This window comes from Agromyces cucurbitae, from assembly GCF_058349945.1.
This window is the reverse complement of the sequence record NZ_JBYRES010000003.1, coordinates 206595-263097: the sequence shown is the minus strand read 5'-3', so window position 1 is coordinate 263097 and position 56503 is coordinate 206595. Positions and strand designations below refer to the sequence as shown.

Genomic DNA, 56503 nt, shown 5'->3' with positions numbered 1-56503 from the left:
TCCGTTCTGGGGTTCGTGCCCGGTCGTCGGGCCGGAAAGCGGTCGGGGTGGCGGCTCAGCGCTCGGCGGCGGGGCCCGCCTCGGCGCGCAGCTCGGCGTCGCGAGCGTGGTAGCCCTCGGCGATCGCGTGACCGAACGCGCGGGCCTTCGCGTCGATCGACTCGAAGAAGTCGCGGCCCTGCTTGGTCTGGTTGACCTGGTGCGCGACCACGAATCCGGCCGCGACGCCGACGGTGAACCACAGAATGCTCTTCACGGGTGCTCCCTGTTCGATCTCTCGCCGGCGCCGTGGCGCTCGGCACGCCTCGGATCAGTCTAGTGGCGCGCGGGGACCCGCCCGCCGAAGACGGAACAGGGGCCGCGGGAAACCCCGCGACCCCTGTTCGGTGCAGTCTGCGTCAGCGAGCCGCGTAGTACTCGACGACGAGCTGGACGTCACAGGTCACGGGGACCTCGGCGCGCTTCGGGCGACGGACGAGCTTGGCCTGGAGCTTGTCGAGCTCGACCTCGAGGTAGCCCGGGACCTTGGGCAGCACGTCGGCGTGACCGCCGGCGGCGGCGACCTGGAAGGGCTCGGTGCCCTCGCTGCGGGTCTTCACGTGCACGAGCTGGCCCGGCTTCACGCGGAACGAGGGGCGGTCGACGAGCTGGCCGTCGACGAGGATGTGGCGGTGCACGACGAACTGGCGGGCCTGCGAGATGGTGCGGGCGAAGCCGGCGCGCAGCACGAGCGCGTCGAGGCGCATCTCGAGCAGCTCGACCAGGTTCTCACCGGTCTGGCCGTCGATGCGCTTGGCCTCGTTGTACGCGATGCGGAGCTGCTTCTCGCGGATGCCGTACTGGGCGCGCAGGCGCTGCTTCTCGCGCAGACGCACGGCGTAGTCGCTGTCGGCCTTGCGCTTGGTGCGGCCGTGCTCACCAGGAGCGTAGGGGCGCTTCTCCATGTAGCGGGCGGCCTTCGGGGTGAGGGCGACGCCGAGCGCGCGGGAGAGGCGGGTCTTGCTGCGGGAACGGTTCGACACGAATGTCCTTTCGGAAGAATCTCAAGTGAAACCCGCGGTGCGATCGTGCACCGCGGATCTGTGTCAGAGGGATTCGCCAGGGGCCGATCGGCTACAGATCGCACCCACTCGCCGGTGATCCTCTCGCAGCCGCGCTCGAGGATCTGGCTTCAGGCCAGCGACCATGCTATCACGCCGAGCAGGCGACGCCCGTGCAGCGCGGCTCGCGGGGATCGGCCGACCGATGGGCGCTCACCGGTCGCCCCGCACGATGCGCCGCAGCTTCGCGAGCCGCGCCGACACCTCGCGTTCGTTGCCGTGCTCGGTCGGCTCGTAGTAGACGGCCCCGCGCAGCGTGTCGGGCAGGTACTGCTGCGCGACGACGCCGATCGCCTCGTCGTGCGGATACCGGTAGCCCTTGCCGTGGCCGAGCCGCTTCGCACCCGGGTAGTGCGCGTCACGCAGGTGCTTCGGCACGCGGCCCGCCTTGCCCGCGCGGACGTCGGCGATGGCCTGGTCGATGCCGAGGTAGGCGGCGTTCGACTTCGGTGCGGTCGCGAGGTGCACGACCGCCTGCGCGAGCGGGATGCGACCCTCGGGCATGCCGATGTACTGCACGGCGTCGGCGGCGGCGACCGCGACGCCGAGCGCCTGCGGATCGGCGAGTCCGATGTCTTCGGACGCGAGCACGATGATGCGGCGGGCGATGAACCGCGGGTCCTCTCCGGCCTCGATCATGCGCGCGAGGTAGTGCAGCGCCGCGTCGACGTCGCTGCCGCGCACCGACTTGATGAAGGCGCTGATGACGTCGTAGTGCTCATCGCCGTTGCGGTCGTAGCGCAGGAGCGCACGGTCGACGGCGCGCGCCACCACGTCGGCGGTGATCACCGGAGGGGATGCCTCGACGCCCGTGTCGCCGGCTTCGGCGTCGCCGTCCTCGTCGTCGTCGGCGGTCCCGACGGCGGTGTCCGTCTCGCCGGCCGCGGCGGCCGCGGAGATCGCCGAGGCCTCGAGCGCGGTCAGCGCGCGTCGTGCGTCGCCCGAGGCGAGCCTCACGATCGCCGCGCGACCCTCGGGATCGAGCGCGACCTTGCCCGCGAGACCGCGAGGGTCGGCGACGGCCCGGTCGACGAGCACGCCCAGGTCGTCGTCGCTCAGCAGTTCGAGCGTCAGGAGGAGCGAGCGGGACAGCAGCGGCGAGATGACCGAGAACGAGGGGTTCTCGGTCGTCGCGGCGACGAGGATCACCCACCCGTTCTCGACGCCCGGGAGCAGCGCGTCCTGCTGGGCCTTCGTGAACCGGTGGATCTCATCGAGGAACAGCACGGTCGAGATGCCGTAGAGGTCGCGACTGGCCTGCGCCTCCTCCATCACCTGGCGCACGTCGCGCACGCCGGCGGTGACCGCCGAGAGCTCGACGAACTTTCGACCGGAGGATCGGGCGATGGCCTGGGCGAGGGTCGTCTTGCCCGTGCCCGGCGGCCCCCAGAGGATCACCGAGACCGATCCGCTCTCGCCCGTGCGGTCGCCCGCGAGCGCGACGAGCGGCGAACCGGGCGTGAGCAGATGGCGCTGCCCGGCCACCTCGTCGAGGCTCGTCGGGCGCATGCGCACCGCGAGCGGGGTCGCGCCCGCGCGCAGCCCCGGGCCGGAATCCACCATGCGATCAAGCGTAGCCGCGGCATCCGACACCGCCTTCTGCGCCCGCTGCGCAGCGCGGCGATTGGTGCGCGCACGGGGGCTCAAGTACAGTCGGCTCGCAGCAGCAGTGCTCACCGGCAGGCGCAGGCCCGACGGGAGCGGCCCGAGAAGGAGCAGGCGTGGCATCGAACGACCGTCAGGCGCGCGAGGAACGCGCGCGCCTGCGCACCTACCAGGCCCGGCAGGAAGTCCACGCCGGCAAGCAGCGGCGCCGCACGCGCGACAACATCATCGCGGGCATCGCCCTCGTCGTCGTGCTCGCGCTCGCGGTCGGGGCGCAGCTCCTCTTCTTCAACGGCGGACCCGGCAGCCCCGAGCCCGAGGCATCCGCCACGCCCACGCCGTCGGCCGCCGCCGGCGAGAACCAGGGCGACGTGCCGTCGGCCGACCTCGCCGAGGACCGCACCTGGACGGGCACGCTCACGCTCAACGACATCCCGCTCGGCGTCGAGCTCGACGGCGCGGCCGCACCGCAGGCCGTCTCGAGCGAGATCAGCCTCATCCAGGACGGCTTCTACGACGACGTCAGCTGCCACCGCCTCACGAAGGACTCGATCTGGGTGCTGCAGTGCGGCGACCCGAACGGCGACGGCAGCGGCGGCCCCGGCTACAGCTACGGCCCCGTCGAGAACGCGCCCGCCGACGGCGTCTACCCCGCGGGCACGATCGCGATGGCCCGCCAGTCGGGCAACGCCTACAGCCAGGGCAGCCAGTTCTTCATCGTGTACGAGGACTCGACGATCCCCGCCGACGCCGCGGGCGGCTACACCGTGGTCGGCACCGTGACGAGCGGGCTCGACGAGCTGCGCTCGGGCATCACCGACGCCGGGCCCGCCGACGGGGCCTCCGACGGCGCCCCGACCGTGCCCACGACGATCACCTCGTTCACGATCGAGTGAGCACGGCGCCGCTCGCGAGCGGTGCAATAGGCTTGACAGCACATCGCCGTCGATGGACGGCATGTCGACTGCACATCGCCGCCGCTGGCGGCATCCGACCTACGACACAGGGTGAGGCCGTGACCGAATCAGATCAGCAACCGTGGGGCCGCGTCGACGAGACGGGCACCGTCTTCGTCCGCACGAGCGACGGCGAACGCGAGGTCGGCCAGTACCCCGATGCCACGCCCGAGGAGGCCCTCGCGTACTTCGAGCGCAAGTACGCCGACCTCGCCGGACAGGTGACCCTGCTCGAGCAGCGGGTCCGCCGCGGTGCGCCGGCCGCCGATGTCGCGAAGGCCGTCGCCGCGCTCCGCGAGTCGGTCGCGGGCGCCCACGCCGTCGGCGACCTCGACTCCCTGTCGCGCCGCCTCGAGGCGTTGTCGGGCACCGCGAAGGAGCTCACCGAGCAGCAGCAGGCCGAGGCGAAGGCCGCGATCGGCGAGGCGATCGTCGAGCGCACCCGCATCGTCGAGCAGGCCGAGAAGCTCGCCGCACAGGACCCGGCCAAGACCCAGTGGAAGCAGACGTCGGCCGAGCTCGACGCGCTCTTCGCGAGCTGGCAGCGCCACCAGCAGGAGGGCCCGCGACTGCCGAAGGGCGACGCGAACGACCTCTGGAAGCGCTTCCGCGCCGCGCGCTCGACGATCGAGCAGCACCGCAAGGCGTTCTTCGCCGAACTGGATGCGACGCATCGCGACGTCCGCGCGCGCAAGCAGCGGCTCATCGAGCGGGCCGAGGCGCTCGCCCCGCGCGGTGCCGACGCCGTCGGCGACTACCGGAGCCTGCTCGACGAGTGGAAGCAGGCGGGCCGCGCCGGCAAGAAGCTCGACGACCAGCTCTGGGCCCGCTTCAAGGCAGCCGGCGACGTGCTCTTCGACGCGAAGGCCGAGATCGACGCCAAGGAGGACGAGGCGTACCGGGCGAACCTCGACGAGAAGCTCAAGCTCCTCACCGAGGCCGAGGTGCTCCTGAAGGAGACCGACCCGAAGCCCGCCCGCCAGGCGCTCAACCGCATCCAGCGCCAGTGGGACGAGATCGGCCGGGTCCCCCGCGACCAGGTGCGCCCCATCGAGGACCGGCTGCGCAAGGTCGAGAACCACGTCCGATCGCTCGAGGACGAGCGCTGGCAGCGCGAGGACCCCGAGAAGAAGGCGCGATCGGAGGGCATGCTCGGTCAGCTGCAGGACGCGATCGAGAAGCTCGAGGCCGAGCTCGCCGCGGCCGAGGCCGCCGGCGACCAGAAGGCCGCCGCCGCCGCGCGGGAGGCGCTCGACGCCCGCAAGGCCTGGCTCAAGGCCGTCGGCGGCTGAGGCCGCCCCTCCCCGACAACCGCACCGGATCGGCCGTTCTCCACAGGACGGCCGATTCGGCGTTCCAGGGTGTCCCGATGCCGCAGCATGAGGTCATGGCCCGACTTCCCGCGGTACTCGGCACCGACGATCTCCCGCTGGCCGAGCTGTGCGCGGCTCGCCTCGACGGCGAGCTGTTCCCGATCGACGACGTGTGGGCGCCGATCGACGCACCCGACCTGCCGGCCCTGCGGGCTGCGGCCGTCGCGCGACGGGCACCGCGTGCGCTCATCGTCGAGCGCCTGTCGGCGGCCTGGGTGCACGACGCGCTCGACGTTCCGCCCCGCGTCGCGCAGTTCTGCGTCCCGCACCGCGCCAGGGTGGCGGTCGTCGCCGCGCGGGCCGCGGTCGTGCGCGAGGTGACGATCGACGACGACGAGATCACGTACTTCGACGGGGTCGCCTGCACCGACGTGGCGCGCACGGCCTTCGACCTGCTTCGCGACGCGACGCTCGACGACGCGACCGTCGAGCCCGTGCTCGCGCGGCTGATCGATTCGCTCCCCGCCGTGACGGCGAGCCTGCACGAGCGCCTCTCCAACGCGATCCGGCTCCCCCATCGCGCGCTCGCACTCGGCAGGCTCGGTCGCGCCGAGACGGCGGTGCGGGTCGAGGCGACGGTGCGCGCCGAGTACGAACGGCTCGGCGCCGACGGCCAGGGGCTCAGCCGTCGCTGACGCGATAGACGTCGTAGACCGCGTCGATCCGCCGCACGGCGTTCAGCACGCGATCGAGGTGCGTCGTGTCGCCCATCTCGAAGACGAACCGGCTGAGCGCCAGCCGGTCGGTCGACGTGGACACGTTCGCCGAGAGGATGTTCACGTGGTGCTCGGAGAGCACGCGCGTCACATCCGAGAGCAGGCCCGACCGGTCGAGCGCCTCGATCTGGATCTGCACGAGGAACACGCTCTTCGAGCTCGGCGCCCACTCGACGTCGATCATGCGCTCGGGCTCGCGCATGAGGGACTGCACGTTGTGGCAGTTCGCCTGGTGCACCGACACACCGGCGCCCCTCGTGATGAACCCCACGATCTCGTCGCCCGGCACGGGCGTGCAGCATCGCGCGAGCTTCACGAGGATGTCGGGGGCGCCGCGCACGAGCACGCCCGAGTCGGAGTGCCGCGGCAGCGGGCGCGAGCGCGCGGGCAGCGGCAGGTCGGGCTCGTCGACGTCGTCGATGTCGCGGACGAGCGACACGACCTTCTCGAGCACCGACTGCGTCGAGACGTGCCCCTCGCCGACCGCGGCGTAGAGCGACGAGACGTCGTCGTAGTGCAGCTGCGCGGCGACCTCGGCGAACGACTCCTGGCTCATGAGCTTCTGCAGCGGCAGGTTCTGCTTGCGCATCGCGCGGGCGATCGCGTCGCGACCCTGCTCGATCGCCTCGTCGCGTCGTTCCTTCGTGAACCACTGGCGGATCTTGTTGCGCGCCCTGGGGCTCTTGACGAAGCCGAGCCAGTCTTTGCTCGGGCCGGAGTCGGGGTTCTTCGAGGTGAAGACCTCGACGACGTCGCCGCTCGAGAGCTCGCTCTCGAGCGGAACGAGCCGCCCGTTGACCTTGGCGCCCATCGTGCGGTGGCCGACCTCGGTGTGCACCGCGTACGCGAAGTCGACCGGAGTCGCGCCCGACGGCAGCCCGATCACGCGCCCCTTCGGCGTGAAGACGTAGACCTCCTTCGCGCCGATCTCGAACCGCAGCGAGTCGAGGAACTCCCCCGGGTCGGCCGTCTCGGCCTGCCAGTCGGAGATGTGCGCGAGCCAGGCCATGTCGGTCTCGTTCGCGAGGGCGGGGCCGCCGGCGGAACGGCCGGTCGTCTGCTCCTTGTACTTCCAGTGGGCGGCGACGCCGTACTCGGCGCGCTGGTGCATGTCGTGCGTGCGGATCTGGATCTCGACCGCGCGGCCCTTCGGCCCGATCACGGTCGTGTGCAGCGACTGGTAGAGGTTGAACTTCGGCGTCGCGATGTAGTCCTTGAACCGCCCGGGCAGCGGCGTCCACCGGGCGTGGATCGCACCGAGCACCGCATAGCAGTCGCGCACCGAGTTGACGAGCACCCGGATGCCGACGAGGTCGTAGATCTCGTCGAAGTCGCGGCCGCGCACGATCATCTTCTGGTAGATCGAGTAGTACTGCTTCGGGCGCCCGACCACCTTGCCGCGGATCTTCGCGGCCTTGAGGTCGTCGTTCACGAGGTCGATGACGTTCTGCACGAACTCCTCGCGCTGCGGCGTGCGCTGCTTCACGAGGCTCTCGATCTCGGCGTAGAGCTTCGGGTAGAGCACCGCGAACGAGAGGTCCTCGAGCTCCCACTTGATCGCCTGGATGCCGAGCCGGTGCGCGAGCGGCGCGTAGATCTCGAGCGTCTCGGTCGCCTTCTTGGCGGCCTTCTCGGCCGGCACGAACCCCCAGGTGCGTGCGTTGTGCAGGCGGTCGGCGAGCTTGATGATGAGCACCCGGATGTCCTTCGACATCGCGACGATCATCTTGCGCACCGTCTCGGCCTGGGTCGAGTCGCCGTACTTGACCTTGTCGAGCTTGGTGACGCCGTCGACGAGCATCGCGATCTCGTCACCGAAGTCGGCGCGCACCTCGTCGAGGGTGTACGCCGTGTCCTCGACCGTGTCGTGCAGCAGCGCGGCGGCCACCGTCTTGGAGCCGATGCCGAGATCCGCGAGGATCTGCGCCACCGCGATCGGATGCGTGATGTAGGGCTCGCCGCTCTTGCGCTTCTGGCCCTCGTGCGCCCGGTCGGCGACCGTGTAGGCGCGTTCGATGAGCGCGACGTCGGCCTTCGGATGGTGCATGCGCACCGTGCGGATGAGCGTGTCGACCGCGCCCGACGGCTGTGCCTTGGAGAAGATCCGTGGCACGAGACGGCGCAGCGACGCCGTCGAATTGACCCCGGTCTCCGTCACCCGCGCACCTCCAGAACTCAATTATCACCGCTCCGGAGGGCGTGGCGTGCACGAGCGTGCACGCCGGGGGCGAACGTCATGCGCTCGGCAGTGCCTCGGCCGTGCTCGTCGACGCCCCGGCGCGCTCGCGCTCCTTCAGCACCTTCTGGTCGTGACGCTTGATCTCGGGCTCGCCCTCGCGCAGGAGCGAGTAGAGCGGGGCCGCGAGGAACACCGTCGACCAGGTGCCGACGAGGATGCCGATGAGCAGCGCGAGCGAGATGTCGCGCAGCGTGTCCGCACCCAGCACGCCGGCGCCGATGAAGAGGATCGACGCGACCGGGAGGGCCGCCACGACGCTCGTGTTGATCGAGCGCACGAGGGTCTGGTTGACCGCGAGGTTCACCGACTCGGCGAAGGTGCGCCGCGACTCCTGGCCGTCTTCAGCGGTGTTCTCGCGGATCTTGTCGAACACGACGACCGTGTCGTAGAGCGAGTAGCTGAGGATCGTGAGGATACCGATCATGGCCGCGGGGCTGATCTCGAACCCGACCGCCGCGTAGAGCCCCGTCGTGATCACGAGGTCGGCCATGAGCGCGAGGATCGCGGCGAGCGACATCTTCCAGGTGCGGAAGTAGAGCGCCATGACGAGCGCGGCGAGCAGCACGAAGGCGATGAGGCCGACGACGGCCTGGCGGGTGACGTCGGCGCCCCAGCTCGGGCCCACGAACGAGGTCGTGACCTCGGACTCGGGCACGTCGTACGCCTCCGCCAGCGCCGAGGCGACCTCGTGCGACTCGTCCTGCGAGAGCTGGTCGGTCTGCACGCGCACGCCGACGTCGCCGACGATGGTGACCTTGGTGGTCGCGTCGGGCACGACCGACTCGACCGCGTCGATCGCGGGCTGCGCCGTCGCGTCTTCGACGCCGGAGATCTGGAACTGCGACCCGCCGCGGAACTCGATGCTGAAGTGCACACCGGTCAGGAGCGGGATCACCACCGAGAGCAGCACGATCACGCCGGCGATCGTGAACCACTTCTTGCGGCCGCCGACGAAGTTGAACGAGCGCTTGCCGGTGTAGAGGTCGTTGCCGAAGGTCGTGAGACGGTTCGCCATCAGGACTCCTCCCCCTCGTTCTTGGTATCGCCGGCGCCGACGGCGGCCGCCTTGCGCTCGGCGATGGTCTGCCGGCGCTGCGCCTCCTTCGCGCTCGAGGCGGCCTTCTTGGCGGGCACGGCGGTGGGCTTGCGGAACTCGGCACGGCCGCGGTACACGGCGCCGAGGGCGTTCGGGTCGAGGCCCGACCACGGGTTGCCGCTCGAGAAGAACCTCGTCTGCGCGAGCAGCTGCAGCATCGGGTGCGTGAACAGGATCACGATCACGACGTCGATGATCGTCGTGAGGCCGAGGGTGTAGGCGAAGCCCTTCACGCTGCCGACCGCGAGGATGAACAGCACGATCGCCGCGAGCAGGTTGACGCCCTTCGAGGCGAGGATCGTGCGGAACGCCCGCTTCCATCCGGCCTCGACGGCGCCGACGAGCGGACGTCCGTCGCGCAGTTCGTCGCGCACGCGTTCGAAGTACACGATGAACGAGTCGGCCGTGAAGCCGATCGCGACGATGAGGCCCGCGATGCCCGCGAGCGAGAGGCGGTAGCCCTCGCGCCACGAGAGGATCGTGATCGTCAGGTAGGTGATGAGGGCCGCGATCATGAGCGACGCGATCGTCACCGAGCCGAGCGCGCGGTACTGGAAGAGCGTGTAGATCACGACCAGGATGAGGCCGATGAGGCCGGCGATCAGGCCCGACTCGAGCTGCGAGGTGCCGAGCGTCGCCGAGATGGTGTCGGACGACTGCACCGTGAAGCTGATCGGCAGCGCGCCGAACTTGAGCTGGTCGGCGAGGGCCTTCGACGACTCCTGCGAGAAGCTGCCCGTGATCTGCGGACGACCGTCGGTGATCGCGCCGTTCATCGCCGGCGCCGTCAGCACGGCGCCGTCGAGCACGAACGCGAACTGGTCGCGCGGCGTCTGCCCCGAGAGGGCGAAGAGCCGGGTGCTGACCTTCGCGAACTCCTCGGTGCCCTTCTCGTCGAAGACGATGTTGACGGCCCACTGGCCGGTCGAGGCACCGGTCTGCGTCGTGACCATGCCGTTCGTGGCGTCGACGATGTTCTCGCCGCTCGCCTCGACCGGACCGAGCAGGTACTTCGCAGTGCGGGTCTCGTCGCACGTGACGAGCGGCTCGTCGGCCGGGGCCACGCTCGCATCGACCTCGTCCATCTGCGAGCAGTCGAACGAGTCGAACTCGGCCTGCAGTGCGGGCGTGATCCACGCGGGGTCGCTGCCGTCGGTCGGCACCGCGGTCGGCGTCGACTCGAGCTCCTCGGCCGGGGCCTCGGTCGGCGACGGGCTCTCGCTCGGGTCGATCGTCTGGTTCGTCGCGGCGTCGGCGAGCAGCACGGCGCGCAGCTCGAGCTTGGCGGACTGCTCGATGCGGGCGCGCGTCTGGTCGTCGAGCTCACCGGGGATGCGAACGACGATGTTCTGGCCCTCGGTGTTGATCTCGGCCTCGGCGACACCCGACGCGTCGACGCGCTGGCGGATGATCGAGACGGCCTGGTCGAGCTGCTCCTGCGAAGCGGTGTCACCGGTCTCGAGCTTCGGCGCGAGGATGATCTGCGTGCCGCCCTCGAGGTCGAGCGCGAGTTTCGGCGTCCAGGAGCCACCGCCCCACATCACGCCTGCGGCGTTGATGCCGAACAGGAGGGCGATGATGACACCCAGCCAGATGAGTGATCGCCAGGCCTTGCGGACGGGCGTCGGCCGGGATGACCGCTTCGATGGTGCAGCCACGTGTTCTGCTTTCTCTGCAGGAGCCCGCGCGACATCGCACGGGCCCAGCCTCAGGGTGAATCCGAGTCGCTCGACTACTTGGTGTCGGGCTTCTCGTCGTTGTTCGACTGGTCGGTGCTCGTCGAGTCGGCCGGGGTCTCATCGGCCGGGGCCTCGGAGACCCGCTCGCCGAACTCCGGCTCGCCGTCGGCGACCGCCGGCGTCTCGTCGGCGTCGGCGGTCGGCTCGACCACACGTGCGATCGTCTGGCGGTGCACCGTCAGGATCGTGCCCGGCGACGTCTCGAGCAGCACCTGGTTCTCGTCCTCGTCGATCGAGAGGATGGTGCCGAACACGCCGAAGTTCGTCATCACCTGCGCACCGGGCTGGACCTTCGCCTGCATCTCCTTCGCGTCGGCCTGTCGCTTGCGCGAGTTGCGGAACATGAAGAAGATCAGGACCGCCAGGACGGCGAGCATGATGATGGTGATCGGATCGAACGTCATGAGGGTGAGATACCTTCCGGGGTGCGCGTTGCGCACGAAGTCGAGGGGCGTTGAGGGTGACGCCTCAATGGATTATAGGTCATCGATCGGAAGGACCGCTGCCGCACCGTCGGACCCCTGCGCGAGCCCGAAGTGCCGCCACGCGGCCGGGGTCGCGACCCGTCCGCGAGGGGTGCGCGTGATGAGTCCGATGCGCACGAGGAACGGCTCGACGACCGCTTCGATGGTCTCGGCCTCTTCACCGACCGACACGGCGAGCGTGTTGAGGCCGACCGGTCCGCCGCCGAAGCGCGTGAGGATCGTCTCCATCACCGCCCGGTCGAGCCGGTCGAGGCCGAGCGCGTCGACGTCGTAGAGCTCGAGCGCCGCGCGCACCGCGTCGACGTCGGCGCGGCCGGAATGCACGAGCGCGTAGTCGCGTACCCGGCGGAGCAGGCGGTTCGCGATGCGCGGCGTGCCGCGGCACCGGCCCGCGATCTCGGCGAGGGCCTCGCGATCGATGTCGAGCGACAGCATCGCGGCGGCGCGCCCGAGCACCTGCTCGAGCTCGGCCTCGTCGTAGAACTCGAGGTGGGCCGTGAACCCGAAGCGGTCGCGCAGCGGGTTCGGCAGCAGGCCCGCACGCGTCGTCGCGCCGACGAGCGTGAACGGGGCGAGGTCGAGCGGCACCGACGTCGCGCCGGCGCCCTTGCCGACCATGATGTCGATGCGGAAGTCCTCCATCGCGAGGTACAGCATCTCTTCGGCCGATCGCGCCATGCGATGGATCTCGTCGATGAAGAGCACCTCGCCCGGCACGAGCGAACTGAGGATGGCCGCGAGGTCGCCCGCGTGCTGGATCGCCGGACCGCTCGACATGCGCAGCGGCCGCCCGCCCTCGTGGGCGACGATCATGGCGAGGGTCGTCTTGCCGAGTCCGGGCGGGCCCGCGAGCAGGATGTGGTCGGGGGTGCGCTGCTGCAGCGCGGCCGCGGTGAGCAGCAGCTGCAACTGCCCCCGCACCCGCGTCTGGCCCACGAACTCCTCGAGGCTGCGCGGCCGCAGCGCGCCCTCGAACGCGAGCTCGGCCTCGGATGCGAGGACGGGATCGGTGAGGTCGTCGACCGGCCGGTTCATCGGCCGCCCCTCGCCGCCTGCTGCGCGGGCCCGAGCCGGGCGAGCGTCAACCGCAGGAGCGTCGGCACGGAGGCCTGCTCGACCTCGGTGGCGCCCGCCATCGTCTCGTCGAGTGCGTCGGCGGCGACGCGCTCGGACCAGCCGAGCCCCGTGAGCGCGGCGAGCACGCTGTCGGCCACGCCGCCTGCGGCGACGGGTGCCGCCGCCGAGCGCACCGCGGGTGCCGCGAGCTTGCCCGCGAGCGACACCGTGATGAGCTTCGCGGTCTTCGGCCCGATGCCGCTGACCTTGCGGAAGACCGCGTCGTCTTCACGGTGCACGGCCTCGGCCACCTGGTCGGGCGAGAGCGACGACAGCACGCCCAGCGCCGACTTCGGGCCCACGCCGGTCACCCCGATGAGCAGCTCGAACACGTCGAGCTCGTCACGCGTGCCGAAGCCGAAGAGGGTGAGCGAGTCTTCGCGGACGATGAGGGAGGTGTGCACCGAGAGCTCGTGCCCCTCTCGGCTCGCGAGCACGAGCGCCGGGGTGGTGTTGACCTGGAAGCCGACGCCGCCGACGTCGATGACGACGGAACTGCCGGCGGCGGCGAGCACGCGCCCGCGAAGAGAGGAGATCACTCCTTCACCCTACGGGCCGCCCCCGACACCGCTGCGGAGCGCTCAGCGGCGAGCCATGCCCGCTGCGCGGGGGTCAGCGCCGAGGCATCCGCCGTCGTCGCGGCGCCGCGACCGCCGCCCCGCGCCGCCTCGCGGATCGCCTCACCGGCGACCCCTCCGGTGCGCCAGGCGTGGCAGATCGCGAGCGCGAGCGCGTCGGCCGCGTCGGCCGGCTTCGGGACGGCCTCGAGCCCGAGGATGCGCGCGACCATCGCACCGACCTGCTTCTTGTCGGCGCGACCGTAGCCGGTGATCGCGGCCTTCACCTCGGAGGGCGTGTGCAGCGCGACGGGAAGCTCCCTGCGAGCGGCGATGAGCATCGCGACGCCCGAGATCTGCGCCGTGCCCATGATCGTGGACACGTCGGAACGGGCGAACACCCGCTCGAGCGCGACCGCCTGGGGCCGGTGCTCGTCGAAGATCGCCTCGAGGCCGTCGGCGATGCGTGCGAGCCGGCGCTCGATGGGCGCGTCGGTCGGCGACCGCAGCACGACGACGTCGACGAGCCGGGCGGTCCGATCGCCCTGCACGTCGACGACGCCGACGCCGCAGCGGGTGAGCCCGGGGTCGATACCGAGCACCCGCATGGCGATCGGCCTACTCCGCCTCGAGCTCGGCCTGCACCTCGGGGGTCAGGTCGAAGTTGCTGTAGACGTTCTGCACGTCGTCGGAGTCTTCGAGGGCATCGATGAGCCGGAACACCTTGCGCGCGGTGTCGGCGTCGATCTCGACCTTGAGGTTCGGCACGAACTCGATGTCGGCCGACTCGTAGTCGAGCCCGGCCTCCTGCAGCGCCTTGCGCACCTCGACCATCTCGGACGGGTCGGTGATGACCTCGAAGCCCTGCGCGTGCGGCTCGATCTCTTCGGCGCCGGCCTCGAGCGCGGCCATCATGACGTCGTCTTCGGTGGTGCCCTCGCCCGAGACGACGATGACGCCCTTGCGGGTGAAGTTGTACGCGACCGAACCCGGGTCGGCGAGGGTGCCGCCGTTGCGGCTGAGTCCCGTGCGCACCTCGGCGGCCGCGCGGTTCTTGTTGTCGGTCAGCACCTCGACCATGAGGGCGACGCCCGACGGGCCGTAGGCCTCGTACGTGATGCTGAGGTACTCGACGGCCTCGCCGCCGATGCCGGCGCCGCGCTTGATGGCGCGATCGATGTTGTCGTTCGGCACCGAGGTCTTCTTGGCCTTCTGCACGGCGTCGTACAGGGTCGGGTTGCCGTTCATGTCGGCGCCGCCCATCTTGGCCGCCACCTCGATGTTCTTGATGAGCTTCGCGAACGACTTCGCGCGACGCGCGTCGATGACGGCCTTCTTGTGCTTGGTCGTCGCCCACTTGGAATGCCCGGACATGCTGCTCCTGTATCGACTTCTCGGCGGGGGCGCCCGCCGAGCGTACATTCTAGTCGAGCGCGCGGTGAGCGCCCGTGATCACGCGCCCGGGATGCAGCGGCCCACCCGATTCAACCGACCAGCTTGCGGAGCGTGCGGAGGTTGCGCGTCGTGATGCTCGGCTTGAACCGGGCCTTCGCCGTCAGCTTCGAGAACGGGCTGTCGACGCCGCGCTCGCGACGGTTGTGCCAGTAGATCACCCCGTCACCCGCGGTCACCACGTCATCGACCGGGTCGAGGTCGGCCGACGAGTCGACGAGTTCGCCGAGCGCCGCCGGCGACGATGAGAACACCACGTAGGGATGCCACCCCTCGCGCTCCGCATCGAACGGGAAGCCGTCGATGACCCGCTCGAGGTCGTCGCGCGAGACGAGCACGATCCATGCCTCGTAGCCGAACCGGTCGGAGAGCGCCTGTTCGATGCGCGACTTCAGCCCCGCGGCATCCGCATCGTCATCGCCGCCGCCCGCCGAGAACGCGACGTTGCCGCTCGCGAGCACGGTGCGCACCCCGTCGAAGCCGAGCCCCCGGAAGAGCTCGGCGAGGTCGGCTGACCTCACGGTGATGCCGCCCACGTTGACCCCGCGGAGCAGGGCGATCCATTCGGTCACGTGGGCGAGCGTAGCGCCTCGTACCGACGAACCGTGCGGCACGCGCCGCCCGACCCGCTCAGACGAGCGCGGGCATCCCCTGCGGGAAGACGTCCCGCTGCCAGGCCGTGTACTTCCGGCGCATGAGCAGCACCCAGAGCAGACGGATGGGCGCCGGCAGGTTCGCCTTGAGCCAGTCGTCGCGCTCGGCGGGCGGCACGGCGTCGAGCATGAGGCCGAGCTGGATGGGCATCGCCTCCTTCGGCAGCGCCCCGCGCCCGTGCTCGCCGATCGCGTCCCATTCCGCCTGGGTGAGCACGCGGGCGGCGACGGGCACGACATCGGCCTCCTCGCGGCCGAGGTGCACCCCGAGCGTCGTACCCACGTCGTCGAGTGCCGCGGCGAGCCGCTCCCCCGTCGCCGGGTCGGCGGTCGTCCGCCACTCCCCGACGAGCGGGTCGACGACCTCGAGCAGTTCGGCGACGCGCGCGTGCTGCGCCTTCATCACGTCGACGTGCATCGAGCAGCCGGGTTCGCGTCGTTCGAGGCGGTCCCAGAGCAGCTCGTCCTCACCCTCGTGATGCACGTGCAGCCCCATGTCGATGAGGTCGACCGCTCGCGCGACGGTCTCCGCCCGCGCGAGGTCGCCGGGCGCGACCTCGCGCACGGAGCGCGGCAGTTCGCGGTACCCCCAGCGGAAGATGCGGTGGACGAGGAGGATGTCGCTCGTGTCGCACCCGGTCTCGTCGACGACGCGGTCGTCGGCTCCGGAGCTCGGCAGTCGTCTGGTCATGCGGGCGACGCTATCGGCGGGACGCGCCGACGGAATCGGTGCCGGCACTGAGACGGACGCCCCCGTTCGGGGGCTCAGACGCGCACGCCGACCTTCGACAGGAAGTACTCGTGGAAGCGGTGCTCGCCGTTGATCTCGGGGTGGAAGCTCGTGCCGAGGAGGTTGCCCTGCTCGACCGCGACGACGCGCCCGTCGTCGAGCGTCGCGAGCGCCGTCGCCGCCGGCCCGACCGACTCCACGACCGGGCCGCGGATGAAGACCGCGTGCACGGGCGGGTCGCCCAGCTCGGGGATCGCGAGATCGGTCTCGAACGACTGGTTCTGCGAGCCGAAGGCATTGCGGCGCACGACGACGTCGAGGCCGCCGAGCGACTGCTGGCCCTCGATCGCGTCGAGCACCGTGTCGGCGAGCATGATGAGCCCGGCGCACGTGCCGTAGACCGGCATCCCCGCGGCGATCGCGGCCCTCAGCGGCTCGGCGAGTCCGAACGTCCGCGACAGCTTGTCGATCACGCTCGACTCGCCGCCGGGGATCACGAGCCCGTCGACCTCGGCGAGCTCCTCGGGGCGGCGCACGAGGGTGACGCGCGCGCCGAGCGCCGCGAGCACGTGCGCGTGCTCGCGGAAGTCGCCCTGCAGTGCCAGGACCCCGACGCGGGGGCCGGCCGAGACCGGCCCCGCGTCGAGGGAGCCGGCTCGCAGCGTCGTCGTCACCAGCCGCGCTCGGCGAGGCGGTGCGGCGCGGGCAGGTCGCCGACGTTGATGCCGACCATCGCCTCGCCGAGGCCGCGCGACACCTCGGCGATGACCGACGGGTCGTCGTAGAAGGTGGTCGCCTTGACGACGGCGGCAGCGCGCGCCTCGGGGTTGCCCGACTTGAAGATGCCGGAGCCCACGAAGACGCCGTCGGCGCCGAGCTGCATCATCATGGCCGCGTCGGCCGGCGTGGCGACGCCGCCCGCGGTGAACAGCACGACCGGCAGCTTGCCGGTCTCGGCGACCTCTGCGACGAGTTCGTAGGGCGCCTGGAGCTCCTTCGCCGCGACGTAGAGCTCGTCCTTCGTCATCGAGCGCAGCGCGTTGATCTCGGAGGTGATCTTGCGGATGTGCTTCGTCGCCTCCGAGACGTCGCCCGTGCCGGCCTCGCCCTTCGAGCGGATCATCGCGGCGCCCTCGTTGATGCGACGGAGCGCCTCGCCCAGGTTGGTCGCGCCGCAGACGAAGGGCACGGTGAAGTTCCACTTGTCGATGTGGTTCACGTAGTCGGCGGGCGAGAGCACCTCGGACTCGTCGATGTAGTCGACGTCGAGCGCCTGCAGCACCTGCGCCTCGACGAAGTGGCCGATGCGGGCCTTCGCCATGACGGGGATCGAGACCTCGGCGATGATCGCCTCGATGAGGTCGGGGTCGCTCATGCGGGCGACGCCGCCCTGCGCGCGGATGTCGGCGGGGACGCGCTCGAGCGCCATGACGGCGACGGCGCCGGCGTCCTCGGCGATGCGCGCCTGCTCGGGGGTGACGACGTCCATGATGACGCCGCCCTTCAGCATCTCGGCGAGGCCGCGCTTGACGCGGTTCGAGCCCGTCTCGGGTGCGGTCACTGGGGAATCCTTTCGACGAGCGCGTGGCGTCCGCGCATCAGTACAGACCAACGGAATGATTGACCTAGGCCAAAAGATAGCATGGCTGGAGAACTGCGGAAGGATGGTGACGTGAGCATCGACATCGAGGGACGTTCGGCGGCGGAGATCGCCGAGAGCCTGCGCACGCTGATCGAACGCGGCGACCTGCGGCCCGGCGATACCCTCCCGCCGGTGCGGAGCCTCGCCGAGCAGCTCGGCGTGAACCGCAACACCGCCGTCGCCGCGTACCGTCAGCTCACGAGCGCGGGCGTGGTGGTCACGCTCGGCCGCGGCGGCACACGGGTCGCCGGCACGGCAGCCGTCGCCCAGGAGGGCTTCGCCCACGACACCGCCCTCCGCGACATCGGCACGGGCAACCCGGATGCCTCGTACATCCCCGACCCCTCACGAGCGCTTGCGACGATCGCCAGGCGTCCCGTGCTCTACGGCGAGCCGGTCATCGATCCCGGACTCGAGCGGTGGGCCGACGACTGGATGCGCGACGACCTGCCGGCCGGCACGCCGATGCGCCTCACGGTCACGAGCGGGGCCGCCGACGCCGTCGAGCGCCTGCTCGCCCAGGCGCTCACCCGCGACGACGCCGTCGCACTCGAAGATCCCTGCTTCCTCACGAGCATCCACACGGTGCGCGTCGCCGGCTACCGGCCCGTGCCCGTCGCGGTCGACGACGAGGGCATGACGGTCGAGGGCCTCCGCGCCGCGCTCGAGCAGGGCGTGCGAGCCGTCATCTGCACACCGCGCGCGCAGAACCCGACGGGAGCGAGCCTCACGGCCGGCCGCGCCGCGGCGCTTCGCGAGGTGCTGCGCGAACACCCGTACGTGCTCGTCATCGAGGACGACCACTACTCGCTGCTGTCGCAGCAGCCGTTCCAGTCCCTCATCGGCCCCGAGCACCGCCGCTGGGCGCTCGTGCGCTCGGTCTCGAAGTTCCTCGGGCCCGACATGTGCCTCGCAGTGACCGGATCGGACCCCGAGACGGCCGACCGATTGGCCATGCGGTTGACCCCCGGCACGACGTGGGTGAGCCACCTCTTGCAGCGCCTCGTGCACGCCCTCGCGACCGACCCCGTCGTCGCCGACGCCATCCGCGCCGCGGGCGAGCACTACGCCGAGCGCAACGCCGCGTTCGCCGAGCTCCTGACCTCGGCGGGCGTGCCGACGACGCCGGGCGACGGCCTCAACGTCTGGGTGCCGCTCGGGGCGCCCGCCCGCACCGTCTCCGAGCAGCTCATGCGTCGCGGCTGGCTGGCCCGCCCGGGCGACGAGTTCGCGCTCGGCGAGCGGGCTCCGTCGGATCGCCTGCGCCTCACCGTGCACGACCTCGACGACGACGACCTCCGCAAGCTCGCCGCCGACGTCGGCGCAGCGGTGCGCGCCGCCTCGGGTCGGGGTGAGCCCGCCGGACGGAACGCCCGCGTGGGAGATGCGATGATCGAACGGTGAAGATCCTCTCGATCCAGTCGGCGGTCGCCTTCGGCCACGTCGGCAACTCCGCGGCAGTGTTCCCCCTCCAGCGCATCGGCGTCGAGGTGCTTCCCGTCTACACGGTGAACTTCTCGAACCACACCGGGTACGGAGCCTGGCGCGGCCCGCTCATCTCCCCCGACGACGTGCGCGAGGTGATCACCGGCATCGAGGAGCGCGGAGTGCTCGGCGACATCGACGTCGTGCTGAGCGGCTACCAGGGCAGCGACGGCATCGCCGACGTCATCCTCGACGCCGTCTCACGAGTGAAGGCCGCCAACCCGTCGGCGATCTACGCCTGCGACCCCGTCATGGGCAACGCCAAGTCGGGCTGCTTCGTGGCGCCCGCCATCCCGGTGCTGCTGCGCGAGCGGGTCGTCCCCGCCGCCGACCTCATCACGCCCAACCAGTTCGAGCTCGGCTACCTCACGGGCACCGAGCCCGACACGCTCGAGTCGACGCTCGCCTCGGTCGACCTCGCCCGCGCCTCCGGCCCGTCGACGGTACTCGTCACGAGCGTCGAGCGACCCGACCGCGAGACCGGCACGATCGAGATGCTCGCGGTCGACGAGCGCGGGGCCTGGCTCGCGAAGACCCCCCACCTGCCGCTCAAGGCGAACGGCTCGGGCGACGTCACTGCGGCCCTCTTCACCGCGCACTACCGCCGCACGGGCGATGCGGCCGACGCCCTCGCCCGCACCATCTCGAGCGTCTACGACCTGCTCGCCACGACGCACGACTCGGGCGAGCGCGAGCTGCAGCTCGTCGAGTCGCAGGAGTTCTACGCGAATCCGCGCATGCAGTTCGAGGTGCAGCAGGTCCGCTGACCCCTCGCCGCATGACGAAGCCCCGGCCGACGACCGGGGCTTCGTCGTGTGCGGCGAATGCTCAGCGCGGCCAGCCGTCGGCGATCTCCTGGCGCACCTCGCCGAGCAGGCGCGGCAGCGCCTTCGTACCCGCGATGATGGGGAAGAAGTTCGAGTCGAGCGCCCAGCGCGGCACGATGTGCTGGTGCAGGTGCTCGGCGATGCCGGCGCCCGCGATGCGGCCCTGGTTCATGCCGATGTTGAAGCCGTCGCACCTCGAGACCTGCTTGACGACCCGCATCGCCGTCTGCGTGAGCTCGCCGATCTCGGCGACCTCCTCGGCGCTCGCCTCGTCGTACGTCGCGATGTGGCGGTACGGGCAGACCAAGAGGTGCCCCGAGTTGTACGGGAAGAGGTTGAGCAGCACGTACGCGTGCTCGCCGCGCGCGACGATGAGCGACTGCTCGTCGCTCATCTCGGGGGCGCGGCAGAACGGGCACGAATGCTCGTCGGGCTGCTGCCCCTGCTGGATGTAGACGAGCCGATGGGGGGTCCAGAGGCGCTGGAACGCATCGGGCACGCCGGCCAGGTCGGCCGAGGAGTCCGTGGGGACCCCGTCGAACTCGTCGCGGTCGTAGCTGGTCATGCGAACAGGTCGTCGCGGGTCGTCACCTGCCGGTGATCGGCGATCGACTCGCGCACGAGCGCGATCGCCCGATCGATCGGCACGCCGTTCTCCTGTGTGCCGTCGCGGAACCGGAAGCTCACCGTCTCGCCCGAGCGGTCGTTGTCGCCTGCGATGAGCTGGAACGGCACCTTCTGGGTGGTGTGCGTGCGGATCTTCTTCTGCATGCGGTCGTCGCTCACGTCGAGCTCGGCGCGCACGCCGAAGCCCTTCAGCTGCTCGATGATCGCCCCGAGGTACGGCGCGTACTCGTCGGCCACGGGGATGCCGACGACCTGGACGGGTGCGAGCCACACCGGGAAGACGCCGGCGTAGTGCTCGAGCAGGATCGCGAAGAACCGCTCGATGGAGCCGAACAGCGCCCGGTGGATCATGATCGGCCGGTGCTTCTCGCCGTCGGGGCCCATGTACTCGAGTTCGAACCGCTCGGGCAGGTTCGGGTCGACCTGCACGGTCGACAGCTGCCAGGTGCGGCCGATGGCGTCGCGGGTCTTGAGGTCGATCTTGGGGCCGTAGAAGGCGGCCTCTCCCGGCACCTCGGTGAGCTTCAGCCCGCTCGCGACCGCGACGTTGCGCAGCGCGTTCGTCGAGTACTCCCAGAACTCGTCGGTGCCGATCCACTTCGACTTCTCGTCGTCGCGCATCGACAGCTCGAGCTCGAAGTCCTCGAGGCCGAAGTCGCGCAGCATCGAGATGACGAACTCGAGCACGCGGGTCGCCTCCTCCTCGAGCTGCTCGGGGGTGACGAAGAGGTGCGAGTCGTCCTGGGTGAAGCCGCGCACGCGGGTGAGGCCGTGCAGCGCGCCCGAGAGCTCGTTGCGGTACACGGTGCCGTTCTCGGCGAGCCGCATCGGCAGGTCGCGGTAGCTGCGCGCGCGCTCCTTGTAGATGAGGATGTGCATCGGGCAGTTCATGGGCTTCAGGTAGTAGTCCTGGCCCTGCTTCGTCACGTTGCCCTCGGCGTCCCGCTCCTCGTCCATGACGATCGGCGGGAACATGCCCTCGCGGTAGGTGACGAGGTGGTTCGACTGGAGGAAGAGATCCTCCTTCGAGATGTGCGGCGTGTACACGTAGGTGTAGCCGCCCGCGATGTGGCGCCGGCGGGCGTGCTGCTCCATCTCGCCGCGCACGATGCCGCCCTTGGGGTGCCAGACCGAGAGCCCCGAGCCGATCTCGTCGGGGAAGCTGAACAGGTCGAGCTCCTTGCCGAGCTTGCGGTGGTCGCGCTTCGCGGCCTCTTCGAGCCGGTGCTGGTAGGCGCGCAGCTCGTCCTTCGTGGGCCACGCGGTGCCGTAGATGCGCTGGAGCTGCGGGTTCTTCTCGCTCCCGCGCCAGTAGGCGCCGGCGACGCGCTGCAGCGCCCAGCCGTTGCCGATCATGCGCGTGTTCGGCAGGTGCGGCCCGCGGCAGAGGTCCTTCCAGGCGACCTCGCCCGTCTTGGGGTCGACGTTGTCGTAGATGGTGAGCTCACCGGCGCCGACCTCGACGTTCTCGTTGTCACCGCCGCTCGAGGCGCTGCCCTTGAGCCCGATCAGCTCGAGCTTGTAGGGCTCCGACGCGAGCTCGGCCCGCGCCTCGTCGTCGGTCACGACCCGGCGCACGAACCGCTGGCCGGCGCGGATGATGCGCGCCATCTCCTTGTCGAGCGCCTTGAGGTCGTCCGTCGAGAAGGCCTCGGCGACGTCGAAGTCGTAGTAGAACCCGTCGGTGACGGGCGGGCCGATGCCGAGCTTCGCCTCGGGGTTCACGTTCTGCACCGCCTGCGCGAGCACGTGCGCAGTCGAGTGGCGCAGGATGTTGAGCCCGTCGGGCGAGTCGATCGTCACGGGCTCGACGACGTCGGCGTCCGTCACCGTCGTGGCGAGGTCCTTGAGCTCGCCGTTGACGCGCATCGCGACAACGGAACGGTCGGTGAAGAGCTCGAAGCCGTCAGCCACCTGGATCCACTCCTTGATTCTCGAAACGAACCCTTCAACTGTAGTCGGCCGTCACCCCCTGCTCGGGCGCACGGCTTGCGCCGGAATCCACGCAAGCCGATGCCTCGTCCCGCGGCCGACTTGCGACCGCTTGCGCTTGCTCGTGCAAGAACTCGATAATTCTGCGACATTTCAGGTCAACGACTTGTGGCATCTGGTTCCACGCTCCTAGGGTCGGCCGCATCCGGGCCGATCCGCTGCCCGCGAGCTGTCCGATGAACGCACACGACTCGAGAGGACCGTGCCGACATGACCCGCCGCTCCCCCGCACGCAGACCACGATCGGCCGCCGGCGCCGCCCTCGTGATCGCCGTCGCCGCGACCGCGCTGCTCGCCGCTCCGGCGACGGCGACGGCCGCGCCGAAACCGCCCTCGGCACCCGCGCCGCACCTCACGCGCGCGGCGCTCGACCCGGCCCTCGTCGCCGGCCGCGGTGCCGACGTGCCCTTCCTCGAGCAGGAGGCCGAGCACGCGACGACCACCGGCACCGTGCTCGCGCCGAGTCGCGACGCGTACACGCTCGCCGCCGAGGCCTCCGGCCGCTCGGCCGTGCAGCTCGCCCCTGGCCAGTACGTCGAGTTCACCCTGCCCGAGCGCACGAACGCGATCACCGTCCGCTACTCGATCCCCGACGCGCCGCACGGCGGCGGCATCGAGGCCCCGCTCGAGGTGACCGTCGACGGCAAGCAGCAGCGCACGATGACCCTCACGAGCGAGTACTCGTGGCTGTACAACCAGTACCCGTTCACGAACGACCCGAACGCCGGACTCCTCCACCCCGACTGGTGGATCACCGAGTGCGGCTGCGTCCCCGGCGAGGACTACGAGGTCGAGAAGCCGTTCCGTCCGATGCACTTCTACGACGAGCAGCGTCTGCTGCTCACGAAGACCTACCGGGCCGGCGACGTCCTGCGGCTGACGGCGCCGGCCGGCACGAACGCGGCGCTCACGACGATCGACCTCGTCGACACCGAGCTCGTCGCGCCGCCGTTGCGCAGCCCGGGCGCGGCGAACGTGCTCGCATTCGGAGCCGACCCGACCGGCCGACGCGACGCCGCCCCCGCGATCGAGCGGGCCATCGCCTTCGCGAAGCGCACCGGCGTCTCCGTCTACCTGCCGCCCGGCACCTTCCGCGTCGATCGGCACATCGTCGTCGACGACGTCACGATCGAAGGTGCGGGCAACTGGCACACGATCGTCAGCGGCTCCGAGGTCGCCCTCGACGGCCCGGCCCCCGACGGGTCGGTGCACACGGGCGTGGGCTTCTACGGGCGGGATGCCTCGGAGGGCGGCAGCTCGAACGTGCACCTGTCGGGATTCACGATCCGCGGCGACGTCGCCGAGCGCATCGACACCGACCAGGTGAACGGCGTCGGCGGTGCGATGAGCGACTCCACCATCGAGGGCCTCTACATCGAGCACACGAAGGTGGGCATGTGGTTCGACGGGCCGATGAGCGGCCTCGTCGTGCGCGACAACATCATCGTCGACCAGGTGGCCGACGCCCTCAACTTCCACACGGGCGTGACGGATTCGACGGTCGAGCACAACTTCGTGCGCAACACCGGCGACGACGGGCTCGCGATGTGGTCGGAGGCCACGGCGAACGCCCGCAACACCTTCGCGCGCAACACGGTGCAGACGCCGACCCTCGCGAACGGCATCGCGATCTACGGCGGCGCCGACAACACCGTCACCGGCAACCTCGTCGCCGACCCGATCCGCGAGGGCAGCGGCATCCACGTCGGCGCTCGATTCGGCGCCGAGCCGTTCACCGGCAGCCTCGCCATCACCGACAACACGACGGTTCGCGCCGGCACCTACGAGCTCAACTGGAACATCGGGCTCGGTGCGATCTGGTTCTTCGCCCTCGACCGGTCGATCGACGCGGCCGACATCACGGTGTCGGGCGACCACTACCTCGACAGCACCTACAACGCGATCATGCTCGTGACCGACTGGCCCGTGAAGGACGTCCACCGCATCGAGCACGTCGCCTTCCGCGACGTCCGCATCGACGGCACCGGGACCTCGGTGCTCAGCGCCCGCACCGCGGGCGGCGCGTCGTTCGCGAACGTCGACGCCCGCAACGTCGGCGCCGTCGGCATCAACAACTGCGGTGCGTTCGGCTTCACGTCGGCCGGCTCCGAGTTCACGGTGACGGACCTCGGCGGCAATGACGGCGGGGGCACGACCGGCCCGTGGCTCGCGCCGTGGGAGCTGCCGAACACGATCACCTGCGACGACCGACCGCCGCGCATCGCACCGCCGGCACCGAGCGCGTGGACGCAGCCCTGACCCGCCCGAGCGGAATTGCCCCGAACGGGGGTGTACCCCGAAGCGGGCATTTCGGGGGACAATTCCCCGTGGACCGACCGCGTGTCGGCCCACCGGATCCCGGTGAAAGCGAAAGCCGGTCACCGGGGTCCGGCCCCCTCCCATCGCGCGTGTGATGCCGCGCCGCAATTGGCTCACCGACGGAGCCGTCGCACGCGGAGACGAGAAAAGCCCCGGCGGCGCCGGGGCTTTCGTTGTGGTGGGCGATACTGGGATCGAAACTGTATCCGTGCTACTGGGAAGTTCGGCGCAGTCTCGCCGCTCTCGCCCGTTATCTAGCGGATGTCGGCGGATCGTGTTAAGGTCACTGCATGTCGCAACCGGACACGAGTGGACACGAGATATTGCACAGTAATGCACGCCGTGCTCCAGTGCCCGCGAAAAAGCGGAAGCGACGCGAGAGCTTCGGGTCGATCCGCAAGCTCCCATCTGGTCGATACCAGGCGAGTTACCTCGACCCCAACGGGCAACTGACTGAGAAGGGGAACGTGGTTCGCCACAACTCCCCCCACACGTTCGATGGTGTCGAGGATGCTCGAGCATGGCTTCGACGCGTGAGCGTAGCGATAGATGACGGCACGTGGATAGAACGGGCAGCGGTCGCGAGCGGCGGCACGTTCAGGGAGTTCGCCAACGACTGGTTGAGCACGCGCGTAAATCGTCGGGGCGAACATCTCCGTCCCCGCACTCGCGTTGAGTACGAACGACTGCTCGCTGGCCCGCTCGACTCGTTCGCCGACCTGCCTGTGAAGAAGATCGCGCCGGATGTCGTGCGCCGCTGGTACGCCGCGCAGATCACCACGGGTCACCAGACGCAGACCGCTCGCGCCTACTCACTATTGAAGTCGATCCTGACGACGGCAGTTCAGGACGGGCTTATCCCGTCGAACCCCTGCCAGATCCGCGGCGCTGCGAACGCCTCGAGCGGACGGAAGATCACTCCCCCGACCTCGGCTGAGCTCGCCACGATGGCCAATGCGATTGCCCCTCGGTTCAAGGCTGCGGTTCTGCTGGCAGCTTGGGGAGCGCTCCGATACGGCGAACTCACCGAGCTTCGTCGCAAGGACGTCACCACCGTCGCCGATGAGACGTTCGTGGTGTCGGTATCGCGGGCCGTTACGCACACGACGGGGCGCGGTTACATCGTCGGCCCGACCAAGTCAGCGGCTGGCGTACGAGTCATCACACTGCCGCCCCATGTGAATAGCGCGATCGAGAATCACTTGCGCCGACATGTTGCGACGGGACCGGAGGCGCTTCTCTTTCCAGCGCCAGATGGTGTCGGGCACCTAGCCGAGTCGTCATTCGTGAGGGCTTGGTATCCCGCTCGCAAGGCTGCTGGTCGCGAGGATCTGCCGTTCCATGCTCTCCGCCATTACGGGGCGACGAAGTATGCGCAGACCGGGGCGACGTTGAAGGAGATTCAAGAACGACTCGGGCACTCGACGGTTGCTGCTGCGATGAAGTACCAGCACGCAGCCGGACGTGACGCTGAGCTCGCTCGACGGATGAGCGAGTTGGAAGAGACGTAGCCCCACCCGGGGTTATGAAGAGACCCCCGCACCTGTTGGAGCAGGCCGGGGGCATGGATATCGATCGAGAAAGGATCGAGATCATGGTCAAGTCTATTGAAGCGACGGCATCTGACCTCAGTGCACGCCCTGAGGCGAGCGCCGACATCTGGACTTTGCGAACAGTGCCGTGCGACAACCCAAATTGTCTCGATGCTGAGCACACCCTGGGCGAAGGTGAGGACTACGTCATTCACGTGGCCGCTCGGGCTGAGCACGGTTCCGTCGCACTCGAGATCTACCAAGCACCCGAGGACGGCGTCTGGAAGTTGGATGTGTACGCCGACTTCATCGCCCGAACAGACGGCGTCACGGAAGACCAGGCCGAAGCACTTGCCGAGGATCTCAAGGTCTTCGCGAACCGGGTCGAGTTGCTGAACCAGCGAGCGGCGAACCGCTGATGGCTGTCGTCGAGACCGCGCACCCATACGTCACCGTGCGGAATTGGTGTGCAAGCCTGCATCTCACGATCAGAAAGCCAGTCGGCGTCGACTGGTACACGATCACGGCTCCCAATGGGCAGATCGTCTTCGAAGGCGACTATGACGACACGGAGATGTTCGTAGCTGTAGCCCGCGACCAGAATCGTGGCTACAGTCCTGTACCCGAACTCGACGCTTCAAAACTCAGGGAGGCACCATGATCGTTCGACTCGAAGCATGGCCGGCACTCATGACCAGAGAACTCGCCGCCGCGTACATCAGTGGTTCACTACGCGATATCGATGAGATGAAGAACAGGCGCGAAATCACGGCGTACGGAAAGCAGAAGCTGATCAAGTTCAAGAAGACCGACCTCGACGCCTGGATCGAGAGCCTTCCTGAACGGGCCTCGACGAGATAACTGGCAGTGGCGGGCGCGTCGTTTGCTGGATAGCTACGGCGTGTCCGCCTTCCTGCCGGACTCGCCGGCCGGCTTCGCGCGAATGCCGGAAGGCACGTTGATGGGTCTCACGGCGTGGCCCGAGGGTTTCAGCGTTGACGACTGGCGCGAACTCACGGCCGCGATCGTTGACCTCGCGCGGATGCCCTCGCCTCAAGCCTGAGCGTGTTAGCCTGTACCTACAGCGAATTAGTGTGCCTACTGGCAGGATCTGATACCGTTGAAGCACACAGGACGAGTGTGCGAAGAATCCAACGCCCCGCAAGGGGCGTTTTGCTTTTAACCACCAGTGGCCGACATGTCTGGACACTGGCACATCTGAATAGGTAGCAACCCACGCCCCTGACGGGGCAATCCACCGATACGGAGGAGCCCCGTCACTGGGGAGAACTCCGTCCATCACAAGAAGGCGCAGCCAATGGCTGCGCCTTTTGGCGTTTAAGGAGCCAGGTATGACGACGGACACCCCAGAGTGGGGCTCGATCAGGCAGGCCGCCACCTACTGGAACACTTCGGAGAAGACGATTCGTCGCCGCATCGCAGACGGCACACTTCGTGCGAAGCGGTTCGGTCCCCGCCTCATCCGTGTGGACATGATCCACCTGCAGAACCTCGGAAACGACCTCCAGGTCGGAGGTGGCTACTGATGAGCGCAGAACGAGAAAGCCGCCCGGGGGCAAACCGGACGGCCAACAAAGAAACTCTCACCAACAGCGTACCGGTCGACGAGCAGACCCGGGCGGAACCCCACCTCATCGGTGCGAGCGTCGAGAAGGCGCTTGACTCCGCTCTCTGGCGGTTGGTCGCAGGTGAAATCGGACTGCACGAGCTAACCCCAGCTCTGTCCGCCTGGTACTCAATCGGGCACGCGCATGGCGTCGACTCCTGCAAGCAGCAGATCGCCCGCCTCGAGTTGGAGGCAGACCGGCTCTACCTGTATGCATTCAACCCCCGGGATCGCGCCGACATCATCCGGAAGCGGATGGATGAGCACTTCGCGGCCGAATGGGACCGGTTCGTCGGAGGTGATGCCCGATGAACGGAGTGTTCAACGCGACCTGGCTCATGAGCCAGCATTTCCCTGCCGTGGAGTACGCCGTACCGGGTGTCATCCCCGAGGGTTTCACGCTCCTCGCGGGCGCCCCGAAAGCGGGCAAGTCGTGGTTCGCGCTCGACCTGGCGTACCAGATCGCGACGGGTGGGACCGCGCTCGGCAGGTTGCCTGTGGGTCATCGCCGGCCTGTTTTGTACGCGGCGCTCGAGGACGGTCCCCGGCGTCTCCAGTCGCGTCTTCATGCGCTCGGTGTCACGGAAGGGCCGCCGCATCTTGATTTCGCGACGACCCTTCCAGGCGACCCGATCGCGACGCTCCGAGATTGGATGTCAGATGCTGCAGGTACGAACCCAGTGATCATCCTCGACACGCTCGGCAAGGTCGAACGATCGGCACGTGGCGGCGAGACCGATTACGCCCGTGACTACCGCGTGGGCGGCGAGCTCAAGGCGCTGACAGACAGCAACCCAGGGTCATCACTCGTTGCCGTCCATCACACCCGAAAGGCGGTCTCGGAGGACTTCCTGGACATGGTGAGCGGCACGCAGGGGCTCGCCGGCTCCGCAGACAGCATCGTCGTGCTGCGCCGCAACCGCACCGAAACCAGCGGGTGCCTGTCAGTGACCTCCCGTGATGCCGCCGAAGGCGAGTACCGGGTTGAACTCGACGGGCATCGATGGACCCTCGTCGGCGACTCGCTCGAAGCCGCAGCAGCAGCACAGTCAGAAGCGAAGGCGACAGACAACGTCGGGAGCGACATGGCCACACTGATCGCCGAGGTGCAGCGGCATCCGCAAGGCGTCTCGCCGAAGGATCTCAAGCAGGGGCTTCCGAGCATCGCCGGGAAGGTCGACGTGTACCTGCAACGTGCCGCCGAGGGTGGGCGAATCGTGAAGCTCCAGAGAGGTCTCTACGGGCCTGTTAGTTCCGTTAGCTCTGTGAGTTTCGAGGGCGGTTCTAACGAACCTGACACTTCTGACACCCCATTGGAGTTCGTCGCATGAGGGGCGAAGCAGCGTTTATCGCACTGCAAGACGCGATGCAGCACACCGATCCCCTGTGCCTCAACGACCCCCGCTTCGTCGCCGACCAACTCAGTCCGGCCGACGCAATCGAATGTCGCGAACTCTGCACCCTATGCCCGCTGCGGGCCGCGTGCGAGACCTACGCGCAAGAAGGGAGACCCGCCGCGGGGTTCTGGGCGGGTCGGAGACGAGGAACAACGAATGGCAATTGACCACATCGGCCGGGAGGGCGGCTGGGGCACCTGTCAGGACTGCACCGGCAAGATCCGCTGCGTCGAACTCACAACCGGCTTCTTCGTCTGGATGGTCCTGCACCACGACGACACCTGCCCGCAATTGCAGGAAGCAACCTGCTGACCAAGGAGACCACCATGACCGACGACGACGAGTACCGGCAGTTCGTTCGGAACCTCTTCAACCCGCCTCAAGACGAAGAAGAGCACAGGCCGGAACAGACCTTCATCAACCTTTTCAACCAGGAGTAGACCACATGTCCCGAATCATCACCCAGCTCGTCACCACCATGCTTCGCGCCGCCGAACAGCACTCCGCGAAGCTCGACCCCACGCTGCGTAAGACCATCAACACTCAACTCGACAACACCCACGCCGTGAGCAACCTCAACCTCGACGGCCCCAGCGTCGCCGAAGCCGTGCTCACAGCGGTCAGCGAAGGACGGAACCCCGTCGAAGACACCACCGTCCACCAGGCGATCGTCCGCGAACGGATCGGGCAGGTTGACACCGTGACGCGACTCACGGACCACGCCCGTCACCAGCTCATGCAGACGGTGACCGAGTACGCAGACGAGATCGTGGCAGCCTTCCAGCCGGCCTACAACGCGGCAGCAGCCGAACTCACCCAGCACGCTGAAACGTTGCGCCGCACCGGCATCGAAGAGCTCGAGTCCAGTGCCCTGACACGAGCCAACGTCGAGGTGGCGACGGCAGCAGCGAAGTCACGTGAAGCCATCGCAACCCTGATCTCGATCGACAACGCTCTCAAGCCGCTGCTCGTCGCCGTGGGCAGGCTCGACGGCACCCCGCTCGGACGCGTGGTCCGATGCGTGGACCCCGGCAACGCATCCGCGGCAGAACTCGTCCGACTCGGGAACGCGGAACCGTGGCCCGCGGTCATGGCAGGATTCACCGTCAGCCTGGCAACGCCCACCGAGACGCAAGAGCGGGTCGACCGAGCCAACGCCTCGACTGTGGTTGCCGAGCGTGAAGCGAACCGCGACCTCGTGCAGGAAGCCCGAGCCGCTGCGTACGCGCAGTCCCGAGCATGAGCACCACCCGGGGGACCGCCCCTGCCCCCTTCTCCAATACCTCCCGGGCTACGCGGTTTACCCCTCCAGAGGCTGGATGCATCGCCCTATCGGGCGGAAACACCCGTGTTTTCAGGGATTGGAGGCATGAATGAGCGCAGAAACTCGTGCTCCAAGGGGGTTGAAGGCGGGTGGTCGACGGCTTTGGCGGCAGGTTAGCGAGGATTTCGAGCTGGGTCAGCACGAAATGGCGGTACTTTTGGCGGCTTGTCGCATCGTCGACACCCTGGATCGGCTGCAAGCGGTTATCGACGACGGGGACGTGATCGTGTCGTCGCCGCAGGGTGTGAAGGCCCACCCCGCCGTGGTCGAGTTCCGTCAGCAGGCGACCACGTTGGCCCGGTGCATGGCGTCGCTTCGGATTCCGTTCGACGACGACGAGGGCATTGGCCGGTTGCCGCAGCAGCGGGTGGGCGTGCGTTCGCCGAGGGTCCGATGAGACGGCGCGTGCCGCAGGAGGTGAAGGATCTGGCTGCCCCGGATCTGCCGCCCTTCGTCGATGATTTGACGTTGCCCGCGAGTGAGCGGGTGCGTCGTTGGGAGGAATGGATGGAGACCCATTTCCGGCCGGCCGAGGAGGCTCGGGCGGCGTATGAGGCGCGAACGGGGCGTGTCTTCGTTGAGGTGCTGGTGATGCCGGATGCCCCGTTTGATCCGGAGTCGGTGTGAGACGGCGGCGACCGGACGACCGTCTGAACGCGGAGGAGACGGTGGCCCTGTATGAGCGGGCGAAGGCCGAAGCGGCGCGGTGGAGTCTCGAGGCACAGCGGGCGCATGTACGGGCCGTGCTCGAGTCGTATGGCACCGACGTTGTGCGGGTGCTTCGCGCGCGCCGCTGGATTCGACACGGTCGACCCGCCGACTACGAGTGGGATCGCTAGCAACAGAACACAAACGGGGACCGGACAACTCGCCCGGTCCCCTTCGCATTAATCGTGGGGGTTAGGCAGGTATGAGGTGGCTGATCGGGTAACGAAAGTTACGTTGACGGCGCAGGTGGCGCAGTACGTGGCGGGTATGGAGAAGGCGGCGAAGGCGACGCGGGACGCGTCGACTGAGGCGGGCAAGCTGTCCGCGCAGAAGGAAGCGTTTGATGGCGTTGGTAAGGCGTCGCTCGCGATCGGTGCATTGGCGGCGGTCGGTGTGGGGCTGGCGGTGTCGAAGTTCGCTGAGTTCGATAAGCAGATGTCGGCGGTGCAGGCCGCATCGCATGAGTCGGTGGCGAACATGACGGCTCTGCGGCAAGCGGCAATTGATGCGGGTGAGGCAACCGTGTATTCGGCGACTGAGTCGGCGAGCGCGGTTGAGGAGCTCGGAAAGGCCGGTCTCGAGACGGCTGACATTCTCAGCGGTGGTTTGACGGGTGCGCTGAACCTTGCGGCTGCCGGTGGGATTGAGGTTGCACGGTCGGCTGAGGTTGCGGCTGACGCGATGAACCAGTTCAACCTTGCTGGGTCGGATCTCCCACATGTCGCGGATCTGTTCGCGGCCGGTGCGGGTAAGGCGTCGGGTTCGGTTGAGGATCTTGCGCAGGCGATGGGTCAGGTTGGCCAGGTTGCGCACGGTACGGGGCTGTCGATCGAGGAGACCACGGCTGGCCTTGCGGCGTTCGCGTCGCAGGGGTTGAAGGGTTCCGACGCGGGCACGGCGTTCAAGACGATGCTGGGTGGTCTGACGCCGAATTCGAAGGCTGCTGCTGACGAGATGGAACGTCTCGGGCTCAACGCCTATGACTCGAGTGGCTCGTTCATCGGGTTGGCGAAGTTCGCCGGCAACCTCCGCGGCTCGCTTGAGGGTTTGACGGATCAGCAGCGGAATGCATCGCTCGAGCTGATCTTCGGGCAGGACGCGATTCGTGCTGCGACGGTGCTCTACTCCGAGGGTGAGGCGGGGATCAACAAGTGGTCGAAGGCGGTCGACGATTCCGGGTACGCGGCGGAAACCGCACGTATGCGGATGGACAACCTCGCGGGCGATGTCGAGAAGCTGGGCGGGGCGATCGACACGACCCTGATCCAGTCCGGGTCGGCAGCGAACGACGCGCTACGGGCTCTCGTGCAGGCCGCTACGGGCGCCGTTGACGCGATCGGTGACCTCCCGGAGCCCGTGCTGGGTGTTGGGACTGCTATGGGCGGTCTGACGGCGGCTGTGGGCCTCGCAGGCGGTGCCGCACTGCTCGCGATCCCGAAGATTGCGGAGTTCAGGGCGTCGCTGTCGGCGCTTGGTATTTCGGGTGGTCAGGCAGCGAAGGGCGTCGGTCTGGCGGGGGGTGCGATCGCCATAGCCGGCCTTGCACTCTCCGCGTGGGCGAGTGAGGCTGCGCAGGCATCGGCGAAGACGGAGGGCTTCGTGACGACCCTCGATGAAGCCACCGGCCGGGTGACGGAATCGACGAGGGAGATGGTCATCGCGAACCTCTCCACGAAGGACACCTTCCTCTGGATCGAGGCGGCCGATTCCGCGTACTCGGCCGCGGAGAAGATCGGTCTCGGGATCGATACCGTGACGGACGCCGCGATGGGCAATGTCGACGCGATGCGCGAGGTCGAGAAGGTCACCCTGAACTCGGCTACTCGCGGCCTCGACTATGCGAACGCCTCCAAGATTGTGGTCGATTCGGTTCGTGGCGAGTCGGCTTCCATCGCGGATGCGATCAAGGTCGCTGAGCAGAAGAACCGTGCGCAGGCTGACGGCGTCGAGGTGACCAAGAGCGCGGCGGACGCGTATCTGGATGCTGCGTCGGGTGCACAGGAATTGAGCTCGCAGATCTCGGAACTCATCGACCAGATCAACGAGGCGAACGGTGTCGGGCAGGATGCCGTCTCTCAGAACCTCGACTACAAGAACGCCCTGGCGGAGGTCGACGAGACGATCAAGAACGCGAAGGACGGGGTCGAGGGGTACGCGCTCGGGCTGGATGAGAACACGCAGGCAGGCCGTGACAATATGGCCATGCTTGTCGATCTCGCGAAGGAGTCGCAGGAAGCAGCGAAGGCGCAGTTTGATCTCGACGGCAACACAGACGATTACCGTGCCACGCTCGAGGCCGGCCGTCAGGCGCTGATTGACCGGGCCGAGCAGTTGGGTTTGAACGCCGATGAGGCGGGCGCATTGGCGGATCAGATCTACCGGATTCCGGATTCGTCGGAGTGGCGTGTGATCGCGGAGACTGCGGCTGCACAGGCCGCACTTGACGGGTTCATTCGTGACTACTCGGGCCGTCAGATCCCGCTCTACGTGCAGGCGATCAAGGACATGTCGGGTCGGCCGATGAACGTCGGTCAGTACGCCGATGGTGGCCTCGTGACTGGTCCTGGTGGGCCGCGTGAGGACAACATCCCGGCGATGCTGTCGGCGGGTGAGTTCGTCGTCAACGCGACCGCGGCACACCGCAATCTGGGACTGCTGAGCATGATCAACAGCGGCGGCGAAACCTCACGCTGGGAGGCCTTCAACAAAGTCCCGCAACGATACGAGGCGGCCCCCGCAACGTACACCTACTCGGTGCCGGCACCCGCGGCGAGCACGGTTGTGTCTGGGCCGACGAACCTGAGCCCGCTTGATCGACAGCTCCTTCGCGAGATCCGTGACCGCGTCGGCGTAACGGTCCCTATTGGGGATGTCATGGGTGCGACCGGTTCACGGAACACGCTGAACAGCCGGAACGGGCGCGGCTGACCACACTTCACCGGGAGAAGTGCGTTTCACTTCTCCCGGTGAAGTGCCGTTACTCGCTCGAGCCGAAGTCGACGACGATGACCTCACAGTTACGACACCAGTACTCGCCTTGTTTGCGGTGCATCGTGCGCGTTCTGCAGGCGGGGCAGTTGGGTTCGGTCGGGTTGAGGCCGTCGTCATCCATGCCGAGAGCGTAGACGTGAGTCGCATGTCTCACCTGGAGAAGTGTTCGCGGGTAATCACTTCTCCCGGAGAAGTGACAGCGCTTCCCGCGGCAGGTAGAACCAGCGGCGGAAGCCCCGGTGCTGCTCTTCATACACTTCGCGAAACCATGTGGCTATCTCGTCAAGGTCCATCCAGCCTGAGCAGGCCGCGATAACCAACGCGTATGAATGGGCCGGCAGGACCGGTCGCAGGTGACGTCCGTTGAGGCTTAGAAAGGTCACAGCTGAGACGAACGCGGTGCGTTTGTTCCCCTCAACGAAGTGCTGGGTGGCTCCCAGGCCGTGCAAGAGTGCAGCCGCCTTATCCCAGAGCTCCGGATGCACCTCTTGCCCGTATACGGGCCGTGGGCGAGCTAGAGCACTGTGGATGCCGTCAGCCGATCGTACGCCTGCGCCAGCCCCACCTATGCGCAGATTGATCTCAACAACGGTCTCGAAATCGAGATACTCAACTTCACGCAAGGCGGCGGAGAAGCTCAGCATTCTCGCGGGCAACCTTATCGGCCACGCGGAGCGCCTTCTCCTGCTTCTTCGTGAACTGACCCTTCTTTAGAGCAGCACGATTAGCGCGCTCTGTACGAGTCGCGTTGATAACAGCGTGCATCGTGGTCATAGCAATCACTTTAGCAACTCAGATAGCAATGTTGGCTGACAAAGTCGACATACACCAGGCAGATATTGCACAGATATCGCACGGCCGAACAACCCAAACAAAAAACCCCCGGCAAACCGGGGGTTTCAGTGTGGGCGATACTGGGATCGAACCAGTGACCTCTTCCGTGTCAGGGAAGCGCGCTACCGCTGCGCCAATCGCCCGAGTCGAGATGGCAGGATCTCGGCTTGGAGGTGGATACGGGATTCGAACCCGTGTATACGGCTTTGCAGGCCGCTGCCTCGCCTCTCGGCCAATCCACCGTTCATGGGTTCACCACCAAAGAACAGGAGCCGGGCTTTCGCCCGACCCTGATCAGAGCGGATGACGAGACTCGAACTCGCGACCCTCACCTTGGCAAGGTGATGCGCTACCAACTGCGCCACATCCGCGTTGCTCCGCATTTCTGCGTGCAGAGAAGACTTTATACACACTTCGAGCGATTCACAAACCGAGCGAGCGCCCGACGCCGTTCTCCCCGGTCAGCGTGCCATTCGTCCCGTGAATCCCGGGCGTGTCGAGCCGGTCGGCTCCCCCGCGCCGCGCCCGGCCGGCGCTCGATGTGCATTCGCCCCATTGCGTCGGCTAGTATCGAGTCCGGTCACCGCAACGGAGACCGAAACCCACTTGGGCGATTGGCGCAGCTGGTAGCGCGCTTCCTTCACACGGAAGAGGTCGTCGGTTCGAGCCCGGCATCGCCCACCACGTAGAACGCCCCCGGCACACGCCGGGGGCGTTCGTCGTTTCGAGACCGACACACGGGCCCATCGCCCACCACGAGAGAACGCCCCTGGTCCGCGCCAGGGGCGTTCGTCGTTTCGAGACCGAGACACACGGGCCCATCGCCCACGACAGAACACCCCCGGTCACCCGGGGGCGTTCGTCGTTTCGCGGCCCAGCCCCGTCAGGCGTCGAGACTGCGACGCTCGTGCATCCGGCCGCGCCCGTCGAGCTCGAGGATCGTGTCGATGCCGACACGTTCCAGGAACGCTCGGTCATGACTGACGACGAGCAGGGCGCCCTGGTAGGCATCGAGGGCCTGGGCGAGTTGGTCGACGCTCGCGAGGTCGAGATTGTTCGTCGGCTCGTCGAGGATCAGCAGCTGGTGGGGCGGCTCGGCGAGCAGCAGGCGGGCGAGCGCGACGCGGAACCGCTCGCCGCCTGAGAGTGTACGAACCGGACGGTCCACGCTGTCGCCGCGGAGCAGGAGCCGGGCGAGCTGGTTGCGGATCGTTCCCGACGCGACGTCCGGGGCGGCGGTCTGCACGTTCTCCATGGCACTGTCCTCCTCCACGAGACCGTCGAGACGCTGCGGAAGGTACCCGACCCGATCGGTGAGGGCACGGCCGCGAGGACGGCCGGGCCTCGACTCGCCCCGACCGACGAGTTGCGCGACGAGGGTCGACTTCCCGGCGCCGTTCGCGCCGATCAGCGCCACACGCTCGGGTCCCTGGATCACGAACGATCGGTCCTCGTCCTCCAGCTCCACGAGCCGGCGCCCGCGCGGAACGCCGGGGTCCGGCAGGACGAGATGGATGTGCTCGTCGCTGCGCACCCGGGAGTCCGCGGCATCGACGGCCGCCTGCGCGGCCTGGACCTTGTCGTCGAGCGTGGCGCGGAGCGACCCGGCGGAGCTCTGGGCCCTGCTGGCCCGGTTGCCCGCCAGGATCTTGGGGATGCCGCCGTCCTTCTGCGTCTTCCTGGCCGTGCGGTCGCGACGGGCGAGCTTCGTCTCGGCCTCCATGCGCTGCCGCTTCTCGACCTTGAGCGCCTGCTGTGCCGAACGGGCCGCCTGCACCGCGGCCGCCTGCTCCTGCGCCTGCCAGGCGCGCCATGAGCCGTACGGGCCGCCGTGGGTCTCGAGGGCGCCGTCGCGCAGTTCGGCGATGGCGTCCATGTGCTCCAGCAGCTCGAGGTCATGGCTGACCACGATGAGTGCTCCCGGCCACTCGTCGATGAACCCCGCCACCTTCACGCGGGTGGCGCGGTCGAGGTTGTTGGTGGGCTCGTCGAGCAGCGTGATCGCCGGGCGGCGGATGCGCAACCCGGTGATCGCGATGAGCATGGCCTCGCCGCCGGAGACCTCGGCGACCCGGCGCTCCAGGTCGGCCGCGGAGAACCCGATCTGGTGCAGCGCCTCATCGGCCCGTGACTCGATGTCCCAGTCGTCGCCGATCGCGTCGAACTGCCGCTGGTCGACGTCGCCGGCCTCGATCGCCCGCATGGCCGCGAGCGCGCCGTCGATGCCGAGCAGTTCGGCGATCGTGGTCCGCGATCGCAGGGTGAGGGTCTGGGGAAGGTAGCCGACGGCGCCGACCGTCTCGATGCGTCCGGTGGTCGGCGTCAGTTCGCCGGCGATGAGCCGGAGCAACGTGGACTTGCCGGCGCCGTTGCGGCCGATGAGGCCGGTGCGGCCCGCGCCGAACGTGCCGCCGACGCGCTCGAGCGCGACGGTTCCGTCCGGCCATTCGAACGTGAGGTCGCGAAGGGTGATGGTGGAGCGGGTGGACATTTCGGAATCTCCTTTCACTCCGTCGAGGCAGGGCCGTCGGCGGAGCAGGTGCTCGATCGCGATGCGGCGGCCTTCACGGTCGGCGCAGCGGGATCGCGCACTGGTGAGTCGGTGGTCGGAACCTCGACCGCGGCTCATCCGCCGGTGGCGCGCGATCGGCCCAGGCGCACGTCTCCCAGGCGGGCGGAGCGGTCGCAGGGAGCGCGTACCGGCCGAGGACACGAGGCGGGAACATCGCAGCTCGACAGTCGACGAGCGGGGAACGAGGTCGGGGATCGTGCGAACGTCCCAGGGCGCGCAGGCAGCAGTCGACGCTCCCTTCGGGGAGCGAGACTCGCGAAGGTCGCAAGACCGACCGTTCGGCGATGCGGGCGACGCCCGCACGTGCGAAAGCCACCGGGAGTCCGGTGGCTAGGCTCTGTCGACCTCGATCGTTTCCATCTCGTCAGCCTATCAGCCGACCGCTCGGGAGCCGCCGAGCGCGCCCGCCCCCGTGCTGTCGCACGACGTCGCGATCAGCTCCAGCCGTATCGGCGTGCGAGCGCGTCGGCGACGCGCCCGTAGCGCTCGGCGTCGAGCGAGGCCGCCTCGCGGCGCATGCCGCCGGCGCGCACCCGGAACACCCGGTCGGTCTTCACCCAGCTCGGGCGGCCGTCCGAGTCCCATGCGCCCTCCCCGAGCGAGACGTAGTCGCCGTCGCCGTCATGGGGCTTGCTCGTCAACTGCACCGCCAGGTAGTCGCCGGCGTCCGACGCGGCGACGATCACGACGGGGCGGTCCTTGCCGCGCCCGTCTCGCTCCTCGTACGGCACCCAGGTCCACACCACCTCGCCCGGGTCGGGCTCGCCGTCACGCGACGGCGTGTAGCCCATGCGCACGCTGCGGAGGCGTCGCGGGTCGATCTCGACGGTCGCATCCGGTCCCGCCTGTCCGGGCGAGACCTCGTCGTCGGTGGAACGCGCCCGCGAGGCATCCCGCTCGGTGCTCGCTCGTCGAACCGGGGCCGGTCGCGCGCCGCCCGAGGAGAGCGCCCGCAGGAAACGGCCGACGGCGGTGAGGAGGCGGCCGGTGTCAGTCACACCGGGCACACTACCCCACCGCCGTCGGCCGGCAGAGGCTCGAGAAGGAGTCAGACGGTCTCGAGCTTGTAGGCGTCCTCGCCGTGCACGACGGTGTCGATGCCGGCGATCTCGTCCTCGTTCTTGACCCGGAAGCCCATCGTCTTCTGGATGAGCGTGCCGATGCCGTAGGTGAGCCCGAACGAGTACACGAGCACCGAGACGGCGGCGATCGCCTGCACCGCGAGCTGCGTGAAGTTGCCGCTGTAGATGAGGCCCGTGCCGTTCGCGAAGAAGCCGAGGTACAGCGTGCCGATGAGGCCGCCGACGAGGTGGATGCCCACGACGTCGAGCGAGTCGTCGAAGCCGAACTTGAACTTCAGGTCGATCGCGAGCGCGCAGACGGCACCGGCGACGAGGCCCAGCACGATCGCCCAGATCGGCGTCAGCGACGCGCACGCCGGCGTGATCGCGACGAGGCCGGCGACGGCGCCCGACGCGGCGCCGACCGAGGTGGGCTTGCCGTCCTTGATCTTCTCGACGAGGAGCCAGGCGAGCAGCGCCGCCGCGGGCGCCGCGATCGTGTTCACGAAGGCGACCGCCGCGGTGTTGTCGGCGGCGAGTTCCGAGCCCGAGTTGAAGCCGAACCAGCCGAACCAGAGGAGGCCGGCGCCCAGCAGCACGAACGGCGGGTTGTGGGGAACGTGCGCACCCTTCGAGAAGCCGACCCGCTTGCCGAGCACGAGCGCGAGGGCGAGCGCCGCGGCACCGGCGTTGATGTGCACGGCCGTGCCGCCCGCGAAGTCGATCGCGCCGACGCCGAACACCTCTTGCAGGCCGTAGGTGATCCAGCCGCCGTACGCGAAGCTGCCGTCGTCGGCGAGCCCGAAGTTGAACACCCAGCTCGCCACCGGGAAGTAGACGATGGTCGCCCAGATGCCGGCGAACACCATCCAGCCGCCGAACTTCGCCCGGTCGGCGATCGCGCCCGAGATGAGCGCGACCGTGATGATGGCGAAGGTCGCCTGGAACGCCACGAACGCGAGCGGCGGGTACGCGGCGCCCTCGGGCGTCTCGAGGAGGCTCTCGAGCCCGATCGCCGACCAGTCGATCGACCACGGCGGCACGAGGCCCTCCGAGCCGGGGAAGGCGATGGCGTAGCCGTAGAGCACCCAGAGCACCCCGATGAGGCCCATCGCGCCGAAGCTCATCATCATCATGCTGATGACGCTCTTCGCCTTGACGAGGCCGCCGTAGAAGAACGCGAGCCCCGGCGTCATCAGCAGCACGAGTGCCGCCGAGATCAACAGGAACGCGGTGTTGCCTTGATCCATCTCTCGAACCTCTCTCGGATTCGGGTCGCGGGGGCGACCCGTGCCGCAAGTGTCACGAGCGGTCGTTTCGAGCGGTTCGTCGTTGTGTTTCGGGGGCGTTACGGTCGGCGCCGTCGTGTGAACAGCGCGTTTCAGGGCGCCACGAATCGCCCCTGCATCCGATCTGGACGCCTCGGGCGACGAGCGCGGCAGGCGACGGGATGCCTCGGGCCGGCGCCGTGCGGGCCGCTCAGTCGTGCGGCGGCAGCTCGCCCGAGGTGAGCGCGATCATGCGGCTCATCGAGCGGAGGTACTTCTTGCGGTAGCCGCCCGCCATCATCTCGGCGTCGAAGACCTCGTCGAGGGGCGTGCCGCTCGCGATGATCGGCACCTCTGCGTCGTACACCCGGTCGATGAACGCCACGAGGCGCAGCGCGGCGTTCTGGTCGTCGAGCTCGTGCGCGCCCGTGAGCGCGATCGCGTCGAGCCCCTCGACGAGGCGCACGTACTTCGACGGGTGCACGGTGGCGAGGTGCGCGATGAGGTCGTCGAACCCGTCGAGCGACACCCGGTGGCCGCGCTCGGCGAGCGCATCGGCCGTGCGGCGCACCGCCGCATCGTCGCCCGCGACCTCCGCATGGCCCTCGGTGTCGCGTCGGCGGTAGTCGAGCCCGTCGATGCGGAGCGTCTCGAAGTTCGACGACAGGGCGTGGATCTCGCGGAGGAAGTCGGCCGCGGCGAAGCGGCCCTCGCCGAGCGCGTTGGGCGGAGTGTTGCTCGTGGCGGCGACGCGCGTACCGCCAGCCATGAGCTCGCCGAGGAAGCGCGTCATGAGCATCGTGTCGCCCGGGTCGTCGAGCTCGAACTCGTCGATGCAGATGAGCTTGGCGCCGCGGAGCAGCTCGACCGCCTGCGCATAGCCGAGCGCGCCGACGAGCGCGGTGTACTCGATGAAGGTGCCGAAGTACTTCGGCCCGTGCGCGACATGCCAGAGCGACGCGAGCAGGTGGGTCTTGCCGACGCCGAACCCTCCGTCGAGGTAGACGCCCGGCAGTTCGATGCGCGCAGGACGCTTGCGCGAGAAGAATCCGCCCGGGCGCTGGGCCGCGCGCCACGCCCCGGCGAACTGGTTGAGCCGGTCGAGGGCGGCCTGCTGCGACGGGAAGTCGGGATCGGGGCGGTACGACTCGAACGAGGCGTGCTCGAACTGGGGCGGCGGCACGAGCTCGGCGGCGATCTCGGCGCCGGAGATCGACGGGTTTCGGTCGACGAGGCGGATGGGTGCCGGGCTGGCGGCCGTGGTCATGCTGGAGAGCTCCCGTGTTGCACCGGATGACGGGTGCTGTGTCGAGGCCCCGTGGGCCGCGTAGATTCGGAGATGGACAGGTCATCAGCCTAGTCCGCTCCCCCGCTCACCCCGCCCGACCGGGCGACCACAGGAGGCTCCCATGTCCGCCGAGTTCGACGCCGCCGCGAAGTTCGCCGAGTACGCCCACCCCGAGCGTCTCGTCTCCACCGACTGGCTGGCCGAGCACCTCGGCGAACCCGGCCTCGTCGTGGTCGAGTCCGACGAGGACGTGCTGCTCTACGAGACGGGGCACATCCCCGGGGCGGTGAAGATCGACTGGCACCTCGATCTCAACGACCCCGTCGTCCGCGACTACGTCGATGCCGAGCGCTTCGCCGAGCTGCTGGGGTCGCGCGGTATCGCGCGCGACACGACCGTCGTGATCTACGGCGACAAGAACAACTGGTGGGCGGCCTACGCGCTGTGGGTGTTCACGCTCTTCGGCCACGAGGACGTCCGCCTCCTCGACGGCGGCCGCGACCTGTGGATCGCCGAGGGCCGCGAGCTCACGACCGACGTTCCCGACCCCGCTCCGGTCGAGTACCCCGTCGTCGAGCGCGACGACCGCGCGGTACGGGCGTTCAAGGACGACGTGCTCGCCCACCTCGGCAACCCGCTCATCGACGTGCGCTCCCCCGAGGAGTACACGGGCGAGCGCACGACCGCGCCCGCCTACCCCGAAGAGGGTGCGCTCCGCGCGGGGCACATCCCCACCGCGGCATCCGTGCCGTGGGCTCGGGCGGCCGCGGCCGACGGCACCTTCAAGACCCGCGCCGAACTCGACGCGATCTACCGCGACGAGGTCGGCCTCGTCGACGGCGATGACATCGTCGCGTACTGCCGCATCGGCGAGCGCTCGAGCCACACCTGGTTCGTGCTGCAGCACCTGCTCGGCTTCGAGAACGTGCGCAACTACGACGGCTCGTGGACCGAGTGGGGCAGCGCCGTGCGCGTGCCGATCGTGACCGGCGCCGAGCGCGGCGAGGTACCCGGCCGCTGAGCGCAGGGGCGGTCGCCACGCCGGCGGCCGCCCGCCGTCGTCGGCGTGGGAGAATGGCGGGGATGGAACCGACGACCCTGCCCACGGCCCTCGCCGAGATCCGCGACGACTTCCTCGCACTCGGCGTGCGCGACCGGCTGCAACTCCTGCTCGAGTTCTCGAACGAGCTCCCCGAGCTGCCCGAACGCTACGCCGACCACCCCGACCTGCTCGAGCGAGTGGTCGAGTGCCAGTCGCCGGTGTACATCTTCGTCGAGGTGGTCGACGGCGTCGTGCATCTCTTCGCGACGGCCCCCGCAGAGGCGCCGACGACGCGCGGGTTCGCCTCGATCCTCGTGCAGGGGCTCGCCGGCCTCACGGTGCAGGAGGTCCTCGACATCCCCGCCGACTACCCGCAGTCGCTCGGCCTCGGCGAGGCCGTCTCGCCGCTTCGCGTGCGCGGCATGACGGGCATGCTCGCTCGCGCCAAGCGCCAGCTCCGCGAGCGCGTCGCCGCCTGATCAGCCGACGATCTCGTCGTCTCCCGGGTCGGTGGGCGCCGCCGCCGATCGGGCGGCGAGCCATCCGGTGATCAGCCGCGTCCAGCGCTCGGGGTCGTGGTTCCAGAGCTTCGTGTGCCGGGCGCCAGTGAACTCCTCGAACTGCACCAGGTCGGGTCTGGCCGCCGCGAGCCGGCGCGACCCGTCGATGGGGACGAAGCCGTCGTCGGCGCTGTGCATGAGCAGCATCGGCGCCGTGAACTCCTCGGCCCTCGCCACGAGGTCGAGCGCGACGAGGTCGATCGGTGCCGCTGCACCCGTGAGGCCGGCCCCGACCGGAGCGCCGAGCACACCCGCCACGAGATCGCCGAGCCCCGCGGGAAGACCCATCGCGGTGCCCTGGAACCGGAGGATGTCGACCCAGTCCACTGCGGGCGAGTCGAGGACCACGCCGACCAGGTGCTCGCGCACCTCGCTCGACCGCAGCACCGCCTGCAGCGCGATCATGCCGCCCATCGACCAGCCCATGAGCACGATCTCGCGCGCGCCGCGGGCGATCGCGAACCGCACCGCGGCGACGACGTCCTCCCACTCCGTGCCGCCGAGCCCGTACCGGCGATCGGCGCTGTCCGGCGCCTCGCCGTCGTTGCGGTAGGAGATGAGCAGGCTGTTCCAGCCCGCCTCGTGCACGGGCGCGACGGCGCGCAGCGCTTCGTGGCGCTTCGCGCCGCGACCGTGCACCTGGACGACCCAGCGATCGGTCGGCTCCGCAGCGGGCACGGACCAGGCCGGCGCCGGCCCGAGCGGGGTCTGCACGACGACATCGCGAGCGGGCGGGTCGAGCTCCCACGGGCCGAGGAAGTACCACCCGTCGATCCGCCCGCGGCGGGCCCGGTCGAGGCGCCCGAAGTCGACTGCGTCGATGCCGCGCACGACGGTGCCGTCGCGCACCTCGTCGACGTCGGCGAGGCGGGCGTGCCCGCTGTCGCCCTCGAACCAGAGGCCGTACCGGCCGCGCATCCGCGACTCGTCGCCTGCGGCGAGCGTGATGCTCCCCGCGGCGAGGTCGACGCCGAGGATCCGCAGGTCCTCTTCGCGCCTCGCCGGAGGCGTGACGACCTTGCGGGCGAACAGGACGGTCGCGACGACGGTCGTCGCGGTCGCCACGACGGCGATCGCGCCGGCGACGATCCCCACCGCCGCCACCGTCGTTCCGACGATTCGGAGCCCACCCGGGCGCTTCGCCATCCCTGCCTCCCGCCCCTCGACCGACGCACTGCGGGCCGGTGCGGCGTGCCGCCGCCGCCGGTTCCGAAGGAGACTCTAGTCTGCACTCGTGCCCGACCACCCGACCGCCGCTCCCGCCGAGTTCGAGAACGCCCTCGCCTCGATCCGGGCCGCCGTTCCACGCGGTGAGCTCACCGTCTCGGAGATCCCGGCGCCGGGCGGACTGGCCCCCTACGCGGCCGCGCTGTCGGCCGACGTGTCGCCGTCGCGGCACGGCGACGACTCCGAACTCGGCACCGGCCGGTTCATCCTGCTCTACGACCCGAGCGAGCCCGAGGCGTGGGGCGGCCGATTCCGCGTCGTGTGCTTCGCCCAGGCACCGCTCGAGACCGACATCGGGCTCGACCCGTTCCTCGCCGACGTCGCCTGGTCGTGGCTCATCGACGCACTCGACGCGCGCGGCGCGCGGTACGTCGCGGCATCGGGCACCGCCACCAAGATCCTCTCGACCGGCTTCGGCGAACTCGCCCATCAGGGCGACGGTGCGCAGATCGAGCTGCGGGCCTCGTGGACGCCCCTCGACGCGGCGATCGGCCGGCATGTGGAAGGCTGGGGGGAGTTGTTGTGCATGCTCGCGGGGCTGCCGCCCCGTGCTGAAGGGGTCACGGCGTTGCCCCGCCGGAGGTCTGATCGTGGATGAATACCGGGTGATCGAGACGCCCGCGGCGTTCGACGAGGCCGTCGACCTCCTGCTGGGCGGCGAGGGACCGATCGCCGTCGACGCCGAACGGGCGAGCGGATTCCGCTACTCCCAGCGCGCCTATCTGATCCAGATGTACCGGCGCGGTGCCGGCGTGTTCCTCTTCGACGCGCCCGCCGTACCCGACTTCTCGGCCCTCGAGCACGGCATCCGCTCGGAGGAGTGGGTGCTGCACGCCGCGAGCCAGGACCTCGCCTGCCTGCGCGAGGTCGGCCTCGACCCCGACCGCATCTTCGACACCGAACTCGCCGCACGCCTGCTCGGCATGCCGCGGGTCGGTCTCGCCTCGGTCGTCGAGGAGCTGCTCGGCATCAAGCTCGCGAAGGAGCACTCGGCGGCCGACTGGTCGACGAGGCCGCTCCCCCAGTCGTGGCTGAAGTACGCCGCGCTCGACGTGGAGCTCCTCGTCGACGTTCGCGACCGCCTCGTCGACCGGCTCGACGAGACCGGCAAGTCGGCGCTCGCCGGCCAAGAGTTCGACGCGGTGCTGCACCGGGCGGCGAAGCCTCCGGCCGCCGAGCCGTGGCGCCGGCTCTCCGGCATCCACTCGATGCGGAGCCCCCGCAACCTCGCCGTCGCCCGAGAGCTGTGGGTGTCGCGTGATTCGCTCGCCTCCGAGACCGACATCGCGCCGGGTCGGCTCATCCCCGATGCCTCGATCGTCGCGGTCGCCCGATCGCTGCCCTCGACGCGTCGAGCGCTCGCCGACCTCCGCGAGTTCACGGGCCGGGCGAGCCGCACCGAGCTCGATCGGTGGTGGACGGCGATCGAGCACGGACTCTCGACCGACGACCTCCCCGCCGTGCGGGTGCCGAGCGATGCGCCGCCGCCGCCCCGCGCCTGGGCGGCGCGCAACCCCGAGGCCGATATCCGGCTCAAGGCGGCGAAGGCCGCGGTCGCGGTCATCGCCGAGCAGCTCGACATGCCCGTCGAGAACCTGCTCACCCCCGACTTCCTGCGCCGGGTCGCCTGGCACCCGCCGACACCCGCCGACGCGGCGTCGATCGCGACCGCGCTCGAGCAGCTGGGTGCGCGCCCCTGGCAACTTGAGGCAACCGCACAGATTATCGCCGATGCGTTTGTGGAGGCGTCACAATCGCTCCTCGACGCCGCCTCCGAGGGTTCGTAGGAACCGTCAAGCGATTCGGGAGCGCTCCGCGCCGGTTCGTAGGATCGAGGCATCCTGATTTCGAAACGGAGCTGCAGCGTGGCTGAACGAGCTGATGTCGTGTTCGTCGACGGGGTCCGAACCCCGTTCGGACGAGCCGGTGAAAAGGGCATGTACTGGAACACCCGGGCCGACGACCTCGCGGTCAAGGCGATCACCGGGCTCCTCGAGCGCAACCCGAACCTCCCGCCCGAGCGCGTCGACGACGTCGCCATCGCGGCCACGACGCAGCAGGGCGACCAGGGCCTGACGCTCGGTCGCACCGCGGCGATCCTCGCGGGCCTGCCGATGAGCGTGCCGGGCTTCGCGATCGACCGCATGTGCGCCGGTGCGATGACCGCCGTCACGACCACCGGGTCGGGCATCGGCTTCGGCCAGTACGACGTCGTCATCGCCGGAGGTGTCGAGCACATGGGCCGCCACCCGATGGGCCTCGACGCCGACCCGAACCCGCGCTTCCTCACCGAGAAGCTCGTCGCCGCCGACGCGCTGAACATGGGCAACACGGCCGAGCGTCTGCACGACCGCTTCCCCGAGCTCACCAAGGAGCGCAGCGACCGCTTCGGCATGCTGAGCCAGCAGAAGGTGCAGGCCGCCTACGAGGCCGGCCACATCCAGCCCGACCTCGTGCCGGTCGCGATCCGCACCGCCGAGGGCTGGGGCCTCGCGAGCGAGGACGAGGGCCGCCGCCCCGAGACCACGATGGAGGGGCTCGCCGCCCTCAAGACCCCGTTCCGTCCGCACGGCCGGGTGACCGCGGGCAACGCCTCGCCCCTCACCGACGGTGCGACCGCCGCGATCCTCGCGAGCTCGGACGCCGCGAAGGAGCTCGGCCTCACCACGAAGATGCGCATGGTGAGCTTCGGCTTCGCGGGCGTCGAGCCCGAGGTCATGGGCATCGGGCCGATCCCCTCGACCGAGAAGGCGCTCAAGAACGCCGGTCTCTCGATCGACGACATCGGGCTCTTCGAGCTCAACGAGGCGTTCGCCGTGCAGGTGCTGAGCTTCCTCGACCACTTCGGCATCGCCGACGACGACCCCCGCGTCAACCCGTGGGGCGGCGCCATCGCGATCGGCCACCCGCTCGCGGCGTCGGGCGTGCGCCTGATGCTGCAGCTCGCCCGCCAGTTCGAGCAGCACCCCGAGGTGCGCTACGGCGTCACCGCGATGTGCGTCGGCCTCGGCCAGGGCGGCACCGTCATCTGGGAGAACCCCCACCACAAGCGCTACGGAAAGGGCCGCTGAGCGACATGACCGACTACTCGAAGATCGACTTCTCCGAGCTGGCGGCCGCGTTCGCCGACGACGAGGTCGTCACGCACTCGTACGTGCGCGACATCCGCCTCGCCTCCGGACGCACCCTCGCCCTCATCACCCTCGACAACGGTCGCGACCACACCCGGCCCTCGACGCTGGGCCCGGTCACGCTGCTCGAGCTGAACGACCGGCTCGACGAGCTGAAGGTCCGCGCCGCAGCCGGCGAGATCCAGGCGGTCGCCATCACGGGCAAGCCCTACTTCCTCGCCGCCGGCGCCGACCTCTCGAAGGTCGGCGAGATCCCGAGCCGCGACATCGCGCTGAAGATGGGGCAGCTCGGGCACATGGTGTTCGGCAAGCTCGGCGAGCTCGGCGTGCCGTCGTTCGCGTTCATCAACGGCCTCGCTCTCGGCGGCGGCCTCGAGGTCGCGCTGAACAGCGATTACCGCACGGTGGATGCCTCGGCGCCGGCGATCGCGCTGCCCGAGGTGTTCCTCGGCATCGTGCCCGCTTGGGGCGGCGCGTACCTGCTGCCGAACCTCATCGGCATCGAGAACGCCCTCAAGGTGGTGATCGAGAACCCGCTGAAGAACAACCGCATGCTGAAGGCGAAGGACGCCTTCGACCTCGGCATCGCCGACGCGATGTTCGCGCCGGTCAACTTCCTCGAGGACTCGCTCAAGTGGGCCGACGGGGTGCTCGGCGGCTCGGTGCAGGTGAAGCGCCCGAACGCTCCCGGCAAGCTCGAGCGGCTCGCCAAGTGGGACGTCGCGGTCGGCATCGCCCGCAAGAGCATCGAGGGCAAGCTCGGTACGACGGCGAAGTCGCCGTACGTCGCGCTCGACCTGCTCAAGGCGGCGAAGTCCGGCACGAAGGCCGAGGGTTTCGCCCGCGAGGACGAGGCGCTCGCCGACCTCGTGTCGGGCGACCAGTTCGTCGCGTCGATCTACGCCTTCAACCTCGTGCAGAAGCGCGCGAAGAAGCCCGCCGGAGCCCCCGACAAGTCGCTCGCCCGCAAGGTGACGAAGGTCGGCGTCATCGGTGCGGGCCTCATGGCGAGCCAGTTCGCGCTGCTGTTCGTTCGCCGCCTGCAGGTGCCCGTCGTCATCACCGACCTCGACCAGGCGCGGGTCGACAAGGGCCTCGCGTACATCCGCGACGAGATCGGCACCCTCGAGCAGAAGGGCCGCATCGACGCCGACGAGGCGAACCGCCTGCGCGCGCTCGTGTCGGGCACGACCGACAAGGCCGACTTCGCCGACTGCGACTGGGTCATCGAGGCCGTCTTCGAAGACCTCGCCGTGAAGCAGCAGGTGTTCGCCGAGGTGGAGCCGCACCTCGCCGAGACCGCGATCATCGCGACGAACACCTCGTCGCTCTCGGTCGAGGAGATCGGCGAGAAGCTCGCCCACCCGGAGCGCCTCGTCGGTTTCCACTTCTTCAACCCCGTCGCGGTCATGCCGCTGATCGAGATCGTGAAGACCCCGAAGACCGACGACGAGACGCTCGCCACGGCCTTCGCGACCGCCGCGAAGCTGCGCAAGAGTGCCGTGCTCACGGCCGACGCCCCCGGCTTCGTCGTGAACCGCCTGCTCGCCAAGGTCATGGGCGAGGCGGCGCGCGCCGTCGACGAGGGCACACCGGTGCCGGTCGTCGAGAAGGCGCTCGCCCCGATCGGCCTGCCGATGGGCCCGTTCGAGCTCATCGATCTCGTCGGCTGGGCGGTCGCCGCCCACGTGCAGGACACGATGGTGCGCGAGTTCCCCGAGCGGTTCTACGCCTCTGAGAACATGCACGCCCTCTCGAAGCTGGGCTCCCCCGTCGTCGAGAAGGACAAGCACGGCAAGGTCACCGACCTCACCAAGGAGGCGAAGAAGGCGATCACGGTCGGCAAGTCCGCGGTGGATGCCGCGACCATCCTGCGCCGCGTGGAGGACGAGCTCGCTCGCGAGATCAAGCTCATGCTCGACGAGGGCGTCGTCGCGGCCGCCGAGGACATCGACCTCTGCCTCATCCTCGGCGCGGGCTGGCCGTTCCAGGCCGGCGGCGCGACGCCGTACCTCGACCGGGTCGGTGCCTCCGAGCGCGTCTTCGGCGACACCTTCCACCACCCCGCCATCCGCGGCGTGGGGGCGTAACCGCCCTCCGGCGACGAACGGGCCCGCGACCTTCCGGTCGCGGGCCCGTTCCGCGTCTGCGGAGCCGGCGCTCGCTACTTCTCGGCGTGCGCGATGACCGGCTGCGTGCCCGTGTCGCCAGAGGCCCCACGGGCATGCGGGAGTTTGGTGCCGAGCACCATCGCCGTGACATCGTGCGCGATGTGCTGCGGCGTGAGGCCCACCCGTTCGAGGATGTCGGCGCGCGCGCCGTGCTCGAGGAACTCGTCGGGCAGGCCGAGTTCCGTCACCGCCGTGTCGACGCCCGCCTCGCGCAGGTCCTGGCGGATGCGCGTGCCGACGCCGCCGACTCGGATGCCGTCCTCCAGCGACACGACGATGCGATAGTCGCCCGCGAGCTCGACGACGCTGCGCGGCACGGGGACGACCCAGCGGGGGTCGACGACCGTCGCGCCGATGCCCTGCGCCTCGAGCCGCTCGGCGACGTCGAGACCGACGCCCGCCATGGGGCCGACGGTGACGATGAGCACGTCCTTCCGCTCCGACTCCACGAGCACGTCGACGCCGTCGTCGGTGCGGCGGATCGCGTCGAACTCGGTTCCGACCGACCCCTTGGGGAAGCGCAGCACGGTCGGAGCATCCGTCACCTGCACGGCCTCGCCGAGCTCCTCGGCGAGCCGGATCGCGTCGCGCGGAGCGGCGATGCGGATGCCCGGCACGACCTGGAGGATCGAGAGGTCCCACACGCCGTGATGGCTCGGCCCGTCAGGACCGGTGACGCCGGCGCGGTCGAGCACGAACGTCACGCCGGCCCGGTGCAGGGCGACGTCCATGAGGAGCTGGTCGAAGGCGCGGTTCATGAACGTCGCGTAGACCGCCACGACGGGGTGCAGCCCGCCGAATGCGAGGCCGGCGGCGGAGGTGACGGCGTGCTGCTCGGCGATGCCCACGTCGAACACCCGGCTCGGGAAGCGCTCGGCCATCCGGTGGAGGCCGGTGGGGCGCAGCATCGCGGCCGTGATGCCGACGAGCCGTTCGTCGCCCTCGGCGAGGTGCACGAGCTCGTCGGCGAACACGCTCGTCCAGCTCTTCGCTCCCCCGGTGTCGAGCGGCTCGCCCGTCTCGGGGTCGATCTGCCCGACGGCGTGGAACTGGTCGGCGACATCGTTGCGGGCGGGCTCGTAGCCACGGCCCTTCTCGGTGATCGCGTGCACGATGACCGGCGCGCCGTAGTGCTTCGCCTGGCGCAGCGCGGCCTCCATGGCCTGTTCGTCGTGGCCGTCGACCGGTCCGACGTACTTGATGTCGAGGTTCGAGTAGAGCGCCTCGTTGTCGGTGAATCGCGACAGGAACCCGTGCAGTCCACCGCGCACGCCGCGATAGAAGGCCTTAGCCGGGCCGCCGAGCTTCTCGAACGCGTCGCGGCTCGACAGGTGGAGGTTGCGGTAGGTGCGCTTCGTGCGCACCGAGTTGAGGAAGCGGGCCATGCCGCCGATCGTCGGCGCGTACGAGCGGCCGTTGTCGTTCACGACGACGATGAGCTTGCGGGTGTTGTCGTCGGAGATGTTGTTGAGCGCCTCCCACGTCATGCCGCCCGTGAGCGCGCCGTCGCCGACGACCGCGACGACGTGCCGATCGTGCTGCCCCGTCATCTCGAAGGCCTTCGAGATGCCGTCGGCCCACGAGAGCGAGCTCGACGCGTGCGACGACTCGACGATGTCGTGCTCCGACTCGCTGCGCTGCGGATAGCCCGCGAGGCCCCCGGTCTGGCGCAGGGTCGAGAAGTCCTGGCGGCCGGTCAGCAGCTTGTGCACGTACGACTGGTGCCCGGTGTCGAAGACGATCGCGTCGCGCGGCGAGTCGAACACCCGGTGGATCGCGATCGTGAGCTCGACCACGCCGAGGTTGGGGCCCAGGTGGCCGCCGGTCTTCGCGACGTCGGCGACGAGGTGTTCGCGCACCTCGACTGCGAGCCGCTCGAGCTGCTCCTTCGAGAGTGCGTCGAGGTCGCGGGGGCCTCGGATCGTCTCGAGCAGGGTCATGCGTCAGGCCTCCGGGATGTCGCGGCGAGAGTGCCACCGAACGGAACGAGTCTACGCCGGGCAACCTGGGCGCCCGGGCAGACGACAGGGCGATCGGCGGAACCGCCGATCGCCCTGTCGTCGAGGGGTGCGCGTCAGACGAGGCTGCGCAGCACGTACTGCAGGATGCCGCCGTTGCGGTAGTAGTCGGCCTCACCGGGCGTGTCGATGCGGACGACCGCGTCGAACTCGACCGTCTCCTTGCCGGCGGGCGAGTGCTCGCTGGGCGCGGCGACGACGTGCACGGTCTTCGGCGTGGTGCCCTCGTTCAGCTGCTCGAGGCCCGTGATCGAGACGATCTCGGTACCGTCGAGGCCGAGCGACGCCCAGCTCTCACCGGCCGGGAACTGCAGCGGCACGACGCCCATGCCGATGAGGTTCGAGCGGTGGATGCGCTCGAAGCTCTCGGTGATGACCGCCTTGACGCCGAGGAGGCTCGTGCCCTTGGCCGCCCAGTCGCGCGACGAGCCCGAGCCGTACTCCTTGCCGCCGAAGATGACGAGGGGGGTGCCCTGCGCCTGGTAGTTCTGCGACGCGTCGTAGATGAACGACTGCGGGCCGCCCTCCTGCGTGAAGTCGCGGGTGTAGCCGCCCTCGACACCGTCGAGGAGCTGGTTCTTGAGGCGGATGTTCGCGAAGGTGCCGCGGATCATGACCTCGTGGTTGCCGCGACGCGAGCCGTAGGAGTTGAAGTCCTTGCGGTCGACGCCGTGCTCGGTGAGGTAGCGGCCGGCGGGGCTGTCGGCCTTGATCGAGCCGGCGGGCGAGATGTGGTCGGTGGTGACCGAGTCGCCGAGCTTCGCGAGCACGCGGGCGCCCGAGATGTCGCTGACGGGAGTGGTCTCCATCGTCATGCCGTCGAAGTACGGGGGCTTGCGCACGTACGTCGACGCCTCGTTCCACTCGAACACCGAGCCGGTCGGCGTCTCGAGGTTGCGCCAGCGCTCGTCGCCCTCGAACACGCTCGCGTACTGGTGCACGAACATGTCCTTGTTGATCGAGTTGTCGATCGTCTCCTGCACCTCGGCGGCGTCGGGCCAGATGTCCTTCAGGAAGACGTCGTTGCCCTCGGAGTCCTTGCCGAGCGCGTCGACCTCGAAGTCGAAGTTCATCGAACCGGCGAGGGCGTAGGCGATGACGAGCGGCGGCGACGCGAGGTAGTTCATCTTCACGTCGGGGTTGATGCGACCCTCGAAGTTGCGGTTGCCCGAGAGCACCGCGGTGACGGCGAGGTCGGAGTCGTTGACCGCGGTCGAGATCTCGTCGATCAGCGGACCCGAGTTGCCGATGCAGGTCGTGCAGCCGTAGCCGACGGTGTAGAAGCCGAGCGCCTCGAGGTCGGCCGTGAGGCCGGCCTTCTCGTAGTAGTCGGTGACGACCTTCGAGCCCGGCGCGAGCGTGGTCTTCACCCACGGCTTCGCCTTCAGGCCCTTCTTCGCCGCGTTGCGGGCGAGCAGGCCCGCCGCGAGCATGACCGACGGGTTCGAGGTGTTCGTGCACGAGGTGATCGCCGCGATCGCGACCGCACCGTGGTCGAGCGTGAACTTCTGGCCGTCGGCGAGCGTCACGGGCGTCGGGTTCGACGCGGTCGCGGGCGCATGGCTCGCGTGGTGGTGCTCGTGGTGGCTGTGCTCGTCTTCCGGCGAGTTGCCGGGCGGGTCGGAGGCCGGGAACGACTCGGCGATCTCGAGGTCGACGAGGTCGTGGTCGACGGTCGCGTAGTTGAGCAGGTCCTGCTCGAACGCCGACTTCGAGTTCGACAGCTCGATGCGGTCCTGCGGACGCTTCGGACCGGCGATCGACGGGACGACGGTCGAGAGGTCGAGCTCCATGTACTCGCTGTACGCGGGCTCGTTGTCGGCGTCGTGCCAGAGCTTCTGCGCCTTCGAGTACGCCTCGACGAGGGCGATCTGCTCCTCGCTGCGACCGGTGAGGCGCAGGTAGTCGAGCGTGACGTCGTCGATCGGGAACATCGCGGCGGTCGAGCCGAACTCGGGGCTCATGTTGCCGATGGTCGCGCGGTTGGCGAGCGGCACAGAAGCGACGCCCGAGCCGTAGAACTCGACGAACTTGCCGACGACGCCGTGCTTGCGCAACATGTCGGTGATGGTCAGCACGACGTCGGTCGCGGTGACGCCCGTGGGGATCGAGCCCGAGAGCTTGAAGCCGACCACCTTGGGGATGAGCATGGAGACCGGCTGGCCGAGCATGGCCGCCTCGGCCTCGATGCCGCCGACGCCCCAGCCGAGCACGCCGAGGCCGTTGACCATCGTCGTGTGCGAGTCGGTGCCGACGCAGGTGTCGGGGTAGGCGCGGAGGACGCCGTCGACCGTGCGGGTGAACGTGACCTTCGCGAGGTGCTCGATGTTCACCTGGTGGACGATGCCCGTGCCCGGCGGGACGACCTTGAAGTCGTCGAACGCCGTCTGGCCCCAGCGGAGGAACTGGTAGCGCTCGCCGTTGCGCTCGTACTCGATCTCGACGTTGCGCTCGAGGGCGTTCTCGGTGCCGAAGAGGTCGGCGATGACGGAGTGGTCGATGACCATCTCGGCCGGCGCGAGCGGGTTGATCTTGTCGGGGTCGCCGCCGAGGGCGACGACCGCCTCGCGCATGGTGGCGAGGTCGACGATGCAGGGCACGCCGGTGAAGTCCTGCATGACGACGCGTGCGGGCGTGAACTGGATCTCGGTGTCGGGCTCGGCGGTCGGCACCCACGAGCCGAGCGCCTCGATCTGCTCCTTCGTGACGTTCGCGCCGTCCTCGGTGCGGAGCAGGTTCTCGAGCAGCACCTTGAGGCTGAACGGCAGCTTCTCGTGCCCCGGCACGGTGTCGAGCCGGAAGATCTCGTAGGACTTGTCACCGACGTGGAGCGTGTCCTTCGCCCCGAAACTGTTCACTGCAGACACGATGTCCTCTCCTTCGCGGATGTCGCCCGGCACGCGGACGGCACTCCATCTTCTCCGTCAGACAGGGGGCCGATCCAGCAAGGGTAACCTAAGCCGTTCGCCCGCCGACAGGCCGCGTTCGATGTGCGGATTTATCTTGACGTCGAGATAACTGTATCACTCGGCCGCGCGCTGCGCCGACGGGTAGACGGCGCGCACGACGAGCCAGGAGAAGACGAGGACGAGGGCGTAGAGCGGCACGCCCATCAGGAGGCGCATCGCGCCGAGCGCCTCGACGTTGTCGGCGAGGTAGAACGGCACCTGCACGACGAGCCGGGCGACGAACAGCCCGATCCAGACGAGCGTCAGGAACTGCATCGCGCGGTACTTGCGCCGATCCCTGCGCCACGCGACGCCGTCCCCCATGAGGAAGCCGACGACGAGGCCGATGGCCGGCCAGCGGATGAGGAGCGAGACGAGGAGCGCGAGCGCGTAGGCGGCGTTCGTGAAGAAGCCGAGCACGTAGTTGTCGCGCGCGTTGCCCGTCCACAGCGCGAGCGCGGCGGAGGCGAGCACGCCGATGAGCCCGGCGATCGCCTGCGTCGGCTGCCCCTTGGTGGCGATGCGGACGAGCGTGAAGACGACGGCCAGCCCCACCGAGGCGATGAGCGCGGGCACGAGTGCGGCCTGCGGATCCTGGCCGGCGAAGCTCGTCAGCGAGCTGTAGACGACGAGGAACACGAGGCCCGGGAGCAGCGCCTCGAGGATGCCGCGCACCCCGCCGACCGCGGTGAGCAGGTCGCGGCCGCTCAGCTTCTCGTCGCGCGCGAGCGCACCGAGGCCGCTCCGCTCGGCCGCGGCCGCGAACGCCCGGCCGAACTCGCCGGCCTCGCCGGGAGCCTCGTTCGCGGCATCCGCCTCGCCGTCGGGATCGGGGCGCCCGGCGCCCGCCTCGTCGGTCACGCCTACGCCGTCGGCGCGCCGGCGGACGACGCCGGCATGCGCAGCGGGATGAGGTCGCGGGGCGGCATCGGCGTCGCCCCCCTGACGACGACGATCGACCGGAACAGGTCTTCGATCTGGGTCGCCGCAGCGGGGTCGACGGCCGCCTGCCCGGCGATGACCCCGCGCAGGAACCAGCGCGGGCCGTCCACTCCGATGAACCGCGCGAGGCGCATCTGTCCGGGCTGGCCCTCGCCGGCCGCGACCGGGATCTGCGCGAGCAGCTCGGGGCCGAACGTGCCCTCGCGAACCGTGGTCGTGCCGCCCTGGCGGGCGATCTGGTCGGCGATCTGGGCACGGATCTCGTGCCAGAGGCCGCTCGAGCGCGGCGCGGCGAAGGGCTGCACCTGCAGCGTGGAGTTCGCGTAGTCGAGCCCGATCGCGACGACGCGCTTCGAGCCCTCCTCGACCTCGAGGCGGAGGTGCAGGCCCTCGCGGGGCAGGATCTTCACGCCGCCCAGGTCGACGTACGGGCGAACCGGGTTGGCCTCCGACTCGTCGAGGGGGCCTGCCGACGCCCGGTCGTCGGGGGCGGACTTGGGCTGGTCGACGGGAGTCCCGTCGGTGTTCTCGATGTCGCTCACGCGTTCACTCCTGACTTGTGCTCCCCGAATCCCGTGGAGCCGAATCCCCCGTCGCCGCGCAGGCTGCCCGGCAGTTGCTCGACCTCGACGAAGCGCGCCCGGCTCACGGGCATCACCACGACCTGGGCGATGCGGTCGCCCGCCTCGATGGCGTACGGCTCGTTCGCGTCGGTGTTGAGCAGTGCGACCTTGATCTCGCCGCGGTAGCCCGCGTCGACCGTGCCCGGCGCGTTCACGATCGTGATGCCGTGCTTGAACGCGAGGCCCGATCGCGGCACCACGAAGGCGACGTAGCCGTCGGGCAGGGCGATCGAGACGCCGGTGCCGACGGTCGCACGCTCCCCCGGGCCCAGCACGACCGCCTCGGCGGCGTGCAGGTCGGCTCCGGCATCGCCCGGGTGGGCGTAGTTCGGGATGCGCTCGGCGGTGATGAGGACGTCGACGGAATCGGTCACCGTATGAGGGTAGTGCAGAAGTCCTGCGACGACGTGCCCGAACGCCCCGGGGTCACCGGCAGCGCCGATTCAGGGCCACGTGCAGAAGTCCTGCGACGACGTGCCCGAACGCCCCGGGGTCACCGGCAGCGCCGATTCAGGGCCACGTGCAGAAGT

At 69.2% G+C, this 56503-nt stretch carries 56 protein-coding genes and 4 tRNA genes; 27 read left to right on the top strand and 33 right to left on the bottom strand.

The window, feature by feature from the left end:
* Positions 1 to 55 precede the first annotated feature (55 nt).
* From AC3RJ6_RS12480 to AC3RJ6_RS12470, 3 genes are all read right to left on the bottom strand, one after another.
* Positions 56 to 256: a hypothetical protein gene (locus AC3RJ6_RS12480; protein ID WP_231430880.1), complete on the bottom strand. Its 201-nt coding sequence runs from the start codon at positions 254 to 256 to the stop codon at positions 56 to 58.
* Between the two features lie 142 nt (positions 257 to 398).
* Positions 399 to 1022, bottom strand: a complete 624-nt coding sequence (rpsD, locus tag AC3RJ6_RS12475) for a 30S ribosomal protein S4 (protein WP_244853857.1) — start codon at positions 1020 to 1022, stop codon at positions 399 to 401.
* Positions 1023 to 1253: 231 nt separating this feature from the next.
* Complete coding sequence (locus tag AC3RJ6_RS12470) at positions 1254 to 2663, bottom strand: replication-associated recombination protein A (RefSeq protein ID WP_491427395.1); 1410 nt, start codon at positions 2661 to 2663, stop codon at positions 1254 to 1256.
* Between the two features lie 158 nt (positions 2664 to 2821).
* On the opposite strand from AC3RJ6_RS12470, the gene AC3RJ6_RS12465 reads away from it, so the two are divergent.
* The 3 genes from AC3RJ6_RS12465 (at position 2822) to AC3RJ6_RS12455 (ending at position 5669) form a co-directional block, all read left to right on the top strand.
* Complete coding sequence (locus AC3RJ6_RS12465; RefSeq protein WP_491427394.1) at positions 2822 to 3601, top strand: peptidylprolyl isomerase; 780 nt, start codon at positions 2822 to 2824, stop codon at positions 3599 to 3601.
* Between the two features lie 119 nt (positions 3602 to 3720).
* Complete coding sequence (locus AC3RJ6_RS12460) at positions 3721 to 4953, top strand: DUF349 domain-containing protein (protein ID WP_491427393.1); 1233 nt, start codon at positions 3721 to 3723, stop codon at positions 4951 to 4953.
* 95 nt (positions 4954 to 5048) lie between these two features.
* Positions 5049 to 5669: a type IV toxin-antitoxin system AbiEi family antitoxin gene (locus AC3RJ6_RS12455; protein ID WP_491427392.1), complete on the top strand. Its 621-nt coding sequence runs from the start codon at positions 5049 to 5051 to the stop codon at positions 5667 to 5669.
* On the opposite strand, the gene AC3RJ6_RS12450 is transcribed toward AC3RJ6_RS12455, so the two are convergent.
* The 12 genes from AC3RJ6_RS12450 to pdxS form a co-directional block, all read right to left on the bottom strand.
* On the bottom strand, positions 5656 to 7908 hold the full coding sequence (locus tag AC3RJ6_RS12450; protein ID WP_491427391.1) for a RelA/SpoT family protein: 2253 nt from the start codon (positions 7906 to 7908) through the stop codon (positions 5656 to 5658). The two genes, AC3RJ6_RS12455 and AC3RJ6_RS12450, sit on opposite strands and share 14 nt — an antisense overlap.
* A gap of 76 nt (positions 7909 to 7984) precedes the next feature.
* Complete coding sequence (gene secF / locus AC3RJ6_RS12445; RefSeq protein ID WP_491427390.1) at positions 7985 to 9004, bottom strand: protein translocase subunit SecF; 1020 nt, start codon at positions 9002 to 9004, stop codon at positions 7985 to 7987.
* Entirely contained in the window at positions 9004 to 10626 is a 1623-nt protein-coding gene (secD, locus tag AC3RJ6_RS12440; protein WP_491427799.1) for a protein translocase subunit SecD, read from the bottom strand. Before secD ends, secF begins: the two co-directional genes overlap by 1 nt.
* A 191-nt stretch (positions 10627 to 10817) precedes the next feature.
* On the bottom strand, positions 10818 to 11228 hold the full coding sequence (yajC, locus tag AC3RJ6_RS12435; RefSeq protein ID WP_491427389.1) for a preprotein translocase subunit YajC: 411 nt from the start codon (positions 11226 to 11228) through the stop codon (positions 10818 to 10820).
* Positions 11229 to 11300: 72 nt separating this feature from the next.
* Complete coding sequence (gene ruvB / locus AC3RJ6_RS12430) at positions 11301 to 12344, bottom strand: Holliday junction branch migration DNA helicase RuvB (RefSeq protein WP_491427388.1); 1044 nt, start codon at positions 12342 to 12344, stop codon at positions 11301 to 11303.
* On the bottom strand, positions 12341 to 12964 hold the full coding sequence (gene ruvA / locus AC3RJ6_RS12425) for a Holliday junction branch migration protein RuvA (protein WP_491427387.1): 624 nt from the start codon (positions 12962 to 12964) through the stop codon (positions 12341 to 12343). Before ruvA ends, ruvB begins: the two co-directional genes overlap by 4 nt.
* Positions 12961 to 13590: a crossover junction endodeoxyribonuclease RuvC gene (gene ruvC, locus AC3RJ6_RS12420; RefSeq protein ID WP_491427386.1), complete on the bottom strand. Its 630-nt coding sequence runs from the start codon at positions 13588 to 13590 to the stop codon at positions 12961 to 12963. The genes ruvA and ruvC overlap by 4 nt, the downstream gene beginning before the upstream one ends.
* Before the next feature lie 10 nt (positions 13591 to 13600).
* Positions 13601 to 14356, bottom strand: a complete 756-nt coding sequence (locus AC3RJ6_RS12415) for a YebC/PmpR family DNA-binding transcriptional regulator (protein ID WP_491427385.1) — start codon at positions 14354 to 14356, stop codon at positions 13601 to 13603.
* Between the two features lie 110 nt (positions 14357 to 14466).
* A complete protein-coding gene (locus tag AC3RJ6_RS12410; protein ID WP_491427384.1) occupies positions 14467 to 15006 on the bottom strand; it encodes a DUF1697 domain-containing protein in 540 nt (179 codons plus the stop codon).
* Positions 15007 to 15064: 58 nt separating this feature from the next.
* Positions 15065 to 15778, bottom strand: coding sequence for a hemerythrin domain-containing protein (locus tag AC3RJ6_RS12405; RefSeq protein ID WP_491427383.1), 714 nt, complete (start codon positions 15776 to 15778; stop codon positions 15065 to 15067).
* A gap of 74 nt (positions 15779 to 15852) precedes the next feature.
* Positions 15853 to 16491: a pyridoxal 5'-phosphate synthase glutaminase subunit PdxT gene (gene pdxT / locus AC3RJ6_RS12400; protein WP_491427382.1), complete on the bottom strand. Its 639-nt coding sequence runs from the start codon at positions 16489 to 16491 to the stop codon at positions 15853 to 15855.
* Entirely contained in the window at positions 16488 to 17378 is an 891-nt protein-coding gene (gene pdxS, locus AC3RJ6_RS12395) for a pyridoxal 5'-phosphate synthase lyase subunit PdxS (protein ID WP_491427381.1), read from the bottom strand. Before pdxS ends, pdxT begins: the two co-directional genes overlap by 4 nt.
* Before the next feature lie 81 nt (positions 17379 to 17459).
* Between pdxS and AC3RJ6_RS12390 the strand changes: the two genes are divergently transcribed.
* Together AC3RJ6_RS12390 and pdxY are read left to right on the top strand one after the other, a co-directional pair.
* Complete coding sequence (locus tag AC3RJ6_RS12390) at positions 17460 to 18863, top strand: aminotransferase class I/II-fold pyridoxal phosphate-dependent enzyme (RefSeq protein WP_491427380.1); 1404 nt, start codon at positions 17460 to 17462, stop codon at positions 18861 to 18863.
* On the top strand, positions 18860 to 19711 hold the full coding sequence (gene pdxY, locus AC3RJ6_RS12385) for a pyridoxal kinase PdxY (RefSeq protein WP_491427379.1): 852 nt from the start codon (positions 18860 to 18862) through the stop codon (positions 19709 to 19711). Before AC3RJ6_RS12390 ends, pdxY begins: the two co-directional genes overlap by 4 nt.
* Before the next feature lie 61 nt (positions 19712 to 19772).
* On the opposite strand, the gene AC3RJ6_RS12380 is transcribed toward pdxY, so the two are convergent.
* Complete coding sequence (locus tag AC3RJ6_RS12380; RefSeq protein WP_491427378.1) at positions 19773 to 20336, bottom strand: HIT family protein; 564 nt, start codon at positions 20334 to 20336, stop codon at positions 19773 to 19775.
* Positions 20333 to 22312: a threonine--tRNA ligase gene (gene thrS / locus AC3RJ6_RS12375; RefSeq protein ID WP_491427376.1), complete on the bottom strand. Its 1980-nt coding sequence runs from the start codon at positions 22310 to 22312 to the stop codon at positions 20333 to 20335. Before thrS ends, AC3RJ6_RS12380 begins: the two co-directional genes overlap by 4 nt.
* Before the next feature lie 288 nt (positions 22313 to 22600).
* Here thrS and AC3RJ6_RS12370 point away from each other — a divergent pair, with 288 nt between their 5' ends.
* The 15 genes from AC3RJ6_RS12370 to AC3RJ6_RS12300 all read left to right on the top strand — a co-directional run bounded on the left by AC3RJ6_RS12370 (position 22601) and on the right by AC3RJ6_RS12300 (position 34225).
* Positions 22601 to 24649 (top strand): glycosyl hydrolase family 28-related protein, encoded by a 2049-nt coding sequence (locus AC3RJ6_RS12370; RefSeq protein ID WP_491427375.1) that lies wholly within the window; start codon positions 22601 to 22603, stop codon positions 24647 to 24649.
* Positions 24650 to 25059: 410 nt separating this feature from the next.
* The gene (locus AC3RJ6_RS12365; protein WP_491427798.1) at positions 25060 to 26220 is read left to right on the top strand and encodes a site-specific integrase; all 1161 of its coding nucleotides are present in this window, start codon (positions 25060 to 25062) and stop codon (positions 26218 to 26220) included.
* A 53-nt stretch (positions 26221 to 26273) separates the two neighbouring features.
* Positions 26274 to 26660, top strand: coding sequence for a hypothetical protein (locus tag AC3RJ6_RS12360; RefSeq protein ID WP_491427374.1), 387 nt, complete (start codon positions 26274 to 26276; stop codon positions 26658 to 26660).
* Complete coding sequence (locus AC3RJ6_RS12355) at positions 26660 to 26902, top strand: hypothetical protein (RefSeq protein WP_491427373.1); 243 nt, start codon at positions 26660 to 26662, stop codon at positions 26900 to 26902. Before AC3RJ6_RS12360 ends, AC3RJ6_RS12355 begins: the two co-directional genes overlap by 1 nt.
* A complete protein-coding gene (locus AC3RJ6_RS12350) occupies positions 26899 to 27102 on the top strand; it encodes a MerR family transcriptional regulator (RefSeq protein WP_491427372.1) in 204 nt (67 codons plus the stop codon). Before AC3RJ6_RS12355 ends, AC3RJ6_RS12350 begins: the two co-directional genes overlap by 4 nt.
* 40 nt (positions 27103 to 27142) lie before the next feature.
* A complete protein-coding gene (locus AC3RJ6_RS12345; RefSeq protein ID WP_491427371.1) occupies positions 27143 to 27304 on the top strand; it encodes a hypothetical protein in 162 nt (53 codons plus the stop codon).
* Positions 27305 to 27593: 289 nt separating this feature from the next.
* On the top strand, positions 27594 to 27788 hold the full coding sequence (locus AC3RJ6_RS12340) for a helix-turn-helix transcriptional regulator (RefSeq protein ID WP_491427370.1): 195 nt from the start codon (positions 27594 to 27596) through the stop codon (positions 27786 to 27788).
* Complete coding sequence (locus tag AC3RJ6_RS12335; RefSeq protein ID WP_491427369.1) at positions 27788 to 28180, top strand: hypothetical protein; 393 nt, start codon at positions 27788 to 27790, stop codon at positions 28178 to 28180. Before AC3RJ6_RS12340 ends, AC3RJ6_RS12335 begins: the two co-directional genes overlap by 1 nt.
* Complete coding sequence (locus AC3RJ6_RS12330) at positions 28177 to 29199, top strand: AAA family ATPase (RefSeq protein WP_491427368.1); 1023 nt, start codon at positions 28177 to 28179, stop codon at positions 29197 to 29199. The genes AC3RJ6_RS12335 and AC3RJ6_RS12330 overlap by 4 nt, the downstream gene beginning before the upstream one ends.
* Complete coding sequence (locus AC3RJ6_RS12325) at positions 29196 to 29432, top strand: WhiB family transcriptional regulator (RefSeq protein WP_491427367.1); 237 nt, start codon at positions 29196 to 29198, stop codon at positions 29430 to 29432. Before AC3RJ6_RS12330 ends, AC3RJ6_RS12325 begins: the two co-directional genes overlap by 4 nt.
* Entirely contained in the window at positions 29422 to 29577 is a 156-nt protein-coding gene (locus tag AC3RJ6_RS12320; protein ID WP_491427366.1) for a hypothetical protein, read from the top strand. The genes AC3RJ6_RS12325 and AC3RJ6_RS12320 overlap by 11 nt, the downstream gene beginning before the upstream one ends.
* Positions 29578 to 29710: 133 nt before the next feature.
* Positions 29711 to 30508 (top strand): hypothetical protein, encoded by a 798-nt coding sequence (locus tag AC3RJ6_RS12315; RefSeq protein ID WP_491427365.1) that lies wholly within the window; start codon positions 29711 to 29713, stop codon positions 30506 to 30508.
* A gap of 130 nt (positions 30509 to 30638) precedes the next feature.
* Complete coding sequence (locus AC3RJ6_RS12310) at positions 30639 to 30986, top strand: terminase (protein ID WP_491427364.1); 348 nt, start codon at positions 30639 to 30641, stop codon at positions 30984 to 30986.
* 8 nt (positions 30987 to 30994) lie between these two features.
* A complete protein-coding gene (locus AC3RJ6_RS12305) occupies positions 30995 to 31216 on the top strand; it encodes a hypothetical protein (protein WP_491427363.1) in 222 nt (73 codons plus the stop codon).
* A 288-nt stretch (positions 31217 to 31504) separates the two neighbouring features.
* Positions 31505 to 34225: a phage tail tape measure protein gene (locus AC3RJ6_RS12300; protein WP_491427362.1), complete on the top strand. Its 2721-nt coding sequence runs from the start codon at positions 31505 to 31507 to the stop codon at positions 34223 to 34225.
* A gap of 49 nt (positions 34226 to 34274) precedes the next feature.
* Here the strand turns inward: AC3RJ6_RS12300 and AC3RJ6_RS12295 are convergent, their stop codons facing one another.
* The 6 genes from AC3RJ6_RS12295 to AC3RJ6_RS12270 all read right to left on the bottom strand — a co-directional run bounded on the left by AC3RJ6_RS12295 (position 34275) and on the right by AC3RJ6_RS12270 (position 35493).
* Positions 34275 to 34409 (bottom strand): hypothetical protein, encoded by a 135-nt coding sequence (locus tag AC3RJ6_RS12295; RefSeq protein ID WP_491427361.1) that lies wholly within the window; start codon positions 34407 to 34409, stop codon positions 34275 to 34277.
* Between the two features lie 55 nt (positions 34410 to 34464).
* Entirely contained in the window at positions 34465 to 34932 is a 468-nt protein-coding gene (locus AC3RJ6_RS12290) for a type II toxin-antitoxin system death-on-curing family toxin (protein ID WP_491427360.1), read from the bottom strand.
* Positions 34904 to 35062 (bottom strand): hypothetical protein, encoded by a 159-nt coding sequence (locus AC3RJ6_RS12285; RefSeq protein ID WP_491427359.1) that lies wholly within the window; start codon positions 35060 to 35062, stop codon positions 34904 to 34906. Before AC3RJ6_RS12285 ends, AC3RJ6_RS12290 begins: the two co-directional genes overlap by 29 nt.
* Positions 35063 to 35193: 131 nt before the next feature.
* A tRNA-Val gene (locus tag AC3RJ6_RS12280) sits at positions 35194 to 35265 on the bottom strand.
* Positions 35266 to 35290: 25 nt separating this feature from the next.
* Positions 35291 to 35364 (bottom strand) — tRNA-Cys (locus AC3RJ6_RS12275).
* Positions 35365 to 35420: 56 nt separating this feature from the next.
* Positions 35421 to 35493, bottom strand: a tRNA-Gly gene (locus AC3RJ6_RS12270).
* A gap of 237 nt (positions 35494 to 35730) precedes the next feature.
* On the opposite strand from AC3RJ6_RS12270, the gene AC3RJ6_RS12265 reads away from it, so the two are divergent.
* Positions 35731 to 35806, top strand: a tRNA-Val gene (locus tag AC3RJ6_RS12265).
* A 199-nt stretch (positions 35807 to 36005) separates the two neighbouring features.
* Here the strand turns inward: AC3RJ6_RS12265 and AC3RJ6_RS12260 are convergent.
* The 4 genes from AC3RJ6_RS12260 to zapE all read right to left on the bottom strand — a co-directional run bounded on the left by AC3RJ6_RS12260 (position 36006) and on the right by zapE (position 41290).
* Entirely contained in the window at positions 36006 to 37613 is a 1608-nt protein-coding gene (locus tag AC3RJ6_RS12260; protein ID WP_491427358.1) for an ABC-F family ATP-binding cassette domain-containing protein, read from the bottom strand.
* Between the two features lie 515 nt (positions 37614 to 38128).
* Positions 38129 to 38692 carry a type II toxin-antitoxin system PemK/MazF family toxin gene (locus AC3RJ6_RS12255; RefSeq protein ID WP_491427357.1) on the bottom strand — a complete coding sequence of 188 codons (564 nt, stop codon included), beginning with the start codon at positions 38690 to 38692 and terminating at the stop codon, positions 38129 to 38131.
* Between the two features lie 50 nt (positions 38693 to 38742).
* Positions 38743 to 40005 (bottom strand): ammonium transporter, encoded by a 1263-nt coding sequence (locus AC3RJ6_RS12250; RefSeq protein WP_491427356.1) that lies wholly within the window; start codon positions 40003 to 40005, stop codon positions 38743 to 38745.
* A gap of 229 nt (positions 40006 to 40234) precedes the next feature.
* Positions 40235 to 41290, bottom strand: a complete 1056-nt coding sequence (zapE, locus tag AC3RJ6_RS12245; RefSeq protein WP_491427355.1) for a cell division protein ZapE — start codon at positions 41288 to 41290, stop codon at positions 40235 to 40237.
* A gap of 142 nt (positions 41291 to 41432) precedes the next feature.
* Between zapE and AC3RJ6_RS12240 the strand changes: the two genes are divergently transcribed.
* On the top strand, positions 41433 to 42332 hold the full coding sequence (locus AC3RJ6_RS12240) for a sulfurtransferase (protein ID WP_491427354.1): 900 nt from the start codon (positions 41433 to 41435) through the stop codon (positions 42330 to 42332).
* Positions 42333 to 42394: 62 nt separating this feature from the next.
* Complete coding sequence (locus tag AC3RJ6_RS12235) at positions 42395 to 42832, top strand: SufE family protein (protein ID WP_491427353.1); 438 nt, start codon at positions 42395 to 42397, stop codon at positions 42830 to 42832.
* Here AC3RJ6_RS12235 and AC3RJ6_RS12230 read toward each other — a convergent pair whose 3' ends face one another.
* Positions 42833 to 44008, bottom strand: coding sequence for an alpha/beta hydrolase family protein (locus AC3RJ6_RS12230; protein ID WP_491427352.1), 1176 nt, complete (start codon positions 44006 to 44008; stop codon positions 42833 to 42835).
* A gap of 139 nt (positions 44009 to 44147) precedes the next feature.
* Between AC3RJ6_RS12230 and AC3RJ6_RS12225 the strand changes: the two genes are divergently transcribed.
* The 4 genes from AC3RJ6_RS12225 (at position 44148) to AC3RJ6_RS12210 (ending at position 49361) form a co-directional block, all read left to right on the top strand.
* Positions 44148 to 44738 (top strand): DUF3000 domain-containing protein, encoded by a 591-nt coding sequence (locus AC3RJ6_RS12225; RefSeq protein ID WP_491427350.1) that lies wholly within the window; start codon positions 44148 to 44150, stop codon positions 44736 to 44738.
* Complete coding sequence (locus AC3RJ6_RS12220) at positions 44731 to 45927, top strand: HRDC domain-containing protein (RefSeq protein WP_491427349.1); 1197 nt, start codon at positions 44731 to 44733, stop codon at positions 45925 to 45927. Before AC3RJ6_RS12225 ends, AC3RJ6_RS12220 begins: the two co-directional genes overlap by 8 nt.
* A gap of 78 nt (positions 45928 to 46005) precedes the next feature.
* On the top strand, positions 46006 to 47211 hold the full coding sequence (locus AC3RJ6_RS12215; RefSeq protein ID WP_491427348.1) for a thiolase family protein: 1206 nt from the start codon (positions 46006 to 46008) through the stop codon (positions 47209 to 47211).
* A gap of 5 nt (positions 47212 to 47216) precedes the next feature.
* Positions 47217 to 49361 (top strand): 3-hydroxyacyl-CoA dehydrogenase NAD-binding domain-containing protein, encoded by a 2145-nt coding sequence (locus AC3RJ6_RS12210; protein ID WP_491427347.1) that lies wholly within the window; start codon positions 47217 to 47219, stop codon positions 49359 to 49361.
* A 74-nt stretch (positions 49362 to 49435) separates the two neighbouring features.
* Here the strand turns inward: AC3RJ6_RS12210 and dxs are convergent, their stop codons facing one another.
* From dxs to dut, 5 genes are all read right to left on the bottom strand, one after another.
* Complete coding sequence (gene dxs / locus AC3RJ6_RS12205) at positions 49436 to 51382, bottom strand: 1-deoxy-D-xylulose-5-phosphate synthase (RefSeq protein ID WP_491427346.1); 1947 nt, start codon at positions 51380 to 51382, stop codon at positions 49436 to 49438.
* Between the two features lie 134 nt (positions 51383 to 51516).
* Complete coding sequence (gene acnA, locus AC3RJ6_RS12200) at positions 51517 to 54327, bottom strand: aconitate hydratase AcnA (protein ID WP_491427345.1); 2811 nt, start codon at positions 54325 to 54327, stop codon at positions 51517 to 51519.
* A gap of 156 nt (positions 54328 to 54483) precedes the next feature.
* Positions 54484 to 55269 (bottom strand): DUF3159 domain-containing protein, encoded by a 786-nt coding sequence (locus tag AC3RJ6_RS12195; protein WP_491427344.1) that lies wholly within the window; start codon positions 55267 to 55269, stop codon positions 54484 to 54486.
* A 2-nt stretch (positions 55270 to 55271) separates the two neighbouring features.
* Positions 55272 to 55892: a DUF3710 domain-containing protein gene (locus AC3RJ6_RS12190; RefSeq protein WP_491427342.1), complete on the bottom strand. Its 621-nt coding sequence runs from the start codon at positions 55890 to 55892 to the stop codon at positions 55272 to 55274.
* A complete protein-coding gene (gene dut, locus AC3RJ6_RS12185) occupies positions 55889 to 56347 on the bottom strand; it encodes a dUTP diphosphatase (RefSeq protein ID WP_491427341.1) in 459 nt (152 codons plus the stop codon). The genes AC3RJ6_RS12190 and dut overlap by 4 nt, the downstream gene beginning before the upstream one ends.
* Positions 56348 to 56503 lie beyond the last annotated feature (156 nt).

Excerpts from the sequence above, each read along its gene's own strand:
- AC3RJ6_RS12470 (WP_491427395.1), bottom strand. The coding sequence starts at position 2,663 with ATGGTGGATTCCGGCCCGGGGCTGCGCGCGGGCGCGACCCCGCTCGCG.
- AC3RJ6_RS12455 (WP_491427392.1), top strand. The coding sequence starts at position 5,049 with ATGGCCCGACTTCCCGCGGTACTCGGCACCGACGATCTCCCGCTGGCC.
- secF (WP_491427390.1), bottom strand. The coding sequence starts at position 9,004 with ATGGCGAACCGTCTCACGACCTTCGGCAACGACCTCTACACCGGCAAG.
- secD (WP_491427799.1), bottom strand. The coding sequence starts at position 10,626 with ATGTGGGGCGGTGGCTCCTGGACGCCGAAACTCGCGCTCGACCTCGAG.
- yajC (WP_491427389.1), bottom strand. The coding sequence starts at position 11,228 with ATGACGTTCGATCCGATCACCATCATCATGCTCGCCGTCCTGGCGGTC.
- ruvB (WP_491427388.1), bottom strand. The coding sequence starts at position 12,344 with ATGAACCGGCCGGTCGACGACCTCACCGATCCCGTCCTCGCATCCGAG.
- ruvC (WP_491427386.1), bottom strand. The coding sequence starts at position 13,590 with ATGCGGGTGCTCGGTATCGACCCCGGGCTCACCCGCTGCGGCGTCGGC.
- AC3RJ6_RS12415 (WP_491427385.1), bottom strand. The coding sequence starts at position 14,356 with ATGTCCGGGCATTCCAAGTGGGCGACGACCAAGCACAAGAAGGCCGTC.
- AC3RJ6_RS12405 (WP_491427383.1), bottom strand. The coding sequence starts at position 15,778 with ATGACCAGACGACTGCCGAGCTCCGGAGCCGACGACCGCGTCGTCGAC.
- AC3RJ6_RS12390 (WP_491427380.1), top strand. The coding sequence starts at position 17,460 with ATGGCTGGAGAACTGCGGAAGGATGGTGACGTGAGCATCGACATCGAG.
- AC3RJ6_RS12380 (WP_491427378.1), bottom strand. The coding sequence starts at position 20,336 with ATGACCAGCTACGACCGCGACGAGTTCGACGGGGTCCCCACGGACTCC.
- AC3RJ6_RS12370 (WP_491427375.1), top strand. The coding sequence starts at position 22,601 with ATGACCCGCCGCTCCCCCGCACGCAGACCACGATCGGCCGCCGGCGCC.
- AC3RJ6_RS12360 (WP_491427374.1), top strand. The coding sequence starts at position 26,274 with ATGGATATCGATCGAGAAAGGATCGAGATCATGGTCAAGTCTATTGAA.
- AC3RJ6_RS12355 (WP_491427373.1), top strand. The coding sequence starts at position 26,660 with ATGGCTGTCGTCGAGACCGCGCACCCATACGTCACCGTGCGGAATTGG.
- AC3RJ6_RS12350 (WP_491427372.1), top strand. The coding sequence starts at position 26,899 with ATGATCGTTCGACTCGAAGCATGGCCGGCACTCATGACCAGAGAACTC.
- AC3RJ6_RS12340 (WP_491427370.1), top strand. The coding sequence starts at position 27,594 with ATGACGACGGACACCCCAGAGTGGGGCTCGATCAGGCAGGCCGCCACC.
- AC3RJ6_RS12335 (WP_491427369.1), top strand. The coding sequence starts at position 27,788 with ATGAGCGCAGAACGAGAAAGCCGCCCGGGGGCAAACCGGACGGCCAAC.
- AC3RJ6_RS12330 (WP_491427368.1), top strand. The coding sequence starts at position 28,177 with ATGAACGGAGTGTTCAACGCGACCTGGCTCATGAGCCAGCATTTCCCT.
- AC3RJ6_RS12325 (WP_491427367.1), top strand. The coding sequence starts at position 29,196 with ATGAGGGGCGAAGCAGCGTTTATCGCACTGCAAGACGCGATGCAGCAC.
- AC3RJ6_RS12320 (WP_491427366.1), top strand. The coding sequence starts at position 29,422 with ATGGCAATTGACCACATCGGCCGGGAGGGCGGCTGGGGCACCTGTCAG.
- AC3RJ6_RS12315 (WP_491427365.1), top strand. The coding sequence starts at position 29,711 with ATGTCCCGAATCATCACCCAGCTCGTCACCACCATGCTTCGCGCCGCC.
- AC3RJ6_RS12310 (WP_491427364.1), top strand. The coding sequence starts at position 30,639 with ATGAGCGCAGAAACTCGTGCTCCAAGGGGGTTGAAGGCGGGTGGTCGA.
- AC3RJ6_RS12295 (WP_491427361.1), bottom strand. The coding sequence starts at position 34,409 with ATGGATGACGACGGCCTCAACCCGACCGAACCCAACTGCCCCGCCTGC.
- AC3RJ6_RS12290 (WP_491427360.1), bottom strand. The coding sequence starts at position 34,932 with ATGCTGAGCTTCTCCGCCGCCTTGCGTGAAGTTGAGTATCTCGATTTC.
- AC3RJ6_RS12285 (WP_491427359.1), bottom strand. The coding sequence starts at position 35,062 with ATGACCACGATGCACGCTGTTATCAACGCGACTCGTACAGAGCGCGCT.
- AC3RJ6_RS12260 (WP_491427358.1), bottom strand. The coding sequence starts at position 37,613 with ATGTCCACCCGCTCCACCATCACCCTTCGCGACCTCACGTTCGAATGG.
- AC3RJ6_RS12250 (WP_491427356.1), bottom strand. The coding sequence starts at position 40,005 with ATGGATCAAGGCAACACCGCGTTCCTGTTGATCTCGGCGGCACTCGTG.
- zapE (WP_491427355.1), bottom strand. The coding sequence starts at position 41,290 with ATGACCACGGCCGCCAGCCCGGCACCCATCCGCCTCGTCGACCGAAAC.
- AC3RJ6_RS12240 (WP_491427354.1), top strand. The coding sequence starts at position 41,433 with ATGTCCGCCGAGTTCGACGCCGCCGCGAAGTTCGCCGAGTACGCCCAC.
- AC3RJ6_RS12235 (WP_491427353.1), top strand. The coding sequence starts at position 42,395 with ATGGAACCGACGACCCTGCCCACGGCCCTCGCCGAGATCCGCGACGAC.
- AC3RJ6_RS12210 (WP_491427347.1), top strand. The coding sequence starts at position 47,217 with ATGACCGACTACTCGAAGATCGACTTCTCCGAGCTGGCGGCCGCGTTC.
- dxs (WP_491427346.1), bottom strand. The coding sequence starts at position 51,382 with ATGACCCTGCTCGAGACGATCCGAGGCCCCCGCGACCTCGACGCACTC.